The organism is Pseudoalteromonas sp. ND6B (assembly GCF_000764215.1).
GTDB lineage: Bacteria > Pseudomonadota > Gammaproteobacteria > Enterobacterales > Alteromonadaceae > Pseudoalteromonas > Pseudoalteromonas tetraodonis.
Genome location: NZ_JQFL01000057.1, coordinates 1 through 57,671, shown reverse-complemented (window position 1 = coordinate 57,671; position 57,671 = coordinate 1). Strand labels below are relative to the sequence as shown.

At 41.0% G+C, this 57,671-nt stretch carries 49 protein-coding genes and 1 other RNA gene (1 of these 50 running past the window's edge); 23 read left to right on the top strand and 27 right to left on the bottom strand.

The annotated features are described in order from the left end of the window. The 6 genes in view from dinG to ND6B_RS19975 are tightly spaced (at most 50 nt apart) and all read left to right on the top strand, a layout consistent with a single transcriptional unit that may run on beyond the window. On the top strand, positions 1–1,650 hold the 3' portion of the coding sequence (gene dinG / locus ND6B_RS06545; protein ID WP_033103784.1) for an ATP-dependent DNA helicase DinG. 426 nt of this gene lie to the left of the window's left edge; the window shows 1,650 of its 2,076 coding nt (coding positions 427–2,076); its start codon lies beyond the left edge, outside the window; it ends in the stop codon at positions 1,648–1,650. Then, the gene (locus ND6B_RS06550; RefSeq protein WP_016898974.1) at positions 1,650–2,426 is read left to right on the top strand and encodes a TSUP family transporter; all 777 of its coding nucleotides are present in this window, start codon (positions 1,650–1,652) and stop codon (positions 2,424–2,426) included. The genes dinG and ND6B_RS06550 overlap by 1 nt, the downstream gene beginning before the upstream one ends. A 1-nt stretch (position 2,427) precedes the next feature. Beyond that, a complete protein-coding gene (locus ND6B_RS06555) occupies positions 2,428–3,036 on the top strand; it encodes a primosomal replication protein (RefSeq protein ID WP_033103783.1) in 609 nt (202 codons plus the stop codon). Further along, positions 3,036–3,923 (top strand): histone deacetylase family protein, encoded by an 888-nt coding sequence (locus ND6B_RS06560; protein ID WP_033103782.1) that lies wholly within the window; start codon positions 3,036–3,038, stop codon positions 3,921–3,923. Before ND6B_RS06555 ends, ND6B_RS06560 begins: the two co-directional genes overlap by 1 nt. Positions 3,924–3,973: 50 nt before the next feature. Continuing rightward, a complete protein-coding gene (locus ND6B_RS06565; protein WP_013465384.1) occupies positions 3,974–4,246 on the top strand; it encodes a late competence development ComFB family protein in 273 nt (90 codons plus the stop codon). After that, a complete protein-coding gene (locus tag ND6B_RS19975) occupies positions 4,239–4,391 on the top strand; it encodes a YbaM family protein (RefSeq protein ID WP_081745130.1) in 153 nt (50 codons plus the stop codon). Before ND6B_RS06565 ends, ND6B_RS19975 begins: the two co-directional genes overlap by 8 nt. A 2-nt stretch (positions 4,392–4,393) precedes the next feature. Here the strand turns inward: ND6B_RS19975 and ND6B_RS06570 are convergent, their stop codons facing one another. Together ND6B_RS06570 and ND6B_RS06575 are read right to left on the bottom strand one after the other, a co-directional pair. Beyond that, positions 4,394–4,921: a sel1 repeat family protein gene (locus ND6B_RS06570; RefSeq protein ID WP_033103781.1), complete on the bottom strand. Its 528-nt coding sequence runs from the start codon at positions 4,919–4,921 to the stop codon at positions 4,394–4,396. Positions 4,922–5,161: 240 nt separating this feature from the next. Continuing rightward, the gene (locus ND6B_RS06575) at positions 5,162–7,318 is read right to left on the bottom strand and encodes an exonuclease domain-containing protein (protein ID WP_033103780.1); all 2,157 of its coding nucleotides are present in this window, start codon (positions 7,316–7,318) and stop codon (positions 5,162–5,164) included. 486 nt (positions 7,319–7,804) lie between these two features. Here ND6B_RS06575 and ND6B_RS06580 point away from each other — a divergent pair, with 486 nt between their 5' ends. The 5 genes from ND6B_RS06580 to ND6B_RS06590 all read left to right on the top strand — a co-directional run bounded on the left by ND6B_RS06580 (position 7,805) and on the right by ND6B_RS06590 (position 11,512). Beyond that, positions 7,805–9,229, top strand: coding sequence for a sugar porter family MFS transporter (locus ND6B_RS06580; protein WP_033103779.1), 1,425 nt, complete (start codon positions 7,805–7,807; stop codon positions 9,227–9,229). A 202-nt stretch (positions 9,230–9,431) separates the two neighbouring features. Further along, positions 9,432–9,782 carry a hypothetical protein gene (locus ND6B_RS20400; RefSeq protein ID WP_235420492.1) on the top strand — a complete coding sequence of 117 codons (351 nt, stop codon included), beginning with the start codon at positions 9,432–9,434 and terminating at the stop codon, positions 9,780–9,782. After that, the gene (locus ND6B_RS19655; protein ID WP_318249077.1) at positions 9,689–10,690 is read left to right on the top strand and encodes an OmpP1/FadL family transporter; all 1,002 of its coding nucleotides are present in this window, start codon (positions 9,689–9,691) and stop codon (positions 10,688–10,690) included. Before ND6B_RS20400 ends, ND6B_RS19655 begins: the two co-directional genes overlap by 94 nt. Positions 10,691–10,693: 3 nt before the next feature. Continuing rightward, the gene (locus ND6B_RS06585) at positions 10,694–11,107 is read left to right on the top strand and encodes a YeeE/YedE family protein (protein WP_033103778.1); all 414 of its coding nucleotides are present in this window, start codon (positions 10,694–10,696) and stop codon (positions 11,105–11,107) included. Positions 11,108–11,110: 3 nt separating this feature from the next. Continuing rightward, positions 11,111–11,512, top strand: a complete 402-nt coding sequence (locus tag ND6B_RS06590) for a DUF6691 family protein (RefSeq protein WP_013465390.1) — start codon at positions 11,111–11,113, stop codon at positions 11,510–11,512. A 74-nt stretch (positions 11,513–11,586) separates the two neighbouring features. On the opposite strand, the gene ND6B_RS06595 is transcribed toward ND6B_RS06590, so the two are convergent. The 3 genes from ND6B_RS06595 to ND6B_RS06600 form a co-directional block, all read right to left on the bottom strand. Further along, positions 11,587–14,343: a hybrid sensor histidine kinase/response regulator gene (locus ND6B_RS06595; RefSeq protein ID WP_033103777.1), complete on the bottom strand. Its 2,757-nt coding sequence runs from the start codon at positions 14,341–14,343 to the stop codon at positions 11,587–11,589. A gap of 202 nt (positions 14,344–14,545) precedes the next feature. Continuing rightward, positions 14,546–14,642: signal recognition particle sRNA small type (gene ffs, locus ND6B_RS19970), an RNA gene on the bottom strand. 139 nt (positions 14,643–14,781) lie between these two features. After that, positions 14,782–15,660, bottom strand: a complete 879-nt coding sequence (locus ND6B_RS06600) for a DUF3014 domain-containing protein (protein ID WP_016899296.1) — start codon at positions 15,658–15,660, stop codon at positions 14,782–14,784. 171 nt (positions 15,661–15,831) lie between these two features. Between ND6B_RS06600 and ND6B_RS06605 the strand changes: the two genes are divergently transcribed. Then, the gene (locus ND6B_RS06605) at positions 15,832–16,977 is read left to right on the top strand and encodes a patatin-like phospholipase family protein (protein WP_033103776.1); all 1,146 of its coding nucleotides are present in this window, start codon (positions 15,832–15,834) and stop codon (positions 16,975–16,977) included. A gap of 18 nt (positions 16,978–16,995) precedes the next feature. Here ND6B_RS06605 and ND6B_RS06610 read toward each other — a convergent pair whose 3' ends face one another. Beyond that, positions 16,996–18,969, bottom strand: a complete 1,974-nt coding sequence (locus tag ND6B_RS06610) for a monovalent cation:proton antiporter-2 (CPA2) family protein (RefSeq protein WP_033103775.1) — start codon at positions 18,967–18,969, stop codon at positions 16,996–16,998. Positions 18,970–19,096: 127 nt separating this feature from the next. On the opposite strand from ND6B_RS06610, the gene ND6B_RS06615 reads away from it, so the two are divergent. Next, positions 19,097–19,993: a GGDEF domain-containing protein gene (locus ND6B_RS06615; RefSeq protein WP_008467488.1), complete on the top strand. Its 897-nt coding sequence runs from the start codon at positions 19,097–19,099 to the stop codon at positions 19,991–19,993. 57 nt (positions 19,994–20,050) lie between these two features. Here the strand turns inward: ND6B_RS06615 and ND6B_RS06620 are convergent, their stop codons facing one another. The 6 genes from ND6B_RS06620 to lpxB form a co-directional block, all read right to left on the bottom strand. After that, positions 20,051–20,392, bottom strand: a complete 342-nt coding sequence (locus ND6B_RS06620) for a hypothetical protein (RefSeq protein WP_028834056.1) — start codon at positions 20,390–20,392, stop codon at positions 20,051–20,053. Beyond that, positions 20,389–21,699 (bottom strand): tRNA lysidine(34) synthetase TilS, encoded by a 1,311-nt coding sequence (gene tilS, locus ND6B_RS06625; protein WP_033103774.1) that lies wholly within the window; start codon positions 21,697–21,699, stop codon positions 20,389–20,391. The genes ND6B_RS06620 and tilS overlap by 4 nt, the downstream gene beginning before the upstream one ends. Positions 21,700–21,821: 122 nt before the next feature. Further along, positions 21,822–22,778 (bottom strand): acetyl-CoA carboxylase carboxyl transferase subunit alpha, encoded by a 957-nt coding sequence (gene accA / locus ND6B_RS06630; protein WP_008467493.1) that lies wholly within the window; start codon positions 22,776–22,778, stop codon positions 21,822–21,824. Positions 22,779–22,794: 16 nt separating this feature from the next. Then, entirely contained in the window at positions 22,795–26,286 is a 3,492-nt protein-coding gene (gene dnaE / locus ND6B_RS06635) for a DNA polymerase III subunit alpha (protein ID WP_033103773.1), read from the bottom strand. Positions 26,287–26,288: 2 nt separating this feature from the next. Continuing rightward, positions 26,289–26,888: a ribonuclease HII gene (gene rnhB / locus ND6B_RS06640; RefSeq protein WP_008110956.1), complete on the bottom strand. Its 600-nt coding sequence runs from the start codon at positions 26,886–26,888 to the stop codon at positions 26,289–26,291. Then, positions 26,878–28,035, bottom strand: coding sequence for a lipid-A-disaccharide synthase (lpxB, locus tag ND6B_RS06645; protein WP_033103772.1), 1,158 nt, complete (start codon positions 28,033–28,035; stop codon positions 26,878–26,880). Before lpxB ends, rnhB begins: the two co-directional genes overlap by 11 nt. Positions 28,036–28,327: 292 nt before the next feature. Between lpxB and ND6B_RS06650 the strand changes: the two genes are divergently transcribed. Genes ND6B_RS06650 through cydC form a run of 5 tightly spaced genes read left to right on the top strand, consistent with a single transcriptional unit; the run spans position 28,328 to position 34,718 of the window. Further along, complete coding sequence (locus tag ND6B_RS06650) at positions 28,328–29,911, top strand: cytochrome ubiquinol oxidase subunit I (RefSeq protein ID WP_033103771.1); 1,584 nt, start codon at positions 28,328–28,330, stop codon at positions 29,909–29,911. Beyond that, positions 29,908–31,047, top strand: a complete 1,140-nt coding sequence (gene cydB / locus ND6B_RS06655; RefSeq protein WP_013465417.1) for a cytochrome d ubiquinol oxidase subunit II — start codon at positions 29,908–29,910, stop codon at positions 31,045–31,047. The genes ND6B_RS06650 and cydB overlap by 4 nt, the downstream gene beginning before the upstream one ends. A gap of 12 nt (positions 31,048–31,059) precedes the next feature. After that, positions 31,060–31,224, top strand: coding sequence for a cytochrome bd-I oxidase subunit CydX (cydX, locus tag ND6B_RS06660; protein ID WP_013465418.1), 165 nt, complete (start codon positions 31,060–31,062; stop codon positions 31,222–31,224). Further along, positions 31,214–32,989 (top strand): thiol reductant ABC exporter subunit CydD, encoded by a 1,776-nt coding sequence (gene cydD / locus ND6B_RS06665; protein WP_033103770.1) that lies wholly within the window; start codon positions 31,214–31,216, stop codon positions 32,987–32,989. The genes cydX and cydD overlap by 11 nt, the downstream gene beginning before the upstream one ends. Further along, positions 32,982–34,718, top strand: coding sequence for a thiol reductant ABC exporter subunit CydC (gene cydC, locus ND6B_RS06670; RefSeq protein WP_033103769.1), 1,737 nt, complete (start codon positions 32,982–32,984; stop codon positions 34,716–34,718). The genes cydD and cydC overlap by 8 nt, the downstream gene beginning before the upstream one ends. On the opposite strand, the gene ND6B_RS06675 is transcribed toward cydC, so the two are convergent. The 14 genes from ND6B_RS06675 to rpsB all read right to left on the bottom strand — a co-directional run bounded on the left by ND6B_RS06675 (position 34,715) and on the right by rpsB (position 48,333). Beyond that, positions 34,715–35,122 carry a septal ring lytic transglycosylase RlpA family protein gene (locus tag ND6B_RS06675; RefSeq protein ID WP_033103768.1) on the bottom strand — a complete coding sequence of 136 codons (408 nt, stop codon included), beginning with the start codon at positions 35,120–35,122 and terminating at the stop codon, positions 34,715–34,717. The genes cydC and ND6B_RS06675 overlap by 4 nt on opposite strands. A 178-nt stretch (positions 35,123–35,300) precedes the next feature. Then, the gene (lpxA, locus tag ND6B_RS06680) at positions 35,301–36,071 is read right to left on the bottom strand and encodes an acyl-ACP--UDP-N-acetylglucosamine O-acyltransferase (RefSeq protein ID WP_013465422.1); all 771 of its coding nucleotides are present in this window, start codon (positions 36,069–36,071) and stop codon (positions 35,301–35,303) included. 2 nt (positions 36,072–36,073) lie between these two features. Further along, the gene (gene fabZ, locus ND6B_RS06685) at positions 36,074–36,526 is read right to left on the bottom strand and encodes a 3-hydroxyacyl-ACP dehydratase FabZ (protein WP_008110974.1); all 453 of its coding nucleotides are present in this window, start codon (positions 36,524–36,526) and stop codon (positions 36,074–36,076) included. A 27-nt stretch (positions 36,527–36,553) separates the two neighbouring features. Then, positions 36,554–37,576 carry a UDP-3-O-(3-hydroxymyristoyl)glucosamine N-acyltransferase gene (gene lpxD, locus ND6B_RS06690; protein ID WP_033103767.1) on the bottom strand — a complete coding sequence of 341 codons (1,023 nt, stop codon included), beginning with the start codon at positions 37,574–37,576 and terminating at the stop codon, positions 36,554–36,556. Positions 37,577–37,583: 7 nt separating this feature from the next. Further along, a complete protein-coding gene (locus ND6B_RS06695; protein WP_008467513.1) occupies positions 37,584–38,102 on the bottom strand; it encodes an OmpH family outer membrane protein in 519 nt (172 codons plus the stop codon). Positions 38,103–38,113: 11 nt separating this feature from the next. Continuing rightward, positions 38,114–40,585 carry an outer membrane protein assembly factor BamA gene (gene bamA / locus ND6B_RS06700; RefSeq protein ID WP_013465425.1) on the bottom strand — a complete coding sequence of 824 codons (2,472 nt, stop codon included), beginning with the start codon at positions 40,583–40,585 and terminating at the stop codon, positions 38,114–38,116. Positions 40,586–40,691: 106 nt separating this feature from the next. Next, positions 40,692–42,044, bottom strand: a complete 1,353-nt coding sequence (rseP, locus tag ND6B_RS06705; protein WP_033103766.1) for a sigma E protease regulator RseP — start codon at positions 42,042–42,044, stop codon at positions 40,692–40,694. Between the two features lies 1 nt (position 42,045). Next, the gene (gene ispC, locus ND6B_RS06710; RefSeq protein WP_033103765.1) at positions 42,046–43,248 is read right to left on the bottom strand and encodes a 1-deoxy-D-xylulose-5-phosphate reductoisomerase; all 1,203 of its coding nucleotides are present in this window, start codon (positions 43,246–43,248) and stop codon (positions 42,046–42,048) included. Then, entirely contained in the window at positions 43,245–44,111 is an 867-nt protein-coding gene (locus ND6B_RS06715; RefSeq protein ID WP_008110985.1) for a phosphatidate cytidylyltransferase, read from the bottom strand. Before ND6B_RS06715 ends, ispC begins: the two co-directional genes overlap by 4 nt. A gap of 21 nt (positions 44,112–44,132) precedes the next feature. After that, complete coding sequence (locus ND6B_RS06720) at positions 44,133–44,912, bottom strand: isoprenyl transferase (RefSeq protein ID WP_008110986.1); 780 nt, start codon at positions 44,910–44,912, stop codon at positions 44,133–44,135. 256 nt (positions 44,913–45,168) lie between these two features. Then, complete coding sequence (frr, locus tag ND6B_RS06725) at positions 45,169–45,690, bottom strand: ribosome recycling factor (RefSeq protein ID WP_013465428.1); 522 nt, start codon at positions 45,688–45,690, stop codon at positions 45,169–45,171. A gap of 50 nt (positions 45,691–45,740) precedes the next feature. Continuing rightward, positions 45,741–46,490, bottom strand: a complete 750-nt coding sequence (pyrH, locus tag ND6B_RS06730; protein WP_016899281.1) for a UMP kinase — start codon at positions 46,488–46,490, stop codon at positions 45,741–45,743. Positions 46,491–46,648: 158 nt separating this feature from the next. Continuing rightward, positions 46,649–47,500 carry a translation elongation factor Ts gene (gene tsf / locus ND6B_RS06735; RefSeq protein ID WP_013465429.1) on the bottom strand — a complete coding sequence of 284 codons (852 nt, stop codon included), beginning with the start codon at positions 47,498–47,500 and terminating at the stop codon, positions 46,649–46,651. Positions 47,501–47,604: 104 nt separating this feature from the next. Continuing rightward, a complete protein-coding gene (gene rpsB, locus ND6B_RS06740) occupies positions 47,605–48,333 on the bottom strand; it encodes a 30S ribosomal protein S2 (RefSeq protein WP_013465430.1) in 729 nt (242 codons plus the stop codon). Between the two features lie 272 nt (positions 48,334–48,605). On the opposite strand from rpsB, the gene map reads away from it, so the two are divergent. From map to ND6B_RS06765, 5 genes are all read left to right on the top strand, one after another. Beyond that, the gene (gene map / locus ND6B_RS06745) at positions 48,606–49,391 is read left to right on the top strand and encodes a type I methionyl aminopeptidase (RefSeq protein WP_008467527.1); all 786 of its coding nucleotides are present in this window, start codon (positions 48,606–48,608) and stop codon (positions 49,389–49,391) included. A gap of 167 nt (positions 49,392–49,558) precedes the next feature. Next, complete coding sequence (gene glnD / locus ND6B_RS06750; RefSeq protein ID WP_016899280.1) at positions 49,559–52,177, top strand: [protein-PII] uridylyltransferase; 2,619 nt, start codon at positions 49,559–49,561, stop codon at positions 52,175–52,177. Positions 52,178–52,186: 9 nt separating this feature from the next. Further along, positions 52,187–53,014 (top strand): 2,3,4,5-tetrahydropyridine-2,6-dicarboxylate N-succinyltransferase, encoded by an 828-nt coding sequence (dapD, locus tag ND6B_RS06755; protein ID WP_008467531.1) that lies wholly within the window; start codon positions 52,187–52,189, stop codon positions 53,012–53,014. A gap of 275 nt (positions 53,015–53,289) precedes the next feature. Then, entirely contained in the window at positions 53,290–54,306 is a 1,017-nt protein-coding gene (locus ND6B_RS06760) for a tetratricopeptide repeat protein (RefSeq protein ID WP_033103822.1), read from the top strand. A gap of 230 nt (positions 54,307–54,536) precedes the next feature. Then, the gene (locus ND6B_RS06765; RefSeq protein ID WP_033103764.1) at positions 54,537–56,567 is read left to right on the top strand and encodes a BCCT family transporter; all 2,031 of its coding nucleotides are present in this window, start codon (positions 54,537–54,539) and stop codon (positions 56,565–56,567) included. A gap of 97 nt (positions 56,568–56,664) precedes the next feature. Here ND6B_RS06765 and ND6B_RS06770 read toward each other — a convergent pair whose 3' ends face one another. Beyond that, positions 56,665–57,564 carry an IS982 family transposase gene (locus tag ND6B_RS06770; RefSeq protein ID WP_033103763.1) on the bottom strand — a complete coding sequence of 300 codons (900 nt, stop codon included), beginning with the start codon at positions 57,562–57,564 and terminating at the stop codon, positions 56,665–56,667. Between the last annotated feature and the right edge of the window lie 107 nt (positions 57,565–57,671).

Sequence of the window (57,671 nt, the reverse complement as noted above, 5' to 3'; positions counted from 1 at the left end):
CCTACCCTTACATCGCCATTAAGCGATATGGAAACTAAGTGCTTAAAGCAACTTTACGATGCCTATATCAATAAAAAATGGCAAGGTGATAGAGACAGCTGGGCCGATACCATTCCTGATAGAGTATGGGGGCTCATTGCTTGCGATAAGCATGCTTGCCAACGCCAGATGAAAGCACACCAAACATGTCCTTTTCAACTCGCCCGCCAGCAGTTAATGCAAATGGATGTATTGGTTATAAACCATTCGTTACTGTTAGCCGATTTAGACTTAGGGGGCGGAAAAATTTTACCCGAGCCCGACAACACCATTTATGTAATCGATGAAGCGCACCACCTTGCACATATTACCCGCGACTTTTCATCTGCTGCAGCTACGATAAAAGGCACGATAGATTGGCTCGACAAACTTACTAAATTCAGTGGCAAAATGGCCAAAGTGTTAGTGGGTCAAAAAGGTATTGGGCAAAACTTTAAGTTATGCGATAGCGTTAACGATGCCAACAAAGATTTAAAAGTGGTGCGCGATATACTCGACAACGCCGATTTTGAATATTCAAAAGACGATACCTATCGCTTTGAACATGGTGAAATTCCTAAATCGTTACACGCAAAAGCAAAAGACATTAGCGAAGCCACGCTTGATGCATTACGGTGTTTAAATAAGATGCACGATACCCTCACACAAGATGTAAGCGACGGTGATATTAAACCTTATGTTGCCGACCCCATTCTGGCTGAAAGTGGGCAATACATAAACCGGTTAGAACAACTTAATAAATTATGGTTTAGTTACGCTACTAAAGGCGAAGGCACACCGCATGCGCGATGGATAAAACGACTTGAATATAAAAGCCATCATGATCACTTGCTTAGCGACTGCCCCATTGAGGTCGGTTACTATTTAAAAGATAAGCTGTGGAGCGAATGTGCTGGAGCCGTGTTATGTTCAGCTACCTTGAGCGCACTCGGTTCATTTGATCATTTTGCATATGAAAGCGGCCTTGCCAAAGAGGAAGGGGTGAAATTTATTAAAGTCCCTTCTCCATTTGACTACCCAAAACAAGCCACTTTACGCATTCCGGCCTCAAGTATAGAGCCAACAGATAAAGAATTTAGCGATCATATTGCTAAAACACTACCCGAGTATCTAAACACTAAAAAAGCCAATTTAGTGTTGTTTGCCTCTTACTGGCAAATGGACCATGTAAGTAAGTTTCTTAGAACAAAAGGATTTAACTTATTAGTACAAGGTGAAATGTCACGAGAAGCTTTACTCAAATTACATACTAAAAATATTGATGAAGGCAAGGGCAGTATTTTATTTGGTACCCAAAGTCTTTCTGAAGGGCTTGATTTACCTGGGAAGTATTTAGAAAACCTGATTATTACCAAAATTCCGTTTGCGGTGCCCACCTCGCCTATCGAAGAAGCGCAAGCAGAGTTTGTGCAAAGTAAAGGCGGTAATCCGTTTTTATCGATAACCGTCCCAGACGCAGCAAAGAAATTGGTACAAAGCTGTGGTAGACTGCTGCGTAAAGAAAGTGATGCAGGCACAATAACTATTTTAGATAGACGCCTAGTCACCAAACGATATGGCAAAGCCATGCTTGACACCTTACCACCTTTTAAAAGACAAATAGATTACTGATGTTTGAACTTGCACTCGACCCAACAACTTGGGCTATTTTATGTGGCGTTGCACTTTTAGCTGGCTTTATTGATGCTATTGCTGGCGGCGGTGGATTACTCACTGTACCAGCACTGTTAACGGCAGGATTACCTCCTCATTTAACGCTTGGCACTAATAAATTGGCCGCCAGTTTTGGCTCGTTAACGGCCAGTATCACCTATTATAAAAAACAACTATTTAACCCACGATTTTGGTTTGCTTCTATTATGGCTACCGCCATAGGTGCTTTGTTAGGCACACTTATTGTTGATCATTTAAGTATCGAGTTTTTAAATAAGCTCTTACCCATTATTATTATTTTAGTGGCTTGCTACAGCTTGTTTGGTAATTTAAGTACCACACAAAGTGATGATCTGCCTAAATTAACCCGCACAATAAAAGTAAAACAGTGGCTACAAGGATTAAGCCTAGGTTTTTTTGATGGTTTAGCTGGGCCTGGAACGGGAACTTTTTGGACTGCCTCAAACGGTATGCTTTATAAAATGAGTTTGCTACTCAATTGTGGTTTGGCGCGTTCAATGAATTTTGTTTCTAACTTCATCTCTCTGATCACCTTTGTTGCACTTGGCCATGTTAACTTTTTACTGGGAATTACAATGGGCTTCTTTATCATGCTTGGTGCATGGTTTGGCGCACATTCAGCTATTCGTTTTGGCAGTAAATTTATTCGCCCAGTATTTAATACTATGGTTATACTTTTAGCGTTAAAACTAATTTACGAGGCATACTTTTAATATGCAATCTGCTGCTTTAGACAAACTACGCCAACAAGTTGCTACGCTTAAGCAACAAGCTGAGCAATTTGATAAAGCAAAATTATTTGCTAAAAACCGTTATATGCAGGCACAGCCAAGCTTATTTGACAGAGCCGTATTTAGCACCAAAAGCATGAACTTGGTTGATTACGTAGTAGAAATAGAAGATGAAATAGCCAGCCTACCACCGAGCGCTCACCGCCATGCCTACACTTACGCACTTGAGCGCATTGCTAGTCAGGTACAAGCTGTCTTTAATGTAATTAAATCGACCCCTATTTGGGTGAAAGAAAACAAAAGTCATTATAAGCCTCGTGCCAAACAGCCTATTTATAAACAAGCAGTGCAAAAAATCATGCAATCATCCCATGAGTTATATGATGAGCTTAAACAAAACCATGAGTTTGAACGCCGCCTAGTACTGATGATTGAAGAGCGTAAGTTACAAATGGAAAAAGCATCACCTGCGCAAGCACAAAAACTTAATCAAGAAATTTTAACCACTCATGCACGACTCGGCCGTTGCAGAAAAGCAATTTCTGCCACCGAAGACAAAATTCAACAAGTAGAAAAACAACATTTACGCTAATGCAGCTTTATTATCACCATCTATACTCGCAATTAGAGTTACCTGACCGCCATCGATTTCCAATAAAAAAGTATCAGCAGCTTAAGCATGAAATAGAGCGTTTAGGCTACACCCAATTTATATCGCCTTCGCCAGCAACAACAGCGCAATTGAAATTGTGTCATAGCTCAGAGTACATCGCTGATTTTTTAAATGGCTCGTTAACTGACAAAGCAGTTAAAAAAATGGGGTTTCCGCACTCACCTGAACTAGTCGAGCGAACCCTTTATTCTGTTGGTGCCAGTATTCAAGCAGCTGAGAATGCACTGCAAACCGGCTTAGCGGTTAATTTAAGTGGCGGTTATCATCATGCTTATAACAATTACGGCAGTGGTTTTTGTATTTTTAATGATTTAGCCATTGCTGCAGCCCACCTTATTGCAACGGAGCAAGCCGACACCGTATTAATATTTGATTGTGACGTGCATCAAGGTGACGGTACCGCGCAAATAACCCAGCACCATGAGCAGATAATTAGCTGCTCAATTCACTGTGAACAAAACTTTCCTCGGCAAAAACAGCACTCAAACTACGACTTTGCCTTGCCAGCAAACACCATAGATGCAGAGTATTTAACAACACTAGAGCAAGCTCTCGAGTTATGTGTTCGTCTCCACCAGCCCGATATTATTTTATATAATGCCGGCGCCGATATTTATACCAAAGACGAACTTGGCTTATTTGATGTTTCTTTGGCTGGCGTATACGCGCGTGACTTTGCCGTTCTTAACTTTTGTAAGCAGCGAAACATCCCGCTTATGTGCGCTTTAGGTGGTGGTTATCAGCGTAACATCAATGATTTAGTCAGTGTTCATAAACAACTATTTAAAGCGGCTCTCGATTTATAACAATCCTTGGTATAGACTCAACAAAGACAATAAAAAAGAGTAGCAGGAATATGCGATTAGATGACGATATACACAACTTTTACGAAAAACTCGTTTTAGAAGAAATAGAAAAACGTAAACTTAATGAGCGTTACAACGACGATGTAATGGCTGACTTTTGCTGTACAGTGCTCAATCAGTTACCCCCACGTTATATTCGATACGATGTAGACATGGCGTTTTATTTAACTCAAACAGATCGTTTAGATATGCAGCAGCGCGTTGAACTTGCCATTAACTTTGCGATTGATCAGATTGCTAAAAAGAAAGATATTAATGAGTAACCCGCTAGAAGACGCCCCTACACACGTAAAACTGGCTGTTGATTTAATTATGATATTAGAGCAACACGACGTAGAGCCCGAAGAAGTATTAAAAGCGCTCGATATCGTAAAAAGTGACTTTGAGAAAAAGCTAGTTAGTAACTAGCTTTACTCTATTGTTTGTATTTCATGAACGGTGACAATACCATCGTGTTTATTACAATCAATTTTAATTTCGCCGAATGTTCGTCTCGGTGATGTTGACCTACGGCAGGTCATGTTTTGAGCTTTAACACCAAACTGCTCAATATAAACTGCAACAATTGCATCTATTTCTTGCTTCTCGTGTGTTGTCGCAGCAGTATAAAAAGTATCATATTGTTGTGACCAATTTTCAACGCCTGCTTCTGCAGCAACACCCAACCACCCCATACCAAGCTTAGTTGATTGCTCTAAATATTGCCCTTTTAAAAACATAAACGCTAGGGTGTATTGTGCACTTTTATAGCCCAATGCAGCGGGCTCTTCTAAATAGTTAAAAGCCTCTTCAAACTCCCCTTTTCTGTATGCCTTAACACCATTATATTCTTTTTTCTTCATGGTATTATCGCTGTAAAGACTGACTGGTGACGAATTGCAGCCAGTTATTAAAGCCACCAATACGAGCAAAGTGGCACTCAATCGTTGATGATTCATTATTATCCTTAATTTATTATTTTTTTTGCTCAGAAACATAACCACTTTTAAAGCATCTGCCCTAAAACCTGTTAACATAAATTTAATATTATCATGGGATTGCAAAGCTTACAGCGATTATTTTTATAAGCGCAGTTTTAATCGCCCATTAAAAATAGATAAACCTATTTTTTTAATACCCTGTATTTATACACAAGGTACTTTACTTTACGCACAATGCATTTAACTGACGTAAATCTATCACTGACTGTCCGTTTGCTGAACCAGTAATAATAACTGCGCGGCCGCTTTGGCATCGTCTAATGCACGGTGATGATTGGTTAAGTCTAAATTAAAGTGTGCCGATAAATTACCGAGTGAGTATGACTTTAATCCCTTAAATGCTTTGCGTGATTCAACGACTGTACACAGTTTCGGCATTTTAAAATTAATTCCTATCCTCTCAAGCTCTTTTTTAATAAAGCCATAATCAAAATTAACATTATGCGCCACAAAAATACTACCCGAAATTTTATCCAATAAAGTCGAAGCAATGTCGCTAAATATAGGCGCATCACTTACCATGGCGTCGTTAATACTGGTTAGTTTGGTAATAAAACGAGGGATGGGTCGCTCTGGGTTTATCAATGTGGTCCATGTATCAACTATTTCGCCCTGCTTTACTTTAACAATACCAATTTCGGTAATGCGGTTACCGCCTTTGAGGCCTCCTGTAGTTTCAATATCTACCACACTATAAATACGGTTAGGGTCTACATACCACTTCACCGCTGCAATATTGACTTTAAAACCACTGTTTTTTAAATTATCGATGCTCACTAGCTGGTTTCTTTTAAGCTTGTCTCCGGGCGCTTTTACCTCTTCAAAATGAACTGCGCTGTTATCAACAATCATTAAATCGGGGTAACCATCTTTTAATTGTCGGTAGTTTTTTGCCATGTTTTTTAAATGGCTTAATAGCGCATTTATCGGGCTGTTTAAAATAAGCTTCTCTAATGGCTTTAATACATCTTTGTGCCATCTAAATAAGCCATTTGGTTGCTCATAATACTTCGCTGCATGGTTACACACTAAACGCAGCAATTTTTGGGTACTATTACACGCAGCCAGCCGCGCCTCTACTTGCGAGGATTGATTTAAATAAAATGTATCTGTTTTTAAGGCTTGCGGGTAAATATCAAACTCATTGCAGGGTGGGGTTGGGGTTTCAATAAAAAGTTCCTGCCAAAAAACCAGCGCAAATAAGCTTTGCCACAAGGTATTCTCAGTATAAAAAACCTGCTTGCCTTGACGAGTGTAGTGATCACTTACACCTAACTCAACATCGCCACGGTAAAGTTCATCAACTTCTATAATACAGCGTGTACTGGCTAACATTTCACTAAGCCGTGAGCGTGTTTGCTTGTTAAATTTGCGCATTAAAAAGTCATCCGCAAAGTACAGTAACTCATCGGTGAGCGGATTTTCTATAATTTTCTCAAGTTGCGCCTTTACCCATTCTTTATTACCTAAACGGTATTGCTCTCTTATTTGAATTTCTAGGGCGTGCGCATCATCCTCGCAGGAATTAAGTACATCAAACGCTAATACAGGGTTAGTTTTTTTTAGTTGCTTATAAAGTATGACCAATAACTTATTCTTTAGCTCTCGAGCTACAACCCCTACTGCTAATTCATTTATTAATTGTTTTGCTAGCATCTCATTTTCATTGTCATCTTTCGCGTTTTTAACGGCTAACCGAAAACGGTTTAACACATAGTTAGATTGCGCTTCCTCAATTGAGTCAAAGCGAGACAAACTTTCATGATGTCCTTGCCTAACAGGAGTTACCCCTAAATCTCTTAGTACAAACCGGTTTTGATGATTAACATCACCGGCACTGAGCCTGCCAATATACAAAAATTCAAAATACTGGTAACACTCATCTCTATTATTGATCACATACTGATTATACAAATGCGAAAGACGCTCTGGCTTAGATTCAAAAAATGAAATAGCGACTTCAACTAAACAACTTTTAGCTGCACTTTTTTTAAATAATGGTGGCTGCTCTTGTTGAGATAACAACTCAATTAAGGCCGGCTTTGTTAGATGACTAAGCAGTTGCTTAGCGTCTGCTTGTGAGGGTTCACAGATTAACCCAGCTGTTTTTAAATTAAAAAGTGACTGATAAGGCGAAATAATCTCTTCATAATTTAATGACTGAGTTTGCACTAAATAAGGCTTACGAGAATAAATACGTGCTAGCATGCATTGGCTTTGCTCGTCGAGGGTGTTTATTTTATTAATAAATGTAATGTGCTTTTGCTCAAGTAAATGCATACATTTATCGCTCACAAAGCCTATTAGCTCTTTAAAATGTGCCAAATAATATTTTGCTGGTAACTCTTTTCTCATAAAAACCGCCAATACTGTATATAAAAACAGTATAATTATTTGAGCGCTTTTAGCAACCCAATTAGGAGTTAATAGCCTTTTAGAATTTAAATTGATTCAATCTCGGGCGCTTTAATTTCAGCGAGGTTTGTTACCTAATAAACTAAGTTAAAACCGAGCACCCTTTTTATACCCTGGCCCTTATCTTCACCTGTGTAGATAGCAGAACCCTTCAAGCAGTGCGTGTTTAAAATTAACGAAGCGTTAGTACCTATTTACGGGCATTCACATGGCAAAAGATCTATTTTGCTTAAAAACCAAACACACTGCTGAAACTTCAATCTCAAAAGATAAACAGACCCTCGCGCAACTCAATTAATTTATTTATGCATACGTATTACTATTGAAATATCTTTTTTAGCGTGATTACTCTGTGCTAAGGTTGCCCGCAAATTATTAGTGGTACTTTAACTTCATTACACATAATAAAAATTAGGATTGAACAACATGACAACACAGCATGCAACTAAAGGTGAGCAAAGCGCAGCGGCAAAGTGCTCACTTTTATACGTTATTTTTATATCGGCTGTTGCCGCCATTGGTGGCTTTTTATTTGGTTTTGATTCAGGCGTTATAAACGGCACTGTATCGGCGTTAGGTAATACATTTAACTCAAGCAGTGTAGCAACAGGGTTTAATGTTGCCTCTGTTTTACTTGGTTGTGCGCTGGGTGCTTTAGCTGCTGGCCCATTAGCTGACAAATTTGGCCGTCGCGCTATTATGATTGTCACTGCACTTATATTTGCTATCAGTGCATTTGGCTCTGGTATTGCTGATAGCTCAGCTGAGTTTATTTTTTACCGCTTATTTGGTGGATTAGGTATCGGTGCGGCATCTGTTTTAGCGCCTGCTTATATAGCAGAAGTTGCTCCTGCCAGCTTACGCGGTCGCTTAGCTACACTGCAGCAGCTTGCTATAGTTCTTGGTCTATTTGCTGCCTTTTTAAGTAACTACCTAATTGCTAATGCCGCAGGCGGTGCCGAGGGTATTTTACTGTTAGACTTAGCTGCATGGCGCTGGATGTTTTGGGCTGAACTGGTTCCTGCAGGCTTATTTTTGATTGGCGTACTTTTTATTCCTGAGTCACCGCGTTACTTAGTCGCACAAGGCAAGCTTAAACACGCTAAAACTGTATTTAATAAAATTTCAAACGATGATGCTGATGCGCAAATCAGTGACGTGAAGCAGTCTCTGCAAAGTGATAAAAAACCAAGTATTCGCGACTTATTTATTGATGGCAGTAAAAAAGTACACCCTATTGTTTGGGTGGGTGTAGCTTTATCAGTTTTCCAACAATTTGTTGGTATTAACGTGGTATTTTATTACGGTTCAGAACTTTGGCAAGCCGCTGGTTTTGATGAATCACAATCACTGTTTATAAACGTGCTTGCGGGTACCACTAATATTTTATCGACCTTTATAGCTATTGCTTTAGTCGATAAAGTAGGTCGTAAGCCACTATTATTGGTAGGTAGCATAGGTATGTTTATTAGTTTAAGTGCACTTACCTACACCTTTGGTAGCGCTGGACTTGATGAAGCGGGCAAGTTAGCACTTAGCGAAAATATGGGTACCTTTGCATTAATAATGGCTAACCTGTTTGTGGTATTTTTTGGCTTAAGCTGGGGCCCAATTGTGTGGGTACTGCTTGGTGAAATGTTTAATAACCGCATCCGTGGTGCAGCGCTTGCAGTTGCTGCTAGTGCGCAGTGGATAGCTAACTTTGCTATTACTATGACCTTCCCTATCATGCTAGGTAGTATTGGTTTAGCAGGCGCCTATGGCTTTTACACTCTCTCAGCGTTTATTAGTGTGTTCTTTGTGGTTAAATACATTAAAGAAACACGCGGCATGAAATTAGAGTCAATGTAATCACTTGGCTGGAGTAAAATAGCGCTTAATAATGCTGTTTTACTCCAGCGTATTTAACCCTCCTTTGTAAGCCCTTTCATTTACCTGTTCCTCATCCACAAACAATATGCTTTTTTAGTATATATAATCTTTTAAAGTTCTTTTTTGGAATATAAAAAGTTAGCTATTGTTCGCCAACTTTCTCTACTTAGTCTCAATTTAAATGAAAAAACAGTTACTCTCAGGCCTTGTTTTCACCTCTGCATTAAGCACATTTAATGTATTTGCAACGAATGGCTATTTTACCCATGGCTACGGTATGACTCACAAAGGCATGGCAGGTGCTGGTGTAGCGTTATCAGAAGAATTAATGTCGGGTGCAAATAACCCGGCTACTTTTTCAGCTAATGGCACGCAAATGTCGGTAGGTATAGAATTATTTGCTCCTGAGCGTAACTACACCGCTGCAAAGGTAGATGAATACTTTCCCAATGCACTGTATTTGGACGCAACCACCAAAAAAGTGATAACAGCTTATTTGCAATTCCCGAATTTGCTATTGGCCATCAACTAAATGAGCGCATTAATATTGGCCTATTAGTTTACGGTAACGGCGGAATGAACACAGAATATGTGGCTGATTCTGCCCCTCAAGGCACATTTTATGGCGGCACCACCGGTGTTGACTTAAAACAGTTATTTGTCAGCCCAACCATGAGCTATCAATTAAATGAACAAATACGCCTAGGTGTATCTGCTATTTATGTAGTGCAACAATTTGAAGCACAAGGTTTGGCAAATTTTGCCGCCTTTTCGCAAAAGCCAGAGGCGCTGTCTAATAATGGCGTTGATACCAGCACAGGCATTGGAATGCAACTTGGGATCAGCCACATTATTAACTCGTCATTTAGCTGGGGCGCCAGTTACCGTTCATCAGTGTCTATGGATGAATTTGACCGTTACAGCGGCCTGTTTGCAGAGCAAGGCGGGTTTGATTTACCAAACTCTATTCAGCTCGGTACCGCTTGGCAGTTTTTACCATCGCACCAAGTGGTGTTTGATTGGCAAAAAATAAATTACAGTGAAGTAAAAAGTATCGCCAACCCTATTACTAATTTAATGTCAGCGCCACTAGGGGCTGAAGCCGGAGCAGGCTTTGGTTGGCACGATATGAGTATTTATAAACTGGGTTATCAATGGCAACGCACTGAGCAACAAAAAATTAGGTTTGGTGCTTCTTATACTGAGCAACCCATTTCATCATCTGACATTTTATTTAATATTTTAGCGCCCGGTGTGCAAGAGTGGCATTTTACAGCAGGCATTAGTCATGCACTTAGTGACGCGGTGCAATTTAACGCAATGGCTTTTTATTCACCTTCTAAAAATGTAACAGGTGCAAACTACTTAGCGCCTAATCAACAACTATCAATTTCAATGGAACAATCAGGATTGGGTGTATCCCTTGCTTGGAGAATTTAAACGATGACAACCGAATTCACACCACTATCTGGGGCTATTGGCGGTGGTTTAATTGGTCTAGCCTGCGCGTTATTACTGGTTTTATTTGGTAAAGTAGCGGGAATTTCAGGGCTTATAAAATCAATCTTTAATCCACTGGCAGCAGCTTCTCGTTGGAAACTGTGTTTTGTGATGGGGTTATTGCTAGCAGGTGTATTTATACAAATATTTGCCCCTGAGCTGTTAGTAGGTGAATTAAGCTTATCCCCTTGGATGATTATTATTGCAGGGCTTTTAGTCGGTGCGGGAACCACATTAGCGAATGGCTGCACCAGTGGTCACGGCGTATGTGGTATGTCTCGCTTTTCGGCTCGTTCATGGGTATCAACCTGTACGTTTATGGCAATCGCCATTATCACCGCTAATTTAGTAGGGTAAATCATGCACGCAATTATTACGCTTATTTTAGGGTTTGTATTTGGTTTGGGACTAATTATTAGTGGCATGACCAACCCAGATAAAGTGCTTAACTTTCTCACTTTTAATCAGCAATGGGACGGTAGCTTAATTATTGTTATGGCTGTTGCAATGACCATTATGATGGGCGCATGGTTTTGGCTCACTAAAAAAGGCACGCCGGTGTTTAACGACAAACTAAGCCTTAGCGATTTAAAAAAGGTCGATACGCGGTTAATTACTGGCTCTATTTTATTTGGTTTAGGTTGGGGCTTAAGCGGCGTGTGCCCGGGCCCCGGGCTTGTACAACTGGTATCACTTAAAACAGAGTTTTGGTTATTTTTTGCTTCCGTACTTGGCGGTATGTGGCTGACCAAAAAAGTATAATATGAGTCGCCGAGCACGCCTCGGCCACTTAGCATACTAACCCTGAACTATGCTTTGTGCTCTTCAGCTGCTGCTCAACTGAGTATATTACCAATCACTGTATATAAATCATCGCTATTAATGGGTTTGGCTATAAAGTCATCCATACCAACAATTAAACAGCGCTGCTTATCTTCCTCATAAGCATTTGCAGTGATCGCCACTATAGGTACTCGTAAGCCGGTTTTAATTTCAGTGGCTCTAATCGCGCGAGTGCATTCATAGCCATCCATGTTGGGCATTTGGCAATCCATTAAAATCAAATCAAACGACTGACTCTTCAATACTTCAAGCGCCTTTAAGCCATCTTCAGCCATTGTTAAACTCACTTTAGTAAGCTCAAGCATTTTTGCAATCACCTGTCGGTTAATCGCATTATCCTCTACCAACAGTATGCGTTTATCCAAAAGGTTTGGCTGCGAAGCTGTTTTTTTAGGTAACTTTGAGGGAGCGTCTGCTGATTCTGGCGCACTAATACTAAAGGTGAACGTACTACCTTTACCCTCTTCACTGTGTAAATGAATTTCACCGTCCATCATTTTTATTAGCTTTTGAGAAATAGCCAGCCCCAGACCTGTTCCGCCATACTTACGAGCAACGCCCACATCTGCCTGGGTAAACTCACTAAATAATAATGATTGCTGTGCCTTTGCAATACCAATACCGCTATCTTCAACGCTAACCTGAAGTTTATTATCGTTATAATCGAACGATAATCGCACAAAGCCTTGCTCTGTAAATTTATACGCATTAGAGAGTAAATTAATAATCACCTGATTTAAGCGTAATTCATCAACACTAATGTACAGTGGTAAATTTGTGGTTTGAATTATGCTAAATTCCACCTCTTTAGTACTAACAATCGGCGTAAATAAAGAGCGTATATTTTCGATAAATGGAGCTAGCTGCGTGGGTCTACTATTTAGCTCCATGGCATTTGCTTCAATTTTAGAAAAATCTAAAATATCGTTAAGAATATTAAGCAAGTTTTTTGCGCTTTTTTGCTGCGTGAGCAACAACTCTTTTTGTTCATTACTTAAAGACTGATCTCGAAGCAAAACCTCTCCCATACCTAATATGCCATTCATAGGTGTGCGAAGTTCGTGACTCATATTAGCTAAAAATTGTGACTTAGCGATATTTGCTTCATTAGCGAGTTTAACGGCTTGTGTTAGCTCAGTTGTTTGTTCTGCTACTTTATCTGCGAGTTGCTGATTAAATTGGCTAAGTTGTTTATTAAGGTCTTCATTTTTTACATTAGAGGCTTGCAAACTTTTGATTGAATGCAGAAGTGCATTGCCCAACATTTCAAATTGTTGCTGTAATTGCAGTACTTCGTACCAACTAGAATCGGTATTAAATACGTGTTTTTTAGTTTTACTAAAGCTGTTGATTAAATTAGTCAACTCTATGATGGGTTTAACCAGCAAATGGGTGAATTTATAAATAAATAATACCACCAGTGCAATGGAAAATAGCCCCAGCAACATAGTGGGTAACCAAGCAGCCACTACCACCAAGCTTAAATATTTACGATTATAGAGCGATATAATCTGCCACCCTGTGGTGTCGTCAACATACTGATTTGTATGGTACACCTCGTTATCGTTTGAGCGAAAAAGCTGATTACCACTAAAACGTTGGATACTAAGATCCTGCTGCTTAAAATCAGTCAGCACCGTAAACTGACTTAACGAGCTAAATACTACTTTTTTATCGGCATCAAGAACAAGTAAATCCCCTTTATACTCAAATAAATTGGGAATAAACCGCTCTAACTGATCTAGCTTGAGCGACCCCTCAACTACACCATAAAACTCATCATTTTTATAAATGGGAGCCGAAAGCGCAACAATAGGTTGATCGCCTAATCCTCTGCCTTGAAAAACGCCACTGCTGTAGCCTAACGGGAACTGCTGAGCCTGAGCGAAATAAGGACGATCATTAACATAACGCTGACTCTGACTTAAACCACTGAGCAATTCACTGGGTATACTTTTCTCAACATAACCTTCGGAGTTCGCATACAGACTAGTTGCAAAACCAGGGTATAAAGCCATTAGCCGCTCAAGCTGCTGCTGTATTGGTGCTCCGGCACTCATTGCATCACTGGTTATTACCATTGCATTTTTATGAAACAACAAATAGTCACTAAGCTGGGCACTGATCGAGCGTGATTTTTCTTTAAGTTGCGTATTTACTTCGTATTCTAAGCGCGAGTAATGCTGATTAACCAAAAAGACACTGGTGATCAAAACCACCAAAACAATAATGATACTGACAACATAACTTAATATACGGGCCAGAGGCTGCCCTTGATAAGCCCGGCTTGCGTGGGGAACAAACACACTCACTAAGTCGACCAAAGCTAACGCTATCATGGCATTGATAAAGTATTTTGAGGCAGCCACAACAAGCGTGAGCCAAGGAAGGCCTATAACAAAGTGACCCAAAACCCACACCAGTGGTAAGCCGACTAAAAACCAAAATACTGCACCTAAAGGAAGTATTGGCTTAGAACGCTTTAAGCAAAAGGTATAAAGCCAAAACAGCTCAAGCACATAAACAACACTGGCCCAGCTATGCCCCCAGCGATAAAATAAAAAACCAGTGACAATAGCTAAACTAAGGAGGGAATAACGAAGCCCAGCAAACACTAAACTGAGTATTACAAACGTCTGACCAAATAAAAATTCAGAGCTATCAAAAAAATACAGAGGTAAAAGGTTAGCGCATCCCCCTAAAAGCCCTAATAATATAGCAAGCGCCCACTTATTCCTCTGAGACGTCATATTGACCCTTAATAGCTTATTAAACACCTGCGGCGTAAAGTATAATCACGAGTTTTAATTATTGCTCACTCATTAGCTATTGTCTATAAAGGTAAAAATTTAGCTAAGTGGGTATGATCTAGAATTAGTGTACGAATAATATAAATAAGAAATATTGAAAAATGGAATTTTAATACACCCAAATGAGGAATTTGGGTGGCAGTCTTACCAGCCACATCTCGGCACACACGTCACAAACTGTGGCTGCTCCCTTCCGGGCCTGACCAGGTTCGCCTGCTAGTGTTGCGAGAGGACCAATAAGACTACCATTGAGGGCCTTGGTTGGCGCGATTGAGATTATCGCTACTTTTACTCTGTTATTCAAGGGATAATCAAAAAAGAAAGTGCGATTGCATACTTCATATACAATCGCAGGGTATTTAGTTATTAAAGCGGTTATTAATTACTCTCTAACTGCGCTTTTATATTACGTAGCGCTGCTTTTACCTTTTTCATGTTCTCTGGGCCCATGCGTAAAAGTTGTTTTTGTGCAGCGGGTAATTGCTCCCACTCAGAAAACGCATACTGATAAGTAACCGAGTCACGCAATAAAGGTAAGCTGCCTTTTGGCTCTGGAGTATCAAGTAGCAAGTCAATGGCATCTTCAAGTGTTTGTGTAAACTCATCATCGCCATAGCCAATTTCAGTGTATGCACTGTTGATTAGCGGTTTATATTCTTCATATAAACGAACAGCTTGTGCGGCACTCATACTTGTTAGTACTTTTACATATGGGGTGTAGCGTTCATAGCTATTAGGGTCAATGGTTAAAATATCGCCTTCGTTTACGCTAAAACCTTCTTCTAACTTTACAACTGGGGTATGTTTCTTAGCCACCTTACCTTTTGCTAAGTTATCGATAAACACCACACCACGACGAATAACATCATCGTTCAACACTAGGCTCATTGCCGCATCGCCTAAGTATTCATCTAATTTTGCAACCACGACAGGATCACTGTCATTTAATGTTGGTAAAGGCACAACCTCAGACTCTGGCTCAACGTCTGGGCGCTGTGTTGGCACTGCTAACTCTTCAGGTTTTTCTGGCTTAACCGATGGTGCACCGACCACTGGGTCGTTTTCAGGTTTTAGCTCCATAACGGGTTGCTCTTTTATGGGTTCTTCAACCTGCATAACTGTTTCTGGGGCTTCGCTTGGTTTTAATAATACAAACGCGGCGGCAATAATAATGATTAATAAAATAACCCCTGCGAAGATAAGGTTGTTATTCGGTGGACGTTTTTGAACATCTGATTCTGATGGTTTATCTGACATACGAACTCCATAAATATAAAAATGCGATACCGTTTAGAGTACTCTAAACAGGTTTAATTCATACTTACACTAATATTTATTAATGTAGCTAATGTATCCTTTGATTCTTCTAGCTTAAAGACTTACAGTAAATAAATAAAGTAAAGACAGCGAACAGTTTAAATACCTAACATGAAAATTAAGCAAGTCGATCCTAGTAAACCTAAAATTGCCTTATTACTAACAGGTGGTGGTGCCCGAGCGGCTTATCAAGTGGGTGTTTTGAAAGCGTTAGCGCAAAGTATGCCCAGAACCGCCCCGCTCCCCTTTAGAGTGATAAATGGCACCTCTGCCGGTGCAATTAATTCTGCGGCCTTAGCATGTTACGCCTCATGTATGCATTTAGCGGTAAGAAAACTAGAAACAGTTTGGAAAAACTTTTCAACTTCGATGGTATATAAAAGCGACTTTTTAAGTGTGTTTGGTCATATTACCCGTAATATTTTAACCAGTTTCCAGTCAGAGCATATAAACCATCCACCTGCAAGCTTGTTAAATAACCGACCACTTAGAAAACTGTTAAACGATATACTAGATTTACATCGTATTGAGCGTAATTTACACCGTGACTATTTAGAGGCGCTGTCTATCACTGCATCCAGTTATACTACTGGCGATTCTGTTGCTTTTTTTCAGTCAAATACGCAGCATTCTTGGCAACGAGCCAAGCGCGAAGGACGCACTACTCGTATCAATGTTGAACACCTAATGGCATCAAGTGCCATTCCTATGGTGTTTCCAAGTGTGAATATTTATAACCATTACTTTGGCGATGGCTCAATACATCAGCTTTCACCTTTAAGCCCCTCTATTCACTTAGGGGCAAATAAAATATTTATTATTGGGGTTGATCAACCCAAAGAGCCACATCCTCCAGGGTACTCTGCACATTTCCCGGGGCTTTCGGCCGTGGCAGGGCATTTACTCGACAGTGTATTTACCGACACCATGCAATCTGATTTAGAGCGCTTGGACAGAATAAACCGCACACTCGGTTTACTGCCCAATAAGCATAAGCATCAAGAATTGAAACAAATAGATAGCTTTATTATTAATCCATCGCAAAACTTCAATGCCATTGCCGCGCAGTATTACGATGATATGCCTTGGGCGATAAAAGTTTTATTACGTATGATCGGGGTAAAAAAGCGCTCTCAGTCGAGTTTGACCAGCTATTTGTTATTTGAAAAACGCTACACCCAGCATTTAATTCAAATCGGATACGACGATGGTATGAAACAACTCCCTGAAATCAGAAAGTTCTTAGAACTAGAATAAGTTTTTTTGCTTGATGGGCTACTCTATACCATCAAGTAAATAATGCTCTACTCGTTCTACACGCCGTGGTTTACCTTGCAGCACTAGAATATCATTAGCATACAATATTGTGTGTTCTTGTGGTGTGTCTATTTCTTCGCCCTCGCGGCGAAGCGCCTTAATTAGCACTTTTCTTTTTGCTAAATTGAGTTCGCTAATTGCTTTATTAACCGCAAATGCTTTATCTGGTAAGGCTATTACATGTAAATACTCTAAACGCTCTGGCAAGTTGGTATCGCTGTCAATATTTTCGCCTGCAAAAAAGCTGTGCAATAATTTATAGCGGTTTCGTCGCTCACTGCTAACACGGCGGATAATACGGCTCATTGGCACACCAGACATTGACAACACATGCGACACCAACATTAAGCTTGCTTCAAGCGCCTCAGGCACAACCTCAGTAACCCCTAGCGCTTTTAAGCGCTCTAACTGACTATCATCACGGGTTCTTATGAGTATTTTAACCTTAGGTGCAACCTGTTTAATGGCATTAATGACTATTTGAGTTTGTTGAAATTCGGTAAAAGTAATAATGACTAGTCGCGCTCGCTCTACCCCCGCACACTTTAAAATATCTTTTTGCTCAACATGACCAAATATTAAAGGCTCGCCCGCCGCTTTTCCTTCCTGTACTAAAATGGGGTCGCTCTCTATTGCCACATAATCAATTGCCTCTGGGGATAAAAAGCGGGCAATAGTTTGTCCTACTCGAGAAAAACCGCATATCACCACATGGTTATGATAAAGCGTGCTACTTTGAAGCTCGTCTTCAAAGGCAAACTTTGCGCGCTCTAACATGCCTAGTCGTTTTAAAATAAAAGGGGTTTTATCAATTAAATAGGGCGTAAGCGCCATAGAAATTACCCCCATGGCAATTAAAAATGATACTTGCTCAACGCTCAGCAAGTTATGCTGTGCAGCGAGTGCAATTAACACAAAGCCAAACTCACCCATTTGCCACAACATTATAGCGCACGCTAACGCATCTTGTTTTCGCTCTCCCATAAATAAAGAAGATAACATCACTACGGCAATTTTTAAGATTAAGATGCCCATCAAGGCAACAATAATAATACCCGCATGATCAACAACAAAACCAATGTCTAACTGCATCCCCACGGTTACAAAAAATAACCCCATGAGAATATCGCGAAACGGGCGAATATCGGCCTCTAATTGATGACGATAGTGGCTCTCCCCTAGCATCATGCCTGCTAAAAAAGCCCCTAATGCCATCGATAAACCAAAAGAGTATGTGAGTAACCCTGCAAACAAAGACACCAATAACGTGGTTAATACAAACAGCTCATCGCTTCGTGCTAGTGCCACTTCTTTAAACACCTTGGGCAAAACCCACTTGCCAATAGCCCATAGCAATACACACACAAACGCGCCTTTAGTCAGCGCAAACAGTAATGCCCAACCAATACTATTGGGATCACTGCTGGCAAATAAAGGCAAAATAATGAGTAACGGCACAACCGCAATGTCTTGAAATAGTAAAACACCGATTGCCAATTGCCCTCGGCGTTTATTTAAATCACCACTCTCTTTTAATAATTTAGCAACCACCGCCGTAGAGGAGAGCATAATAATAATGCCGATGGTAAAACTAGTTAATAAACTAAAATTTAATAAATAAAGGATTAAAATAAGCAAGATACTGCTGACTATGACTTGCAATGAGCCTAAGCCAAATACGATATTTCGCATTGCCATTAAGCGCGATACAGAAAACTCCAGCCCCAAACTAAATAACAAAAACACAATACCCAGCTCAGCAATAAAGTCCATTTCATGGCTTTGTGCCATCCAACCAACGCCATGGCCACCAGCTAGTAAACCTACCGCTAAATAAGCTAATACAGGGGGAAGCCCTATTCGCTTAAATAGCCATACAAATAGAACCGCAGCAACTAAAAGTCCAAAAACCTGAGCATTAATATTTTGCAATGCAATCCTTATAAGCAATCAATGGAATGTAACTTAACTATAGCAACCGTATAAGTTTCAGCCAGAATGTAAATATGGCATATAACCTGCTTAGTTATAAAAAGTAATACTATAGGGGGAAGAAATAGTGGAAAACGTTCATATTTTGACACAACGTATCTCTGGTCGCGGCGAATTTTTGCCGTTCTCAGCAGAGCAATATAATAGCAATACACCGACAGCACTGCATGAGCTGGCAGCTAAACTGCAAACGAGCTTAGTTTTAGAAGATATTTTAGGAACGTTTGCAAATTTTGCAAAACAACTGCTTAATTTTTCTGGTGTGCATTTTAAAGCAACAAGTATTGATGTAAAAACACCCAATAGTGATGTTGAAAATCCAGCGTATTCGTTTGATTTAAAAGTTGAAAATGAGTACTTAGGCACATTAACTTATTATACAAAATATCCGCTTAGTGCGGCTATTGAGAAAAAGCTTCAACACTTTCATAGTGTACTAATTTATCCATTGCGCAATGCGCTTATGTATAACCGTGTATTAAGGCTAGCCACAAAAGATTCATTAACCGGATTAAACAACCGTAGTCAATTTAATGACATGTTGCTACAAAAGCTTGAAAATCATCGACGTAACGGTCATTCGTTTAGTTTAATGCTGCTTGATTTAGATAATTTTAAGCAAGTAAATGACAACTATGGTCATAAAATTGGCGATGACGTTTTAATCGAGTTTGCTGCGGTTTTATCTAGTAGTATTAGGGGGACTGATTCGGTATTTCGCTTTGGTGGCGATGAGTTTTCAATATTAATCGAAGACCCGGCTTTTACCACCAATAAAGTGGTGGCTGAACGTATTATGCGTTTAGTCAGAAACTCACCGATTATGTCTAAATACAACGTCACAGCCAGTATTGGTTTTACGCTAACTAATAGCGACGATTGCCAGAACGAGATATTTTCTCGCGCAGATAAAGGCTTATATAAAGCAAAAGCATCTGGGCGAAACTGCGCAAAAGCCTATTAAGTAATAAAAGCGCATTATTTTTAAAAAGCCTAGCCTCCCCCGCTGGGCCTTTTTACGCTACTTTTTTAATATCACGTACTTATAAATGAGCAACATGGCGCAAAAGCCAAAAAAGAAGCCACTGAGTAAATTAAGCAATGCGGCAATTGTCGCAAGCGGTGTAAAAAGCACTAACAGTAAGGGCATACTCACCCCTAGAATGAAAAATACGCCCCCCTTACCTAACCAATAGGCAAGTAAAATGGCGGCACATACCATACCGCCCAACACAGCGTAGCCTAGTGTAATTATATTAAGGGTTAAAAATACATTCGCTAAAACCGCAATCAATAGCGTAATTAATATGCCAGTAGGTGCCTTATTTATAAGCGACAGCCCAACATGAGGTTGTTGACTCATGATTTATACTCCCAAATAACTCCATTCTCATCTTTATGGTTATCACTAACAAAATAACCAACCACTTGAACTAGCTCATCATTGTAAAAAATTAATGGAATATGAGCACGTAGCCAAGACGCTACCTTTGCATCTTTAAACCAATGCTTAAGGGTATTACTGCCGGGCTTTTTTAGTGGTTTAATACGCGCACTATTACAGTTAAAACGAACACTGACTTGTTCATCAGGTTTAGGGGCGCGTATACCCACTCCCTGCAGGCATTGTAGTATTTGTCCGTCATTCAGCACTAGTTCGCGACTTGTTACGCGTTCAATATTAACGGCTAAAGGCGTCGGCTGCACAAAATAAAGTAAACCTTGATGGCGACGTATTTGCCCATCGCTTAGCTCAATTTTTATTTGTGCATCAGCTTGTGCATGAATAGCCTGACTCATTATTTGCATTAACTGTTTTTGCGAAGGCATGGTATGGGTAAATAAAGCCAGCCATGCGCGCAGAAGATTCGCAATGCGAATAGCGCTGTAATGAGCCATGTTTTGTATATTAAGCGCCTGATGTTGGTTAATACACTGTGCGAGATCTTGCTGGGTATATTCATCAAGCAGTGTTTGTTGCTGCTGTAATAACTCAATACTGCGTGCTGTACACTGCTCAAACCCAGTAAAACGCTCTGCCAACTTGGGCACGATTTGTTGACGCAAAAAATTACGATCAAAGCGTTCATTGGAGTTTGATTCATCAGTAATATGGCTAATATTAAATTGCTGCGCAAACGCTTCTATGTCGCTGCGTTTTACCGCAAGTAATGGCCTATAGCACTCACGGCCACTTTCAAGCACGCGAGTTTGCTGCATAGCGCCGAGCCCTTTTAAGCCTGAGCCGCGCTTTAAACGAAGTAAAAATGTCTCTACTTGGTCGTTTAAATGCTGGCCTAGCAAAATAACACTATCACTTGGGCTGTGTTCATCAAGCGCTTGATAACGCGCTTCGCGAGCCTGCGCTTCAATACTGGTGCGCGATTTCGGCTCAATAATGACGTTTACCGCCTTAAAATCAATTGAAAGCTGCTCACAGCGTGCTTGGCAAAATTGCTGCCAGTGATGGGCGTTATCACTTAAGCCATGATTGACATAAATTGCACTTAAATCTAATTGCGGGTACTGCTGTTTTAACCCATGCATAATATGCAATAGCACGACCGAATCTACCCCACCAGATAAGGCTACTGTAAATGTGAATTGCCCATTTTCTAAGTAGTGATTAAGGGCTTTTTTTACCTGCAGATAAATAGGTGTTTTGTGCATTAATATACCCAATGAGTAAATTGCTAATAACCCGAACAATAAAGGCTCTACGTTACGGTATTTTAAAACAAAAAAAGCCGCATAGGCGGCTTTTTTCTATATTTAGCTACATTTAGCTATTTTTAACAATAACCAAACGACATTAAACGCTTGTAACGTTGATCAAGCATCTCTTCAAGCGATAACGCTTGTAAGTCTGCTAAATCGCGCTTAAGGCGTACTTTTAAGTTACGTGCCATCGCATCGTAATTACGGTGCGCGCCGCCTAGAGGCTCTTCAACTAAATTATTAATTAAATCTAGCTCTTTAACACGCTCTGCTGTTACACCCATTGCCTCTGCAGCCAATGGTGCTTTGTCAGCACTTTTCCATAAAATTGATGCACAACCCTCTGGTGAAATAACCGAGTAAGTGCTGTATTGCAACATGTTTACTCTGTCGCCCACACCAATGGCTAATGCACCACCTGAACCACCTTCACCAATAACAGTACAAATTGTTGGTACTTTAAGTGCGGCCATTACTTTTAGGTTACGTGCAATTGCTTCAGACTGACCACGCTCTTCAGCGCCAACACCAGGGTATGCACCTGGGGTGTCGATAAAGGTCATGATTGGCATTTTAAAACGCTCTGCCATTTCCATTAAGCGCAATGCTTTACGGTAACCTTCAGGTTTTGGCATGCCAAAATTACGTTTGATTTTTTCAGCAGTACCACGGCCTTTTTGCTGACCGATCACCATTACTGGCTCACCATCTAAACGGGCTACGCCGCCTAAAATGGCAGGGTCGTTAGCAAACGTGCGATCACCCGCAAATTCGTCAAATTCCGTAAAAATACGCTCGATGTAATCTCGAGTATAAGGACGCAACGGATGACGTGCTAACTGTGATACTTGCCAAGCACCTAGTTCAGAGAAAATTTTCTCCTTCATTTGTGCGCTCTTTTCTTTAAGTTTGCTGACTTCCTCTTCTAATCCAAGGTCTAATTCGCCAGCGCGGCTTACATTTTGTAATTCTTCAATTTTTGCTTCTAATTCTGCAATTGGAAGCTCAAAATCAAGATAATTGAGGCTCATGCTCTAAACTACCTAATTAGTTAAATTCTAGTTCTACATTTTGCGCTGCCATCAGCGATAACTTATGAATTAAGTCGTCACTTGGCGTAACACACCATTCGATCCCTAGGGTTAATTGCACCAACGCATCGGGGCGTTGATAATATACCTTGATCGGACACGTTCCCATTTTGTATGGTTCGAGTACTTTTTGTAATTTATCGAAGAAACCAGCCTCGATCTGCACCATATTCAGCGTCATCTTAATCGCTTTTATACGCTTTTCACGCGCCTGAGCAATGGTGTTTATTTCTCTGGCGGTCATTGTAATACCACCAGAGAAGTTATCAAAGCTGACCTGTCCGGATATCACCAAAATATTGTTGATTTGCAACATATCTTGGTACATTTCAAACTGTTCTGGAAACAAGCGTACATCAATTCGGGCGCTTTTGTCATCTAAAGTTATCAGCCCCCAACGATTTCCTTTTTTATTAATTAAGGTTCTCGCTGCAATCACTAAACCTGCTCCAGTTGAGAGCACATCACGATTAGTTGGTTGTAAGTCGATGAGTCGACCACTGGTGTAATGCCCAAGCTCTCGTCGATACTGGTTTATAGGATGTCCGGTTAAATAAAGGCCTAGGGTGTCTTTTTCGCCATCAAGCCACTGATTATCCGTAAGCGGTGTCGCTTTTATAAACGCTTGCTCTACTTCATCAGGCTCTGTAGCCAATAAACCAAATAAATCACTTTGCCCTAATAATTCAGCTTTGTTGTGCTGATCGGCTGCGCGCATCGCATCTTTTAAGCTGGCTAATAGTGTTGCTCGCCCAGGTTGAGTTTTTTCAGGCCCTAGTTGGTCTAATGCGCCTGCATAGATTAATTTCTCGGTAACGCGTTTATTTAAGCGTTTTAAATCAACACGCGCACAAAAATCAAATAGGTCTTTAAATGGGCCGCCTTTTGCTCGCGCCTCTAATATGGCATCAACCGGCGCTTCACCTACGCCTTTAATTGCCCCTATGCCATAGACAATTTCACCTTGAAGGTTAACAGTAAACTTGTATTCACCGGCGTTTACATCGGGCGGTAACAAGGTGAGTTTCATGTTTTCACATTCATCGACCAGCGTTACTATTTTGTCGGTGTTATCCATATCAGCCGACATTACCGCCGCCATAAACTCGGCCGGATAATGCGTTTTCATCCACAGCGTTTGATACGATACTAATGCATAAGCTGCTGAGTGAGATTTGTTAAAACCGTAACCCGCAAACTTTTCAACCAAGTCGAATATTTTAATTGCCAGCTCGCCATCGATGCCATTATTACGTGCGCCCTCTTCAAAGGTTGAACGCTGCTTTGCCATTTCTTCGGGCTTTTTCTTACCCATAGCACGACGTAACATATCGGCGCCGCCCAGTGTATAACCGGCCAGCACCTGCGCTATTTGCATAACTTGTTCTTGATACAAAATAATGCCGTATGTCGGCTCAAGAATCGGCTTTAAACTTTCGTGTTGGTATTGCGCATCGGGATATGAGATTTCTTCTCTGCCGAGCTTTCGGTCGATGAAGTTATCTACCATGCCTGATTGCAGTGGACCTGGGCGGAATAAGGCCACTAGGGCTATCATATCTTCAAAGCAATCGGGCTTTAATCGGCGGACTAGGTCTTTCATGCCGCGTGATTCTAGCTGGAATACCGCGGTGGTTTCAGCGCGCAGCAGTAGCTCAATACTTTTTTTATCATCCAATGGAATGGTGTTGATATCGACCGGCTGTTTGCCTTCACGCTTTAAGCGCTCATTGGTCATATCCAGCGCCCACTGTAATATGGTTAGCGTACGTAAGCCTAAAAAGTCAAACTTAACTAAACCGGCGGTTTCTACATCGTTTTTATCAAACTGGGTAACTGGAAACTTGCCTTCGTCATCGCAATAGAGCGCCGCAAAATCGGTAATGGTGGTAGGCGATATAACAACACCCCCGGCATGTTTACCGGCATTACGCGTACAGCCCTCAAGAATACGACACATGTCGATTAAGTCTTTAACTTCTTCATCGCCGTCGTAGGCTTCTTGCAAACGGGGTTCTACGTCAAATGCTTTAGCCAGTGTCATCCCAGGGTCGCCCGGAATAAGCTTAGAAATACGATCGACAAACCCATACGGATGACCAAGTACCCGGCCTACATCGCGTATTACCGCTTTTGCTGCCATAGTACCAAAGGTAATAATTTGCGATACCGCGTCACGGCCATACAAGGCCGATACATGATCAATTACTTCATCACGCCTATCCATGCAAAAGTCGACGTCAAAGTCGGGCATAGAAACACGTTCAGGGTTTAAGAATCGCTCAAAGAGTAGGTCAAATTCGAGCGGATCAAGGTCGGTAATTTTAAGGGCATAAGCCACTAATGAACCCGCACCTGAACCACGCCCTGGGCCTACTGGAATATTGTTATCTTTACTCCACTGAATAAACTCCATTACGATCAAGAAGTAACCAGGGAATCCCATTTGGTTAATTACATCAAGTTCTATTTTTAAACGTTCATCGTATTCGCCACGTTTTTGTTGGCGTTCTTGCTCGTCAGGAAATAAAAACTGTAATCGTTCTTCAAGGCCGTCTTGTGACACTTTAACCAAAAACTCATCAATTTTTAGTGAGCCCGTCGGGTAATCTGGTAGGAAATACTCACCTAATTGCACGGTTACATTACAGCGCTTTGCAATTTCTACGGTATTTTGTAGCGCTTCTGGAATATCACTAAATAGCTCTGCCATTTGTTCTGGCGTTTTTAGGTATTGCTCTTGTGAAAAACGCTTTGGTCGGCGTTTATCATCTAGAGTGTAACCATCAAAAATAGCCACACGAATTTCATGGGCTTCAAAGTTTTCAGGTTTTAAAAATACCACTTCATTGGTGGCCACTACTGGCAATTGCTCATTTGTTGCAAGCTCCACCGCCATGTGCAAATAGTTTTCTTCTTGAGCACGGTTGGTACGAATAAGCTCTATATAATAATGATCGCTAAAATGCTGTTTATAAAAACTGACCACCGACTCAACAATAGCGGGGTTACCTTTTATTAAGGCTTTTCCTAAATCGCCATCTTTGGCGCCCGAGAGTATGATAAGCCCCTCTTTTAAATCAACTAACCACTCACGGTCAATGACAGGGCGATGAAAAACATGGCCACGTTGATAGGCTTTAGAGATCAATAAAGTAATATTTTTATAGCCAATGTTATCTTTGGCTAATAATGTTAATCGGCTTGGTTCATCGGGGAATTCTGGGCTACGTACCCAAAAATCCGCACCAACAATCGGCTTAATACCCGCATTATGCGCTGCGCCATAAAAACGCACCAGACCACAAAAGTTCATTTGATCGGTAATTGCCAACGCTGGCATTTCAAGCTCTTGTGCTTTAGCGACGATTGGTTTGGTTTTTGCCAAACCATCAACCATCGAAAAGTCTGAGTGAACTCTTAGATGTACAAATTCAGGAGCCGCCATAATTACTCCTTACCCGAAAGCGCAAGCACACGCTGCACAGGTTTAAAGCTCTTGCGATGCTCATCTATCGCACCGTATTGTTCAAGCGCTGCAAAATGTGCCTTAGTTGGATACCCCTTATGCCCTGCAAACCCATATTGTGGGTAGCGCGCATCAAGTTCTATCATTTCATCATCCCGTGCAACTTTTGCTAAAATAGACGCGGCTGATATTTCAGCAACTAGGCTATCGCCTTTTACCACCGCTTGTGCGGGCATTGCTAATTTAGGTAAACGGTTACCATCAACAAATACAAATTCAGGCACTGTGCTAAGCGCTTCCACCGCGCGGCTCATAGCAAGCATGGTGGCCTGTAATATATTTAACTCATCTATTTCACTAGGGCTACAACGGCCAATGGCGTAACACAGTGCTTTTTCTTTTATTTCGATGGCTAATAATTGGCGCTTTTTATCGGTTAATTTTTTAGAATCGGCAAGGCCTGCGATTGGTTTTGCGGGATTTAAAATAACAGCGGCTGTAACCACATCGCCCACCAGCGGTCCACGACCAACTTCATCCACACCGGCTATTAAGGTTACATTGGGTCGTTCAATTTGCATCTATTAACTCCGCCACTGCATTTGCAGCTTGTTTACTTGCATCTAATCTAATTTTTTCATGTATAGCTAAAAAGCGTGCTTTTAATTCTTTATTATCGCTATTGAGCATAGGAGTGAGCGCCGCGGTTAAATTAGCCACATTACACTCACTTTGTAAAAACTCTGGTACTAACTCTTCGTCTGCCAATAAATTGGGTAGCGAAAAATATTTAATATTAAAGGTAAATAAGGTTTTAAAAATCCAATAACTCATGGGTTTAATTTTATAACCAACCACCATTGGCTTTTTATATAACATGCCCTCAAGCGTTGCTGTACCTGATGCAAGCAATATAGCATCGGCGGCTTGCATGGCTAAATTTGATTGCCCATCCAGTAAGTTAACATTAAGTGAGGGCGCTGTGGCATTTAAAATAGCAATAAACTGCGCTTTGCGCTTTGCGTTCACCAGTGGCACAACGACTTTAAGCGCAGGGTTCTGCGCTTGTAACTGCGCCGCTGTTTTTATGTAAGTTTCGCTTAACAAGCCCACTTCTGAGCCCCGGCTCCCGGGCAATAACGCTAACACCTTATCATCAGCACTTAAGCCTAGTTGGCTGCGGGCTTGGCTATCGTCGTGCTTAAGTGCAATGTCGTCAGCTAATGTATGACCTACAAAAGTACACGGTACTTGGTGTTTGTCGTAAAATTCTTTTTCAAAAGGCAATAAAGCCAATACTAAGTTAGTTGCTGCACTTATAGTGTGAATACGTTTTTCACGCCACGCCCACACTGAAGGGCTTACGTATTGCACGGTTTTGATGCCTGCGTCTTTTAACGGTTTTTCTACACGTAAATTAAAATCGGGCGCATCAATACCAATAAATACATCAGGAGGGTTATTAACAAAGTGCTGCACGAGTTGTTTGCGGATTTTTAGCAAGCGCGGTAAACGGCCTAGGACTTCAACCAAGCCCATAACCGACAACTCATCCATATCAAACAGCGTTTTGCAGCCTTGAGCTTGCATTTTAGGGCCTGCAATACCTTCAAAAGTGGCATCAGGAAAGTGTATTTTAAGCGCTTTTATGAGCCCTTCACCTAAAATATCGCCCGACAGTTCACCTGCCACAATACCAATTCGTAGTTGTTTTTTATCTTTTTTCATTTGCTATTTTTTCACAAGTAAACCCGGCGTTCATACCGATTAGTTTACCGTGTTTTAAGGCTAGGTTAAACGCTTAAAACACACCACTTTTTTCTAACTTACTCTTAATTGATGATTGCGTATTTTATAGACTGATGTAATGTCATAGTATATTAAAGTTTTCTAATATACATATTGACAAAAATTGTACAAACGCTAATAATGATGCAAACTTTCAGAAATTACTGAAAGTTTATTAAAACATTAACAATTGCTTTGTGCTGTCACTGCATCACAACCAAAGGAGCCAAAAATGATAGATGAAACCTTTGTGGATCTATCGCGATTACAGTTTGCTGTCACCGCTCTATTTCATTTTTTATTTGTGCCGTTAACAATCGGTATGACCTGGATTTTAGTTATCATGGAATCGGTTTATGTTATGACCGGTCGCGAAATTTATCGTGATATGACTAAGTTTTGGGGCAAGTTATTTGGTATTAACTTTGCTATTGGCGTGGCGACGGGCCTCACCATGGAATTTGAGTTTGGTACTAACTGGTCGTATTACTCGCACTATGTGGGTGATGTATTTGGTGCGCCACTGGCCATTGAAGGCTTAATGGCCTTCTTTTTAGAATCAACCTTTGTGGGAATGTTCTTTTTAGGTTGGGATAGGCTCTCTAAACGCCAGCATTTAGGGGTCACATTTTTAATGGCGCTGGGCACAAATATGTCTGCGCTGTGGATTTTAGTCGCTAATGCGTGGATGCAAAATCCAGTAGGGGCTGAGTTTAACTATCAAACCATGCGCATGGAAATGACTAGTTTTGCAGAGCTAGTATTTAACCCTGTAGCGCAAGTTAAGTTTATTCATACTGTGTCTGCAGGTTATGTTGCTGCATCTATGTTTGTGCTTGGGATTAGTAGCTGGTACATATTAAAAAGACGTGATTTAGCATTTGCTAAACGTTCGTTCTCGGTGGCATCAGGCTTTGGTTTAGCCTCTATTTTGTGTGTTATTTTACTCGGTGATGAATCTGGCTACGAAGTCGGTGAAGTACAAAAAGTAAAACTCGCGACCATAGAAGCTGAATGGCATACCGAAGAAGCCCCTGCCGCCTTTACAATGCTCGGTATTCCTGACTCAGAAGAGCAAGTCACTCATGCTGCAGTAAAAATTCCCTACGCATTAGGGATTATTGCAACTCGCTCACTTGATGAGCAAGTGATTGGTATTTCAGATCTTGAGAAAAAACACGAAAAGCGTATTCGCAATGGCATGATTGCTTATGAATACCTAGAAAAACTTCGCGCAGGTGACGACACCCCTGCAAATATCGAAAAGTTTGATAACGTCAAAGATGATTTAGGCTATGGCTTATTACTTAAACGTTACACTCCTAATGTGGTAGATGCCAGCGAGGCACAAATACAACAAGCCGTTAAAGACTCCTTCCCTAAAGTGGGCCCTATGTTTTGGTCATTTAGGATTATGGTTGGCTGTGGCGTAATTATGCTTGGCGTATTCATCCTTTCTTTTTATTACAACGCCCATCGTATTATTGAACAAAAACGTTGGTTGTTGTGGGCGGCGGTATTGAGCATTCCTCTGCCTTGGATTGCTATTGAATTTGGTTGGATTGTGGCTGAATATGGCCGCCAGCCATGGGCTATTTCTGAAGTATTACCGACCTTTTTAGCAACGTCATCGCTGACGGTAAATGATATTTTAATTAGCTTAACTGGTTTTATTGTTTTCTATACTGGATTGGCGATTGTTGAAGGATGGTTAATGATTAAATTTATTAAGCAAGGCCCAAGCTCTTTGCATACCGGTAAGTACCATTTTGAATTACCTGATCACAGCACGGCTGCTAAAGGAGAACTATCATGATTTTTGATTATGAAACATTAAAAATGCTCTGGTGGTTAATTATTGGTGTGCTGTTAATTGGTTTTGCCATTACCGATGGTATGGACATGGGCGTTGCCATGTTACTGCGTATTGTGGGCAAAACAGACAGTGAACGGCGTACCGTTATTAATACCATTGGTGCCCACTGGGATGGTAACCAAGTATGGTTTATTACTGCAGGCGGAGCTTTGTTTGCAGCGTGGCCTATGGTTTATGCGGCAGCGTTTTCTGGTTTTTACTTTGCTATGATGCTGGTGTTATTTGCATTATTTTTTAGGCCTCTTGGCTTTGATTATCGCTCTAAAGTTGACTCTAAACGCTGGCGTAATAACTGGGACTGGGGCTTGTTTGCCGGTAGTGCCATACCTGCGCTGGTATTTGGTGTCGCGTTTGGTAACTTGTTTTTGGGTGTACCGTTTAATATCGATAATTTATTAAGAGTCAGTTACCAAGGGTCGTTTTTTGCTTTACTTAATCCGTTTGCGCTCATTGCCGGCTTAGTTAGTATTACCATGTTAATTGCACACGCGGGAATGTGGCTACAACTGCGCACCGCAGATCAGGTCGCTGAGCGCTCAGGACAATACGGTCGCTACTCATTACTTGCCTTTATAGTGTTATTTGCGGCGGCTGGTGTGTGGGTTGCCAACCTAACGGGCTATCAAATTGTTTCTATGGGTGATACTCAAGGCCATGCAGATCCACTGGCAAAAGTAGTCACAACCGCCCAAGGCGCATGGCTTAATAACTACAGCGAACGCCCATGGACAATGACCTTCCCTATTTTGGCATTTGCAATGGCACTGTGTGCACTGCTGTTTTCTAAAGTAAATAAACCCGCTTTAGGCTTACTGGCAACCAGTGTGATGTTAATTGGAGTGATTATGACCGCGGGCGTTTCGTTATTCCCATTTATCATGCCCTCAAGTAACAACCCTGATATTAGCTTAACCATTTGGGATGCGGTATCAAGCCACAGAACACTCAATGTTATGTTTATTGCTGTGGTTATATTTGTGCCACTCATTTTAGCCTACACCACGTGGTGTTATGTAAAAATGTGGCGCAGAGTGACGGTTGATGAAATTGAAAACAACCCTCACGGCAGCTATTAAGGAGACTAAATTATGTGGTATTTCGCGTGGATTTTAGGTGTATTACTTGCCTGTACCTTAGGCGTAATAAATGTAATGTGGTATGAGTTTCATCAAAATAAAAACAGCATTGCTGATGATGAACAAGCCACCCATGATTTATTAAACGAGCATAATACAACTCATAATGACGACTAACCCCCGACCTAATCGCGCGCAGCAACAGTCTCTGCGCGCTTTTTTAAAGCAGCAAAGTAAGCCGGCAGCAATGTGGTTAAAGCTAAGCATTGCCCTAGGTACAGTTAATGCGATTTTAATGATTGCAGGCGCTTATTTACTTGCACAAACCATTCATGATGTGATGTTTGAAGGGCGTAATTTAGCCCAAGTAACCCACTTTTTATGGCCTTTAGCGGGTATTATTTTACTGCGCGCCATTTTTTTAGCGTTAAGTGAGCGCTTAAGCGCATTTGCAGCGCTTAAAATCAAATCGGCTATTCGCCAAACTTTACTCGATAAACTCACGCTACTTGGGCCAAGTTATATAGAGCAACACGGCCAAGGCGCTACGCTCAACACGCTGCACAATGGTGTAGAAGCACTGCATGACTACTATGCAAAGTACTTACCAGGGGTTGCCTATAGTGCGCTTATTCCTCTGGCAATATTAGTGGTTATATTTCCGACCGATTATAAAGCGGGACTGATATTTTTATTAACCGCACCACTTATTCCGTTTTTTATGATTCTAGTTGGTCATAAGGCAGAAGCGCTTAACCAAAAGCGCTGGCAACAACTGGCGGTATTAGGCAACTACTTTTTTGACCGCATACAAGGGCTTACCCAACTAAAATTGTTTAATGCTACGCGCAAAGAGCTAAAGCAAATAGCCCAAATTTCAGATGATTTTAGGCATGCAACGCTAAGCGTGTTAAAAATTGCTTTTTTATCTTCTTTTGCACTGGAGTTTTTAGCCACAATTAGTGTGGCACTGGTAGCGGTTATTATTGGTTTTAGATTATTTTTTGGCACGCTCGATTTTGCAACCGGCTTTGTAGTATTGCTGCTAGCGCCTGAATTTTACTTACCGCTTCGCCAATTAGGCAGCCATTATCATGCGCGCTTACAAGGAATGAGTGCTGCTGCAGATATGCTAATCATTTTAAATGCACCACTGCCATCAAAAAATAATAACCACACAGCTCATATAAACATGGAGGGTAACAGCACTATCAGCGTCCATGATCTCAATTTTAGTTACCCTAATAGCAATGAGGGAATTAATAATATTAATTTAACCCTGCCAAGCACAGGACTAGTAGCCATTGTGGGAGCTAGCGGCTCAGGTAAGAGCACCCTACTTGATTGCATGCTTGGTTTTCACCCAGAAGTAATACAACACATATCCATTGACCAACAACCATTGACGACAGCCGATATAAGCCAATTACAACAAAACATTGCCTGGATCCCACAAAAGCCAACCTTATTTTACGACACCATTGGCGCTAATATAAAGCTAGGTAACCCAGGCGTTTCAAATGCAGCACTTGAGCAGGCGGCGCAGCAAGCTGGTGCGCTGGAATTTATTAACGACTTACCTGATGGGTTTAACACATTAATAGGTGAACAAGGCGAAGGGCTCTCTGGAGGACAAAAGCAGCGTATTGCTTTAGCTCGTGCATTTTTAAAAAACGCCCCTATTTTAATGCTTGATGAGCCAACCGCTCATTTAGACAGTCAAACTGAACAGCTCATTCAAAACGCTATTGCTGAGTATGCAAAAGAACACTTAGTGATCACCATAGCGCACCGCTTAAATACAGTAAGAAATGCCAAACAACTTATCGTTATGGAAAACGGTGCCATCGCTCAGCAAGGCGACTTTATAACGCTCAGCCAGCAAGCTGGCGAATTTGCAAAGCTGCTGCAAACAGCGCAACATGGAGCGACTAATGACTAACTTTATTCGTTTACTTAAATTGTGCCGCCCTCATTATAAAGCGATGCTTCTAGGGACGTTTCTAGCGTCACTCACGGTGCTAGCTAATGTAGGCTTACTCGCTATTTCCGGCTGGTTTTTAGCTTCTATGGCTGCCGCAGGAATTGCAGGCGTCCATATGAACTACTTTACCCCAGCTGGCACCATTCGTTTTTTGGCGATTGTGCGCACCGCCTCACGTTACGCTGAACGCTTAGTTACTCACAACGCCACATTTTTATTGTTAAGTGAAATACGAGTAAATATGTTCGCCACACTCAGTAAACTTAATAACCTTGATTTGGCTATGAGCCGCAGTGCCGATTTAGTTAACCGCTTACAAAATGATGTAGACGCACTAGATAAATTTTATTTAAATGTGTTGCTACCGATGTTGGTAGCCTTACTCACTGTGCCTATTATTATGCTGTTTATGTCTGCTTACAGCCCAAGTGTAGCCTTAATTTGCTTTACGGGTATCGTTGTTATTGGGGTGGTTATACCCGCTATATTGAGCAGACAATTAGATAAAAACAGCCACCAAGAAACATTACTCAGCGCCCAATTAAGAGCTGAGCTATCTGATACCTTAACGGGTCTTAGAGAACTAAATATTTACCAAGCTCGAAACCAACAACTCACTAAGTGTGATCAGTTAAGTAAGCAGTATAACCAGCAATTATTTATTCGTCATAAGGCTCTTGGCAATGCTGATGGTTTGAGCTTACTCATAGTACAACTGGCTATGCTCGCCAGCATTGTCACTATTGTGCCGCTGGTGTTTAGCGCCGAGATGGTAAATGTTGAATTGGCGATGTTGAGTTTGTTTGTACTGGCCAGTTTTGAAAGCGTATTGTTACTACCCAACGCGTTTATTGAACTACCTAATGTATTAAAAGCAGCTGAGCGACTATTTACCCTTGAAGATAAAGTACTGAATAAAAACGAGATACCTTCACAGATTATTGATTCACATAATAAAAAATGGACACTTTCGCTAAATAAAATTAGCTACCACTATGGCCAAAAGCAGGCATTAAATAATGTGAGTTTTGAGCTACCTGCAAAGCATAAAGTGGCGATTGTTGGACGAAGCGGCAGTGGTAAAACAACCTTAGTGAATTTACTAAGCGGTTTATGGCCTCTGCAACAAGGTGCAATTAGCTTACAAAACGAAAAAGAAACAATAAACCTGCATAATTTAAATAATGAAAGCCGTGCAAAAACATTAAATATTTTAGCGCAGCAACATCATATTTTTGATGGTACATTAAGCGATAATCTTGCCTATGCGGCACCTGATGCAACACCGCAACAAATGACAGCGGCGTTAAAACAAGCCGAGCTGGGTAACTGGTTTAGCGCGCTAAAAGAAGGCTTAAATACTCGTTTAGGTACAGGGGGACGCAGTGTCTCTCAAGGCCAGTCAAGACGCATTGCCTTGGCACAAGCGCTGCTGCAACAACCCGCCATTGTAGTGCTCGATGAACCCACTGAAGGGCTCGATAATATTTCTAAACAAGCCGTTATGAACAGTATTTTACAGCTAAAAGAGCATGCTAGTGTATTAACAATTACTCATGATCCAGCGTTGTTATCGCAAATGGATAGTGTCATCTGGCTAGACAGTGGACAAATCATCGCTCAAGGTTCACATCAACAATTGCTCAATGAACACCCTGACTATGTGGCGTTAACGACCCGCTTTTAGTCCTTAGCAGTATTACTTTTATCAATAACGGTGACCGTTACATCAATAACGCCGACTTTAGGGTCGGCTATTTTTTTAAACATCGCCTTAGATAAATCAATAATTCGCCCCCGAATATAAGGCCCCCTGTCATTAATTCTGATCACTACAGACTTATTATTAGCAATATTGGTAACTTTCACTTTTGTACCAAATGGGAGTCTTAGGTGCGCAGCCGTTGCCGCCTGTTGGCTAAAACGTTCGCCATTAGCCGTGGTTCTGCCATGATATTTGTCTGCATAGAATGATGCTTTACCTCGCTCTGACATATCACTTTGTTGATTATTTATTTGCCTTGGCGCAGTACTACAAGCAGTTAACATAACCAATAGCATTGAAAGCAATACTAACTTTATCCGTTTCATTATTTATACTTTATAGGAAAATGTGTAGGGAGTGTAATAAGGTAAGCCTGAGTAGAGACTGAATTTAATAAAAATAGCAACATGCACTTCATGGCTGAGTTATTAATCAAATATCAGCTAATAAAAAACCACCTTGATTACTCAAAGGTGGTTTTTTTATAAATTAAAATGCTCTTTATTAACGCACGATACCGCGCTCTGAGCTTTTAACAAAATCAATCATCAGCTGCACCGCTGGGTATTTTTCAGCGTCTTCTGAAAGCGATTCTATCGCTTCATCAACGCCTAGGCTCTTACGATAAAACGCCTTGTATGCGCGGCGTACTGCCATTATCTCATCGCTTTCAAAACCACGGCGTTTCATGCCTTCGGTATTGATTGCAGCAGGACCTGCTGGCATACCAATGGTGGTAACAAAAGGAGGTACGTCTTTATTTACACCAGAATACATACCAACAAATGCATGAGCACCAATTTTACAAAATTGATGCACACCTGAGTTACCCGCTAAAATAACCCAATCACCAACATGAACGTGACCCGCTACACTGGCATTATTTGCAAAAATAACGTTATCGCCAATCACCGCATCGTGTGCAACGTGAGTGTAAGCCATAAATAAGTTATTGCTACCTATTTTGGTAACACCTTCATCTTGGATTGTACCGCGATGAATAGTCGCACATTCACGAATAACATTATTGTCGCCAATAATTAAGCTTGTTGGTTCGTTGTTATATTTTTTGTCTTGGCAGGCTTCGCCCACAGAAGCAAACTGAAAAATATGGTTACCAGAGCCAATAGTAGCAGGCCCTTTAACAACAACGTGAGACTCAATAATACAGTCATCACCAATAACAACATCATTACCGATGTAACTGTATGGTCCAACTGACACATTGTTACCAAGTTTTGCACCCGGTTCGATTATTGCCGTAGCATGGATCACAATTAAAACTCTCTTCTAGCACACATGATTTCGGCGCTACACACTGTTTTGCCGTCAACTTTAGCTTCAGCCGCAAATTTCCATATGTTACGACGCTCTTTTAAAAACTTAACATGAAGATGCATGGTATCACCTGGCACAACCGGCTGCTTAAAACGAGCATTGTCTACGGCTGCAAATAGGTAAAGTTCGTTTTCACTACGATTTTCAACCGTTTTAAACCCTAATAGACCCGTTGCTTGTGCCATTGACTCTAATATTAGCACACCAGGAAAAATCGGCTGGTTTGGGAAATGGCCGGTGAAAATGGGTTCATTAATCGATACGTTTTTAATTGCATGTAACGATTCACCAGGGGTGAAATCTATAACGCGATCAATCAGTAGCATCGGGTAACGGTGCGGTAATAAACTTAAAATTTCTTGAATATCAAGGCTATTTAATTCGTTTGCCAAAATAGCATCCTTATTAGTGTTCAACGTTCATGACTTATTCAATGCTTCAAGCGCTTTTAGACGTGACTTCATGTCTGAAAGGTTACGCAAATGAGCAATTGATTTTCGCCATTCTTTGTTAGTCGTATGAGGCATACCGGATGAGTAAATACCCGGTTCGGTGATTGATTTAGTCACCATACTCATACCAGTAATTATAACACCATCACATACAGACATGTGACCGTTAATTGCGCTCATGCCGCCAATCTGGCAATTTTTACCTATGCTGACACTGCCTGCAAGTACAGTACAACCGGCAATTGCAGTGCCTGACTGAACTTCAACGTTGTGTGCTATTTGACACTGATTATCAATAATAACGTTACTGTGAATAATAGTATCATCGAGTGCACCACGATCTATGGTGGTGCTTGCACCAATTTCGACTTTATCGCCAATGATCACTGAGCCTAGTTGTGGAATTTTAAGCCACTGACCACGTTCATTCGCATAACCAAAACCGTCGCTGCCAATAACAGTATTCGCTTGAAATAAACAGTCTGCGCCAATCTCAACATCATGATAAACGCTCACACTTGACCATAGTTTGGTGCCTGAGCCTATTTTAACACGTTCACCAATAAAACTGTTCGGACCAATTTGTACGTTATCGCCAATCACAGCGTCAGCTTCAATTACAACATTCGCGCCTATGGCTGCGCTTTTACTAACTTGCGCACTGGCATGTATAACCGCACTTGGGTGTATACCACTAATGGCACTACGTGGCGTGGTATCCATTAACTGAGCGAGTTTGGCGTAATTCACATACGGATTGGCGACGATGATTTTGTTGCCTGAAAAATAAGGCGCATCCTCAGGACTCAGTATCACAGCACTGGCTTGTGTTGTTTCAAGCTGAGAGCGATATTTCTTGTTCGCTAAAAATGCAATATGCCCAGTCTGGGCATTTGCAAGTGTTGCTATTTTTTTAATTTCTAAAGCGCCATCACCTTGTAGCTCGGCGCTTAGAAGTTCCGCAATTTGCGAAAGCGTATAATTTTGCATAGATTAATTATTTCTTACTTACAGCGTCTACAACTTTTTCAGAAAGATCAGTTACTTCTTTAGGGTTAAAGTAAATTGTTGTGTCTTTTACTTTAACTTCGTCGAAGTCGCCTTTTTTAGCAATCTCTTGGATTGTTTCAATGATTAGAGTCTGAACTTTAGCCAACTCTTGATTTTGGCGTGATTTAATTTCTTGCTCTAGAGGACGACCTTTTTCAGCAAGATTTTTTTGCATACCTTGAATTTTATCACGTAATGCGTCTTTTTGGTCTTGACTCATTGTAGTGCTTTCACGCTTAAACTTTTCAGCTTCAAAGCGAATGTCACCTTGTAACTTTTCAAGCTCTTGACGACGCTCTGCAAACTCAGTTTGCAGAGACTGTTCAATTTTAGCCATTTGTGGAAGCTGCTTGTAGATTTCTTGCATATCTACAATACCCACTTTATGAGCAAAAGCGTTAACTGATGTACCCATCATAAGTGTAGCTAAAACGGCAACTGCTGTTGATTTGAATAATTTTTTCACAATAAACTCCTTTAGAAAGTGTTACTAATATTAAAACTGATGGTCTTGGTATCGTCATCTTCTTCTTTTTGCAACGGATACGCAAAGCTGATCAGCATCGGACCCATAGGTGAGATCCACTGTAATGATAAACCGGTTGCAACCCTAAAGCGCATTGGGTCTGAGTAGTCATCTAATTTTGCACGCTCATCAATCCCTAAGTTTTGATAGCGATCAACACTGAATTCGGTATCCCATACGTTGGCAGCGTCAACAAAGAAACTCGTTCGCACTGAACTAGTATTTTCTTCATCTAAGAATGGAGTAGGTACAATAAGCTCCATACCTGCCACTGCTTTAGCATTACCACCAATACGACCTTGTGGTATTAGCACGTCAAACTCTGACGCCCCACCAATGTTGCCTGTGGTTGTGCCATCACCTGATGGCGTACCTGGTATTGATTGCGGTATACGCGAAACAGCACGCGGTAAAATGGTATTTCTATCAAAGCCACGTAATTCCATTTCAGTGATACGGAAGTATTCTTGGAACGGTAAAGTTTGATCATAGCCATTGGTAGAGCCATAACCATTACCATAACCTAATGCAGCACGCGTTGAGAAAACCCAACGATGATCGTTAGAAATCGGCCAGTAAAAACGCGAGTCATAATTTAATTTAAAGTACTGTAAATCAGAGTTTGGCGTTGTGGCTGTTAAGTTTAATGTTTGTCGTGAACCTGCCGTTGGGAATAAACCACGGTTAACTGTAACTCGTGACCAACCAACACTTAGCTCGTACTTTGTAAATTCAAAGCCCGCATCTGGATTTTCTGGATCTAAGAAGGTTTCACGTAGTACACGTGTTTGCTCATATTCAGCAATATCAGATAGCTCTTCTTCTATCCAACGTGCGCCAAAGTTAATACGGTTAATGGCATCAATTGGGAAACCAATGTTTGTCCCTAACCCATAACTTTTTGACTTATAGTCAATCAAGCTAAACTGACTGGCATCGTAGTTACTGTAAAAGATACTGCTGCCCTGCGATACGCCATCCGGCGTAAAGTAAGGGTCGGTATACGATACACTGACACGCTCAGAACCGCGTGAAGTATTAATGTTAAAGCCAATTTGGTTACCTGTGCCTAAAAAGTTAGACTCGGTTACACCAATATTAAACTGCAGACCTAAGTATGAACCATAGGCAAGGCCCGCATTAAAGCTGCCCGCAGATTGCTCTTTAACAGTAAAGTCAACGTCTACTTGGTCATCAACACCTGGAACTGGCACCACATTAAAATCAACGGTTTCCATATAAGGTAAACGTTGAATTTGTAGTTTAGAACGCTCTAGGTTTTGATTAGATAACCATGCACCTTCAAGCTGTGTCATTTCACGGCGCAGTACTTCATCAGCCGTGTTTTGGTTACCACCTACAATAATTCGACGAACATACACACGCTTGCCTGGATCAACCGATAGAGTCAATTGTACTTCTTGGTTCTCGTCATCAATTTCTGGAATCGTACGTACTTCAGCATTGGCGTAACCAAAACGCGCCAAGTAGCTTTTGATAAATTCTTCTGATGAGGTAACCACTGATCCGTTATAAAGCTCGCCTGTACGCAGTGGAATAACACTTTTTATTAATTCTTCACGACCGAGTAAATCACCGATGAAATCAAAGCCTTTCACTTTGTATTTAACGCCTTCGGTAATATTTGCCGTTACATAAACAGACTCACGTTCAGGGCTAACTGATACTTGAGTTGAGTCAATATTAAAGCGTAAATAGCCACGGTCTAAATAAAAGCTGCGAATTTTCTCTAAATCGCCTTCAATGGTTTGTTTTTGATAGCGGTCGCTACCCATAAACTGCCACCATGGTAAGTCTTGCTGCGACTCAACTAGTTGCAATAACTCTTCGTTTGAGAAAAGCTCATTACCCACTAAGTTAATTTGACGAATGGAGGCTGCATCGCCCTCGTCAAACTCAAGTCTTAATTTAACCCGATTACGTGGTAATTTAGTGACACTGATATCCACTTTTGCATTGTATTTACCAATACTGTGGAAAAATTCAATCAGGCCTTTTTCGATGTTATCGATTACCGTTTTATCAAGCGGCTCGCCTTGGCGAATATCTTGTTGATCGAGTGACTGATTTAACTGCTCATCTTTTATGTCTTTATTGCCTTCAAATTCAATAAAGCTAATGGTTGGACGTTCAGTTACTTTAAAAATAACGTTATTACCATCACGTAACGCTTTTATATTGTCAAAGTGACCAGAGCGATAAAGTGACTTAATTGTTTTTGAAATTGTATATTCATCAACATTGTCGCCCACGTTAATAGGAATATGCGTTAATGCAGCACCAAGTGCAACACGTTGCAATCCCTCAACCTTTAAATCTTCAACAATAAAGGAGTTTTGGCCTAGGGCTGCAAAGCTTGCACCCAATAAACTTGAAACTACCAAATGTTTTTTTATAGCCATTTTATTATCTTTATCCTTTACAACTGTATTACCGCTTAGCATCGAAAATTAAATATTTACGAGCTTTACAATCGTGTTCTAATTTGTCGTTACCACGCTTATATAACTACAAGCGCGATACATCATTGAACAAAGCGAAACATGTTAGAAAAATGAGTAGCAAGGCTCCCACTTTAAAACCAAACTCTTGTGTCTTTTCAGAGACTGGCTTTTTACGAAAAAGTTCAATTATGTAATACATTAAGTGCCCACCATCAAGCACTGGCAGAGGAAGTAAATTAAATACTCCCAAGTTAACGCTTATCAAAGCTAAAAAGCTTAAAAATGCGACTAATCCATAACTAACACTGGTGCCGGCGCCTACAGCTATGCCGACTGGCCCACTTAGGTTTTTAACCGACACCTGGCCTGTTATTAAGTTACCTATCATGTCAAAACTCAGCGTAATTAAACGCCATGTTTCTTTTGTGCCCAGCACAATACTATCTAGTGGCCCATAATGTCTAGTCTCTACAAAATCATCAGGCCACTGCTCTACAACGGGAGCAACACCCAAAAAGCCTTGCTCTATGCCATTACTGACGACCCGGCTCTTTGGAGTAACTGTTATTGTTTTTATACTATCTTGTCTTTTTACACTAAATTGTAAGGATTTGTTAGCCGATTGAGTAATAAGATTAACTAATTGCTGCCAACTGCTCATTGTTTCACCACTCACAGCTAAAATAACGTCGTTAACCTGTAAATTAGCCTGTTCAGCAGCTGAGTTTTTAGTAATAGCGGCAATAACCAAGGTTGCCTGAGGACGAAACGGTACAATACCTAACGAACTGAGCGGCGGTACATCTTGTTGATCAAGCTTCCAACCATCTAGGTTAAGCGTTTGCACTGTTTGCTGATAATTTTCGTTACGTAAGGTTACGGCAACGCTTTTATCACCTAAATGAGACATCAAAGAAAAGGTCGCATCTTGCCAATTACTTATGTCGTCATCACCAATTTTAATAATTTGCTGGGTTGGCATAATACCGGCTTGTTCAGCTCGGCTGCCTTCAACAACACTACCCACAACTGGTTTTATGGTTTGCACACCTACCATGTACATCACCGCTAAAGCAAAAATAGCGAACAAAAAGTTCGCCATGGGCCCTGCTGCCACAATGGCTATGCGGGCTTGAACTGATTTAGCATTAAACGATAAATGACGTTGATTGGCAGGCACTTCATCAACACGCTCGTCGAGCATTTTCACGTATCCGCCCAGCGGGATTGCCGCAATAACGTACTCAGTATTATATTTATCGTGCCATTTTAGTAAGGGTTTACCAAAACCAATTGAAAAGCGCAGTACCTTTACACCCGCTTTACGCGCAACCCAAAAATGACCATATTCATGAACGGTCACTAAAATGCCTAGTGCGAGTATAAACGAACCTAAATTCCAAAAAAAATCGAACATATCAATGCACCACTTTTGTTATAAACTGCGCAGCGCTGATGCGTGCTAAACGGTCACACTCTAAAATTTCATCGAGTGTTTTCGCATTAGTAAATTGTGCGGCGTCTAGTGTTTGCGCATTCACTTTATAAATATCCGTAAACCCAATCTGCCCCTGTAGAAACGCATTAACTGCAATCTCATTAGCCGCATTAACGGTGGTGGTGGCTCCTTGGCCTGCATCACAGGCTGCAATTGCAAGCTTTAAATTGGGGTAACGTGAGAAATCAGGTTTGGTAAACGAAAAATCACAAATATCAGAAAAATTTAACGGCTTGACACCCGCATCAATTCGCTGTGGAAAGGCAAGTGCATGCGCTATCGGGGTGCGCATATCAGGGTTACCCATTTGCGCTAAAATAGAGCCATCTTGGTATTGCACCATAGAATGGATAATACTTTGAGGGTGAATCACCACATCAATATCGCTTGCATCACAGTTAAATAACCATTTAGCCTCAATAAACTCTAAGCCTTTGTTCATCATCGTAGCTGAGTCTACTGATATTTTTTGCCCCATAGACCAATTAGGATGAGCAACCGCTTCACTGACGCTAACGGTGTTAAGGGTATTGATATCGCGATTTAAAAACGGGCCACCTGAGCCAGTTAATAAAATTTTGCTAACCCCATGTTGCTCAAGCCTTGCTTGCCCTTGGGTATTTTGTAAAGCACTGGGTAAACACTGAAAAATAGCATTATGCTCGCTGTCGATGGGTAATAAAGTTGCTTGATGCTTTTTAACTTTATCAATGAATAACTGACCCGACATCACCAGTGACTCTTTGTTGGCAAGCAATACTTTTTTGCCCGCTTCAACAGCGCTCAAGGTAGGTAGTAATCCGGCTGCACCGACAATCGCTGACATAACCGTATCAACATCACCATGAGCACAGAGCTCACTCATGGCTTTCTCGCCATGCATTACTTGCGTTTTACTCTCATGCTTTAAAAGCGCAGAAAGCTGCTTAGCCGCCGATTCAGATGCCATTACAGCATAACGAGGCTGGTGAGCTATACACAGTTCAGCCATTTTTTTTGCATTTTGTCCTGCGGTCAATGCAAAAACTTTAAATTGCTGTTGGTTTCTTGCAACAACATCTAACGTGCTAAGACCTATCGACCCCGTCGCACCCAAAATAACCAGTTGTTGCACAGCACTCATAAGCTAAGCGTCCAAGCAAAGCAAATAACAAACATCGGTGCTGCCGCAGTTAAACTATCAATACGGTCTAAAATACCACCGTGCCCAGGTAAGCAACTGCCGCTATCTTTAAGTCCCGCTTCGCGCTTAAACATACTCTCAAGTAAATCACCTACCGCAGAAAACAAGGCAATAAACGCTGTCATAACTGCATAAATAGGCCATACAGAAGTATCAACGTTAGTGTAATAACAAAAAGCCAGTACAAATAACACCGCAGCAACCACGCCACCTGCGAGGCCTTCTATGGTTTTATTTGGACTAACTTTAGGCATTAACTTATGTTTACCAAAACTTTTACCTGTAAAGTAAGCGCCTATATCGGCACTCCATACAATGCCTAATACAACTAAAATGAGCATAGAGCCATAGTGAGTAGATTCCGTATATTGCGCACTACGCAGTGTGTTAAGTGCAAGCCATAGCGGTACTAAGGTCAACAAACCAGCAATGCCGCGCATCACAAGCCCTTCGTTCCACCCTTTCGCCATAGCAGGGTAACGCCACACTAAATAACTGGCTACCAACCACCAAGAAAACGATAAGGTAAATAAGTAATTAGCATCGCCTACAAGTTGACCATCTTGCCATAGAGTCTCTATAGGCCAATGCAAATTGAGTAACCCTAGTAATACTGCCACTAATAACACGAAGGCGCCACGTTTTAGCTTATCGCATAGTCCCATAAAGGCAGACCATTCCCACGCGCCCATTAATACAATAGCACCCGCAAAATAACTAAATAACGTTAGTGGGGTGTAAAAAACCAAAGCCAGTGCTAATGGCGCTAGCACTAGTGAGGTTAAAATACGTTGTTTTAACAAAATGATGACCCTTAATCTATTTTAGGTTTGAGCGAGTAATTGTTTTATTTGTTCGCCCGTGCAACCAAAACGTCGCTCTCTGGCAACGTAACATGCAATGGCCTCTGCAAAAGCAGCTTCATTAAAATCAGGCCAAAGTGTATTTGTGAAATAAAGTTCAGCGTAGGCTGCCTGCCAAAGTAAAAAGTTACTAATTCTGACATCGCCACCGGTACGGATCAATAAATCAGGCTGAGCTTGATCTGCCATACTCATATGCTGTGCAATATGTTCTTCTGTAATATCTGCTGGGTCAATTTCTCCATTCGCTACTTGTAAAGCAACTTGCTTAGCAGCGTGAGTCATATCCCAGCGACCACCGTAATTTGCCGCAACATTTAAGTGCAGCCCGGTATTGTTCGCTGTTAGTTCTTGAGCTGTATGTACTTTAGCGCGCAAGCTTTCAGAGAAGCGAGATAAATCTCCAATGATGGTTAGTTTTACGTTATTTTTATGCAGCTTTTTAACTTCTTTACTCAGTACAAATAAAAAAAGCTCCATAAGTGTATTTACTTCGTCTTCAGGGCGGCGCCAGTTTTCACTACTAAAAGCAAATAAGGTTAACGATTGTATTCCTAATTTAGTACAAAACTGCACGGATTGACGAACTGCATCCACGCCTTTTTTATGCCCATATACACGAGGTCTATTTCTAGCTTGTGCCCAACGCCCGTTCCCATCCATGATGATGGCAACATGTTTAGGTAAACATTGCTGTGAAATTGTATCAGCGTCTAGAACCATAAATTTTGTGTATTCCATAAAAAAACGCCGCCTAGTATACCCCAGACGGCGTTTCAAAACTAATAATTTTAACCTGTACCCGTGATAATAAATCTACATAAAGCAAATAATTATACAGCTAACAACCTTGTATTTACTGATAATCGAGCCAATAGCAAAGAGTAAATACAATCTGTTACCCTTTAAAATCACACAATTAAAGTTAAGTGCGAAGGCATATAAACAACGACTTAGTTACTTCAGTAAAGCTGTTAATCCGAGCCTAGATTAGCAATTAGATTTCCATCAACTCAGCTTCTTTCGCTGTTAGTTGCGTATCCATTTCTTTGATAAACTTATCAGTGATTTTTTGGATAGCATCTTCAGCTTGACGCGCTTCATCTTCAGAGATGTCTTTATCTTTTAATAAGTTTTTAATATCGCCATTTGCATCACGACGAATGTTACGAATAGCAACACGACCGCCTTCTACTTCACCACGTACGATTTTAATTAAATCTTTACGACGTTCTTCAGTCAATGGAGGAAGTGGTACACGGATCACTGTGCCTGCAGACATTGGATTTAAACCAAGGTCAGATGCCATAATCGCTTTTTCAACAGCTTGCGCTAATGACTTATCAAATACACCAATAGCCAATGTACGTGAGTCTTCAATTGTTACATTTGCAACTTGGTTTAACGGTGTTGGTGCGCCGTAGTACGACACCATGATGCCGTCTAAAATTGCAGGATGAGCACGGCCAGTACGAATTTTAGATAATTGACTACCAAGTGCTGCTACACTTTTTTGCATGCGCGCTTGCGCATCTTTTTGAATATCGTTAATCACGGTTTAATCCTAATCTAGTTACTAACTTCATCTGAGGCTTGTGAAGAAATAAGGGTTCCTTCTTCTTCACCCATTATTACGCGTTTTAATGCGCCTGATTTATTCATATTAAATACGCTCAATGGCATATTATGGTCGCGAGCTAATGTAAATGCCGCTAAATCCATTACTTTTAGTTCTTTATCAATAATTTCATTGTAGCTTAAGTGACGGTAAAGTGTCGCATCTGGGTTTTTAACCGGATCATCGCTAAATACACCATCTACTTTGGTTGCTTTAATTACTGTGTCAGCTTCAATTTCAATGCCACGTAAACACGCTGCAGAGTCAGTTGTAAAGAACGGGTTACCCGTACCGGCTGCAAAAATAACAACACGACCTGTTTTTAATAAGCTAATGGCTTCTGCCCAGTTATACGCATCACATACGCCATTTAAAGGAATGGCTGACATTAAACGGCAATTTACAAATGCACGGTGCAACGCATCACGCATAGCAAGACCATTCATGACGGTTGCAAGCATACCCATGTGGTCGCCAACAACGCGGTTCATACCCGCTTCCGCTAGTGAGCCACCACGTAAAAAGTTACCGCCACCAATAACTAAACCCACTTCTACGTCGAGTTCTACGAGCTCTTTAATTTCTTGTGCCATACGATCTAAAACTTTAGGGTCGATGCCGAAGCCTTCGTCTCCCATTAAAGCTTCACCACTTAATTTGAGAAGAACACGTCTAAAAATAGGTTTGCGATTGATAGTCATAGTTTTGGGGCCAACTTTTATTGAATTATGGATAAAAAATAACCGCGCTTATGTTAAACATAAAAGCGCGGTTATTTTAAAGAATTTCTAAGCGTGACGCAAAAGCAAATAGTACTTTAATTGCATGTATTTTCCTTAGGCATCACAAATAGCTAATCTTACTTAGCTTTAGCAGCTGCAATTTGAGCAGCAACTTCAGCAGCAAAATCTTCTTCTTTCTTCTCGATACCTGCACCAACTTCCATACGTACAAAGCCAGTAACTGTTGCGTTTTTCTCTTTAAGAATTTCGCCAACAGACTTTTTAGGTTCCATGATGAAAGCTTGACCAGTAAGAGAAACCTCACCAGTGAATTTTTTCATACGACCAACAACCATCTTCTCAGCGATTTCAGCAGGCTTGCCTTCATTCATCGCGATGTCGATTTGTACTTGCTTTTCTTTTTCAACAACATCAGCAGGTACGTCATCTGGTGTTAAGTAGTCTGGGTTTGAAGCAGCAACGTGCATTGCAACGTGCTTAAGTGTTTCTTCATCAGCAACACCTGCAACAACAACACCAATACGCTCGCCGTGACGGTACTCAACTAGTTGCTCACCAGTGATGTACTGAAGACGACGTACATTGATGTTTTCACCAATTTTAGTTACTAACTCAACACGATCTTCTTCAAACTTAGCTTGTAAGTCTTCGATAGATGAAGTGTCAGCAATAGCAGCATCTGCAACTTTATTAGCAAATGCTAAGAAGCTTGCATCTTTAGCTACGAAGTCAGTTTGACAGTTAACTTCTACAAGTACTGCGACACCCGCGTTTTGCTTGATGATGATAGTACCTTCAGCAGCGATGTTACCTGCTTTTTTAGCAGCCTTTGCAGCACCGCTCTTACGCATGTTTTCAATCGCTAACTCGATGTCACCATCAGTCTCAGTTAACGCTTTTTTACAATCCATCATGCCAGCGCCAGTACGCTCGCGTAATTCTTTAACTAGGGCAGTAGTTACAGCCATTAGTAAATCCTCAAATCTGAAATCAGGTTTAGATAAGCGGGTTACCCGCTCCACAAGAATAGCAAGTCTTCACCTTTAAAAGATGAAGACTTGATGACAGCTAATTACTCAGCTTCTACGAAGTCATCTTTTTCAGCTTGAGCAACGATGTTACTCTCACGGCCTTCAGTGATCGCAGCTGCAACAGCACTAGTGTAAAGGTTGATTGCACGGATAGCATCATCGTTACCAGGTACGATGTAATCAACACCGTCTGGGTTAGAGTTAGTATCAACGATTGCAACAACTGGGATACCTAGGTTGTTAGCTTCACGGATAGCAATGTGCTCGTGGTCAGCATCGATTACAAAGATAGCGTCTGGAAGGCCACCCATGTTTTTAATACCACCAAGGCTTTTTTCAAGCTTGTCCATTTCACGAGTAAGCATTAACGCTTCTTTCTTAGTTAACTTCTCGAAAGTACCGTCTTGGCTTTGAGCTTCAAGATCTTTAAGACGCTTGATTGATTGACGAACTGTTTTCCAGTTAGTCAACATGCCGCCTAACCAACGGTGGTTAACGAAGAATTGATCGCTTTGTAAAGCAGCTTCTTTTACTGCTTCGCTTGCTGCGCGCTTAGTACCAACGAAAAGAACTTTACCTTTGTTTGCAGCAGCACCAGATAAAAACTTAAGTGCAGTGTTGAACATTGGTACAGTTTGCTCAAGGTTGATGATATGTACACGGTTACGTGCGCCGAAGATGAAAGGCTTCATCTTAGGGTTCCAGTAACGTGCTTGGTGACCAAAGTGAACACCAGCTTGAAGCATATCGCGCATTGAAACGTTTGCCATTTTGTAAATCCTCTAAGTTGTTTAGGGTTAGGCCTCCACATATCCCATAGCACCAACACCGCAGTTAAATGAAACTGAAATGCACCCAAGTGTATGTGACGATACGTGTGTGTGTTAAAATAAAATTGTGTTTGCCTTAAATACAAAAAATCATTTAAGAATTTATTTGTAAAAAGACGGCGCGCTTTATACCATATTAAAATTAAATACTCAACGTCTCGTGCAAAAATTGTGCGACGATAATCATCTAAAAACGCAACTTTGGAGCCTCAATGAGCGCTGTGATTAAGACCCCTGAAGAAATCGAGAAAATGCGTGTAGCCGGCCGTTTGGCTGCTGATGTGCTAGAAATGATCGAACCACATGTGGTACCAGGTATCACCACCGATGAGCTTAATACAATTTGTCATGATTATATTGTTAATGTGCAAGATGCCGTTCCTGCTCCTCTTAATTATCATGGTTTTCCAAAATCAATTTGTACCTCGGTAAATCATGTAATTTGTCACGGAATTCCGAACGACAAAGCATTAAAAGACGGTGACAGTGTCAATATTGACATTACTGTTATTAAAGATGGTTACCATGGTGATACTTCAAAAATGTTCCATGTTGGCACACCTAACATTCAAGGCAAACGCCTTGCAGAAGTGACCCAAGAAAGCCTTTACCTTGCCATTAAAATGGTAAAACCGGGTGTTCGCCTTGGTGATATTGGTGCAGCTATTCAAAAATATGCAGAGAGCTTTAATTACTCTATCGTACGTGAATACTGCGGCCACGGTATCGGCAGCGAGTTCCATGAAGAACCACAGGTAATGCATTACGGAAAACCAGGTACAGGCGAAACATTAAAAGCCGGTATGTGTTTAACAATCGAGCCCATGGTCAATGCAGGCAAACGCCAATGTAAATTACTAAAAGACGACTGGACTGTGGTAACAAAAGACCGTAGTTTATCAGCTCAGTGGGAACATACCTTACTGGTAACTGAAAATGGTGTTGAAATTTTAACACTACGATCAGATGATACTATCGATAGAATCATCGAGCACTAATAGTAGTGTGTGCTTAATCATAGTAATAACAGGCTTTAGCCTGCATACAGATTAAGTGGTTTGCTGCAAAGGGAAATAACATGATTTATTCCCTTTGCAGCAAACACAGTATAAAAATAACTTAATCCAAGACTTATAATGCAGTCCATATATAGGAGCCAGCCTAAGTGGCATTACCTAACAAAGTAAAAAAGTTGCTCAATGATGCTCAGCAACTTAGCGAATACCGCGATTGCTCCGCCTATTTTTATAAATGGTTGCATAATGAATTCTCAAAACAGCCCGTTGGTAATCTAATAAACGCCCGTGCAGAATTTATAGACCGGTTACTGATTAAACTCTTTCATGTTTTCGATTTAGCCCACGAGCCAGATCTCGCTTTAATTGCTGTAGGAGGTTATGGTCGCGGTGAACTTCATCCCTACTCCGACATTGACTTTTTACTGCTTGTTACCCAGCAACCCAATGACGATATTTGCGAAAAAATTGGCCAGTTTGTCACTATGCTGTGGGATCTTAATTTAGAAATAGGTCACAGTGTACGTACCATTGAACAAGCCATAGAGCAAAAACGTGAAGATGTTACCTTTGCCACCAGCCTACTAGAAAGCCGATTAATTTTCGGCAACCATATTGAATTCGAAAAGCTCAAAAGTCACCTCATCGAAAGGCCTGTATGGGGCTCTGGAGAGTTCTTTGTTGCAAAAGTACAAGAGCAAAATTTACGCCACAAAAAATGTCATGGTACGGCTTATAATTTAGAGCCTAATATAAAAGAAAATCCAGGCGGGCTGCGCGATTTACAAACCATTATTTGGGTTGCAAAAAAACACTTTAGAGCCGAAACCCTGCAAGAGCTGATAAATCACGGCTACCTAACTCACGAAGAATACCAAGAACTGTTAGAGTGCCTTGAAAATTTATGGAATATTCGCTTTGCTTTGCATTTAGCCGCAGGTCGCTCAGAAAACCGTTTATTATTCGATCACCAACCGCAAGCGGCTGAAATTTTGGGTTTTGGTAGTGATGGTAAAGCCTCTGTTGAGCGCATGATGAAACGCTTGTTCAGAATAATGAGCCGAGTTCGTGAACTTAATCAAATGCTACTTTCGTACTTTGAGCAAAGTATTTCACCAGACAGCAGCCAAGCCACTGTTGAAGAACTTGATCGTAATTTTGAACGCGTGGGCCATCAAATTCGGGTAAAAAGTCCGTCAGTATTTTTTAGGCGTGACCAACTTTTTGTATTATTTGAGCACATTGCTGATCACCCAGAAATTACCCATATATACCCAAGTACCATTCGAACTATCCGCCAAGTACGTCGTCGCTTATTAGGTGACTTACAAGATTATGCCGCGTGCCGCGAAGCTTTTTTACGTATTATAAAGCACCCTAACGGCATGGGCCGTGCGTTTACGCTAATGCATAAGCACGGCATGATTGCGGCTTACCTTCCGCAGTGGCGCAATATTTTTGGCCAAATGCAGTTTGATTTGTTTCATGCCTATACCGTAGATGAACATACCCATAAATTAATTAATAATATTTACCAATACTTCGATAAAACCAGCATTAGTGACTTTCCAATTTGCAGTGAAATAGTCACGCGCATGGATAAACCCGAATTACTGTATTTGGCTGGTATTTTTCATGATATTGCTAAGGGGCGAGGAGGAGATCATTCAGAGCTGGGCGCTGTTGATGCCATAGCGTTTTCAAAGCTGCATGGTTTTGCCTCTTCAGATGGTAAGCTCATAGCGTGGTTGGTAAGCAACCACTTACTTATGTCGGTAACTGCGCAACGTAAAGATATTAACGACCCCGATGTAATAAAAGATTTTGCATCGCGAGTAAAAACCGAACGCCAACTCGATTACCTCTATTGTTTAACCGTGGCTGATATTCGAGCCACCAATGACAACCTATGGAATGACTGGAAAAACACGCTGCTGCGCGAGCTTTATTTGCACACACAGCGCGCCTTGCGCCTCGGGCTTGAAAACCCAATGGATCAACGCGACCAAATTCGTGATAAAAAGCACCAAGCTAAGCAACGCCTGCTTAATTTGCATTATCACGAGGAGCAAATTGACTTAATTTGGAGCCGTTTTAAAGCAAATTACTTTACCGCTTTTAGTGAGCAACAAATTTCTTGGCATACTGAGCACTTACTCAAGTGCACTGATTTAAGCCAGCCCAGTGTTATCGTTTCTAATAAAGCGATGCATGGCGGTACCCAAGTGTTTGCTTATAGCCCTTATTCAGGTGCGCTCTTTGCTCGACTGGTTAGTGTTATTGGCTCTAAAAAAGCGCAAATTCAGCACGCCCAAGTACTGACCACCAAAGATGGCTACGTACTGTTCAACTTTGTTATTTTAGAAGTTAACGGCGATCCGATTGCCAGTAGCCGCGCACAATCGATTAAACGCGGATTAGAGCAAGCGCTTCATGATCCACGTAAAAAAATACGCTTTAAAAAGAGCCGATCACAGCGTTTTAAAGACTTTAATATTAAACCTAAAATTGTACTGCGCCCGCACCCTCGTAAGGATCGTAGCTTAATAGAAATTCAAGCGGTTGATATACCTGGACTATTAACTAAAATAGCCGAGGTTTTTCAAGCTTACTTACTCCACATACATGCCGCACGTATTACCACGGTAGGCGAACGTGCAGAAGATTTCTTTGTGGTATCAAATAACGAATATCAAGCGCTGACTGATGAAGAGCAAGCAAAAATTCATCAGGCATTACGTAAAAAACTCAACGCCGAAATTGAATAAGAGGACACTATGTCAGATTTAAAAACCATGATTGAAAATGCGTGGGATAACCGCGACAGCATTAGCCCTGCTACAGTATCAAGCGATGTTAAACAAGCGATTATAGATGCGCTTGAGCTATTAGATAGCGGCGCTGCTCGCGTTGCAGAGAAAATTTCAGGCGAATGGGTTGTTCACCAGTGGCTTAAAAAAGCAGTACTACTTTCATTTAGAATTCGTGAAAATCAGCCAATGAACGACGGCGTAAACCAATTTTACGATAAAGTACCGCTTAAATTTAGCGACTACACGCCGGAGCAATTTCAGCAAGGCGGCATGCGTGTCGTACCCAACGCCGTTGCTCGTAAAGGCAGCTTTGTAGGTAAAAATGTCGTATTAATGCCATCGTACGTAAACATAGGTGCATTTGTTGACGATGGCACCATGGTTGATACATGGGCGACAGTGGGCTCATGTGCTCAAATTGGCAAGAACGTACACTTATCTGGCGGCGTAGGCATAGGCGGCGTTTTAGAGCCGTTACAAGCGAATCCTACCATCATTGAAGACAACTGTTTTATTGGCGCACGTTCAGAAATTGTTGAAGGCGTAATTGTTGAAGAAGGCGCCGTTATTTCAATGGGGGTTTACATTAGCCAAAGTACCCGTATTTACGACCGTGAAACCGGTGAAATTCACTATGGCCGTGTGCCTGCCGGCGCTGTTGTGGTTCCAGGTGCACTGCCTTCAAAAGATGGCAGCCATAGCTTGTATGCGGCTATTATTGTGAAAAAAGTAGATAAACAAACTCGCGAAAAAGTGGGCATTAATGCCCTACTGCGCTCGATTGATGATTAAGAGCAGCTGTAAGTTTTTAGCTGTTAGCGCTAAGCAGGTTGATGTTAAACGTAGGTTGGGTTGAATAAAACGAAACCCAACGACACATTAAGTTAATGTGTATTCGCTAAAATTTAATTACATACAGAAAAAGCCCTAAGCTTGTATAGCTTTAGGGCTTTTTTAGTGATTTTAAAATACTTTCTCACAAACCTGTCCCCTTTAATTGCGTTGCTTTGTTAGATGCCAACAACTATAGTGAATTAACGCATAGTTCGATTGTCGAGGTTAAGTTGTTGCGGCTTTTTGTAATAAGTTGGTTGATATTATTATGTTCAAAACACGTCTTTGCTAATGACTTCAATACCTTTGAAAAAAAATTAGACGAAGCCGAAGATTATCTTACTGTTAATCCAGCTCAATCTATTACTATTTTAGAAAACCTCACAGGGTTACAACTCATGCCGCCAGAATTATTTATCCGCTGGCACCTTATCTATGCCCGTACAGCAGTACCTACAAGTCACTATGACGAGCTTTATACATCGATTGACGCAATATTTCAGCATCATCAAACTGATTATTTCAAACAAAAACTGACCACCATTATGAGTGCCTTGGGAATATGGCTTCGCCATGCAGAATATTTAGACGATGCCCAGTACTCATTTAAATGTGCTTACAAATATGCGCAAAACGATCGTCAACGCTTAACACTCACAAACAGTATGGCATTGGTTGCTCGCTCGCAAGATGACTTTGCAAAAGCGCGTGCTTTATACCTCGACAGTCATAAGATCACCACACAATTACAGCTTCCCAATGTAACCGGACTGATAGAAAGTAACTTAGGTTATTTAGCCCTGGATGAGGGCAATATACCCGAAGCTGAGCGCTATTTTAGAAGTGCATTAAGAAATAACCAAAACATTGATAAACGCGCGGGGCAAATCTCAACCGGGCTTAATTTATTAATGGTTTTTTTGATTCAAGAGCAGCAAATTAATTTTGAGCGACTCTATAGCCCAACGGCCACATTAACCCATGCCTTTCCCAATGAAGCGAAACAAGCATTACTTTTTTGGCTTGAAATAGGCTACAAAAATTTGATCGGTGGTTTTATAAGCCAAAAAGACAAACAACAGTTACAAACAGCGTATGAGCAATTAGAAAGCGATAAAATGAAACAACTAGTCGCGCGCTATTTAGCCAACAAGCTAGATGTAGCTGTAACCTTACCCGCCCCTATTGTCGCTAAGGACTTTACCAGCCCTTGGTTTGAGCTGGTAAAGCAATGTGATTGGAAACGCTAAGACTCGATTTAGTCCTTAGCCTATATAAGGCTATACCCCTCTAAAATAAATACTTTAATACTCTCACATCAACTTTCTCTTACTTTCTTTTTTAAAACCAAGCTGCTGTAAATATTAACTTTAATTTAAAAAAGTGACATTTTTAAGCTGCAAAATTAGCCAACCCTAGTGAATTTATAATAAGGTAGTCAGGCATACTTGAAAGTTAGCAATTAATATTAAGGATTAATATGACAAAAACTGCTTTACGCTCAACCATTTTGCTACCTGTATTTTTGCCTGCAGTATTTATTATTCTACTTTTGGTGATTGGTACAAGTAGTAACCCTGAACTCGCTGGTCAGGCATTTAGTGTTGCCCTTACGTGGATAACAGAAACCTTTGGCTGGTTTTATATGTTGTCTGTCGCTATTTTCTTGGTATTTATTGTCTCAGTCGCGGCTTCTAGCTGGGGGAATATAAAATTAGGCCCTGATCATGCACAGCCACAATACAGCTTTGGTGAATGGTTTGCCATGCTCTTTTCTGCCGGTTATGGCGTGGCACTGCTTTACTTTGGTGTTGCTGAACCTGTGCTGCATTACGCATCCCCGCCATCGGGGGCGGCTGAAACCGTTGATGCCGCCAAGCAGGCAATGCAAATTGCCTTTTTCCATTGGGGATTTCATATTTGGGCTATCTATGGAATTGTTGGTTTAGTGCTTGCTTATTTTGCATTTCGCCATGGCTTACCACTGTCTATTCGCTCTGCCTTGTATCCACTTATTGGCGATAAAATTTATGGCCCAATCGGCCATACTGTGGATGTATTTGCCATATTAGGTACTTTATTTGGTATTGCCACTACACTAGGGCTTTCGGTGACTCAAATAAATGCTGGCCTACATTACTTATGGCCAAACATCCCTATTAATACCACAGTGCAAATTACCGCGATTGCCGTTATTACTGCGGCAGCAACACTCTCAGTGGTGGCCGGTATGGATAAAGGGGTCAAGCGATTATCAATTGTGAATATGACCTTAGCGGTTTCACTAATGGCTTTTGTGTTTTTCATTGGCCCAACTATTCACATCTTAGAATCATTTTTACAAAATACCGGCAGCTACCTAAGCGGTATTGTTGAGCGTACTTTTAATTTACAAGCTTATAGTCGCAGTGATTGGATTGGTAACTGGACTTTATTTATATTTGGCTGGACGATTGCGTGGGCACCGTTTGTGGGTATGTTCATCGCAAAAATTAGCCGTGGTAGAACCATCCGACAATTTGTTGTTGGGGTAATGTTAGTTCCCACTATTTTTACCTTTTTATGGTTTTCAGTCTTTGGTGATACGGCACTTAACTTAATTATGAATGAGGGGTTTGATACGCTTATTGGCGATGTACAAGCAAATCATGCCGTCGCATTATTTCAATTATTTGAAGTGTTACCACTGTCATTTTTCATTTCACTGCTCACTGTCATTTTGATCATAACTTTTTTTGTTACATCATCTGATTCAGGCTCTTTAGTCATTGATTCACTAGCCTCTGGAGGAAGCATTAATACGCCGGCTTGGCAACGCGTGTTTTGGGCGGTACTTGAAGGTGCTGTGGCGGCTGTTTTATTAGTTGCAGGCGGACTAAGTGCGCTGCAAACCATGACCATAGCCAGTGCCTTACCCTTTGCTATTATTATGCTAATTGCCACGGCGGGGCTTTGGCGAGCTCTAAAAATTGAAGGCCATCGAGACACCAGCTTGCAAGCACATACACTTAATAGCCGCAACATTAACTTGTCTCACTGGAAGCGTCGTTTAGCGGCTATGGTCAATTACCCTAATAAAGAAAAAGTACATACTTTTATTGGTAGCGTGGTAGTTGAGGCAATGAAAGCCGTACAAGCAGAATTGAAATCTAGACAATGGCATGCAGTGGTGGAATTTGATACGGATTTAGGCCGCGCTCATTTAACGGTACTGCGCCATGAACATGTGGATTTTGTTTATGATATTCGCCTTACCGAGCATCCTTTGCCAAGCTTTGCTTACTCAGAGCTAAAGCCTGATAACAACGATGCTGAAAAGTATTATAAGGCCGACGTGTTTTTACGTCGCGGTGGTCTGTCATACGATGTTTATGGCTACACTGAAGATGATATTGTGAAAGATATTCTTGACCAATTTGAGAACTACTTACACTTTCTAGGTAATAGCCCAGGCGAACTTCCTTGGGATATGGCCGAACATGATGACATGTTAAATACCGATAAAGCTTAACGGATGCAGTCAATATTGGTAAAACGGTAATTAAAAATAAAAAAGGCACTGTAAAGTGCCTTTTTATTAACTCAAATATAATTAACCTGAGATCTGGTTAAGCCAACATTAGATTATTACTCTCTAAAATTTCAAGTTCTTGCGATGTTAAATCTAATGACGGCTTTTCCTCTTTTAGGCAATAGGCAATTAATCCACCAAGTAAATTTAGCATAAAGCCATGCATACTGCGGTGTCTAGAGTGTTCAATGTAAGAAATGTTTTTCAATTGATCATTCACCGTTTCGATTATAAATCGTTTTTTCAATAAAGCCCTGTCCCACAATGAAATAAATTTTTTCTTCATATTCTTTCGAACCGTCGTGATCAACTCGACACCTTTTTCTAGTAACTCACCAGAGAGCGCTTTGCTGATATAACCTTTGTCGCCATAGAGTTTTCCGAAGATAGAGTCCGCCATATCAGAAACAGGCTCTCGATCATCCACATTGCCCGTTGTGAGCTTTAGCGCCACAATCTCACCTAAATGATTAATTATTAAATGTAGTTTGAATCCATATGACCAACCCATAGTGCCTTTTCCATGATGAGCAACGCCTTCAAACACTTTATTTCTTTTAGCTCTGATGATGTGACACACTTCTATTTTAGTGGAGTCAACAAATTGTATACCTGTGGGCTTGCCAAGTTTTGATGTGAGGTAACTGCACATCGGAACCACCACACTAGGCATAAGCGCGAGAAACCTTGTGTAGCTCAGCAACTCTGGAAAATAGGCTTTAAGTTGACGGCAAACATAGTGAAGGTAGTAGTTTTTGAAATCTCTGTAATGTGACTGGTGAAAATGGATGATAATAGTCATCACCTCTGACGGAGATAAGCGGCATGCTCTTCGACGTTTAATTTCACCATTTTCGAGCAATATACGCTGCCAGCTTGGGAAAAATAACTTTGAAAAATCATCGACATCACAGTACGTTTCAACTAACTTGTTCATGCTCGTTCCTTTTTGTTCTAATCACTCTTGGTCGAATGATCGGATCATGGAACGAGCATTTAGTTCCTTTAAATTAGTAATTTCTTATCCGAAGCTCAGGTTAATTA

Bases quoted from the DNA above. Each gene is read 5' to 3' on its own strand.
- rseP (WP_033103766.1), bottom strand. From the start codon at position 42,044: ATGTTCGATTTTTTTTGGAATTTAGGTTCGTTTATACTCGCACTAGGC.
- lpxD (WP_033103767.1), bottom strand. From the start codon at position 37,576: ATGCAAAATTATACGCTTTCGCAAATTGCGGAACTTCTAAGCGCCGAG.
- cydD (WP_033103770.1), top strand. From the start codon at position 31,214: ATGACGACTAACCCCCGACCTAATCGCGCGCAGCAACAGTCTCTGCGC.
- ND6B_RS06565 (WP_013465384.1), top strand. From the start codon at position 3,974: ATGCGATTAGATGACGATATACACAACTTTTACGAAAAACTCGTTTTA.
- cydC (WP_033103769.1), top strand. From the start codon at position 32,982: ATGACTAACTTTATTCGTTTACTTAAATTGTGCCGCCCTCATTATAAA.
- frr (WP_013465428.1), bottom strand. From the start codon at position 45,690: ATGCAAAAAAGTGTAGCAGCACTTGGTAGTCAATTATCTAAAATTCGT.
- ND6B_RS06675 (WP_033103768.1), bottom strand. From the start codon at position 35,122: ATGAAACGGATAAAGTTAGTATTGCTTTCAATGCTATTGGTTATGTTA.
- ND6B_RS06560 (WP_033103782.1), top strand. From the start codon at position 3,036: ATGCAGCTTTATTATCACCATCTATACTCGCAATTAGAGTTACCTGAC.
- ND6B_RS06555 (WP_033103783.1), top strand. From the start codon at position 2,428: ATGCAATCTGCTGCTTTAGACAAACTACGCCAACAAGTTGCTACGCTT.
- ND6B_RS06770 (WP_033103763.1), bottom strand. From the start codon at position 57,564: ATGAACAAGTTAGTTGAAACGTACTGTGATGTCGATGATTTTTCAAAG.
- ND6B_RS06550 (WP_016898974.1), top strand. From the start codon at position 1,650: ATGTTTGAACTTGCACTCGACCCAACAACTTGGGCTATTTTATGTGGC.
- dapD (WP_008467531.1), top strand. From the start codon at position 52,187: ATGTCAGATTTAAAAACCATGATTGAAAATGCGTGGGATAACCGCGAC.
- map (WP_008467527.1), top strand. From the start codon at position 48,606: ATGAGCGCTGTGATTAAGACCCCTGAAGAAATCGAGAAAATGCGTGTA.
- ND6B_RS06600 (WP_016899296.1), bottom strand. From the start codon at position 15,660: ATGTCAGATAAACCATCAGAATCAGATGTTCAAAAACGTCCACCGAAT.
- rnhB (WP_008110956.1), bottom strand. From the start codon at position 26,888: ATGCAAATTGAACGACCCAATGTAACCTTAATAGCCGGTGTGGATGAA.
- rpsB (WP_013465430.1), bottom strand. From the start codon at position 48,333: ATGGCAAACGTTTCAATGCGCGATATGCTTCAAGCTGGTGTTCACTTT.
- bamA (WP_013465425.1), bottom strand. From the start codon at position 40,585: ATGGCTATAAAAAAACATTTGGTAGTTTCAAGTTTATTGGGTGCAAGC.
- dnaE (WP_033103773.1), bottom strand. From the start codon at position 26,286: ATGGCGGCTCCTGAATTTGTACATCTAAGAGTTCACTCAGACTTTTCG.
- ispC (WP_033103765.1), bottom strand. From the start codon at position 43,248: ATGAGTGCTGTGCAACAACTGGTTATTTTGGGTGCGACGGGGTCGATA.
- ND6B_RS06605 (WP_033103776.1), top strand. From the start codon at position 15,832: ATGAAAATTAAGCAAGTCGATCCTAGTAAACCTAAAATTGCCTTATTA.
- ND6B_RS06720 (WP_008110986.1), bottom strand. From the start codon at position 44,912: ATGGAATACACAAAATTTATGGTTCTAGACGCTGATACAATTTCACAG.
- lpxB (WP_033103772.1), bottom strand. From the start codon at position 28,035: ATGAAAAAAGATAAAAAACAACTACGAATTGGTATTGTGGCAGGTGAA.
- tsf (WP_013465429.1), bottom strand. From the start codon at position 47,500: ATGGCTGTAACTACTGCCCTAGTTAAAGAATTACGCGAGCGTACTGGC.
- ND6B_RS06595 (WP_033103777.1), bottom strand. From the start codon at position 14,343: ATGACGTCTCAGAGGAATAAGTGGGCGCTTGCTATATTATTAGGGCTT.
- ND6B_RS06765 (WP_033103764.1), top strand. From the start codon at position 54,537: ATGACAAAAACTGCTTTACGCTCAACCATTTTGCTACCTGTATTTTTG.
- ND6B_RS20400 (WP_235420492.1), top strand. From the start codon at position 9,432: ATGAAAAAACAGTTACTCTCAGGCCTTGTTTTCACCTCTGCATTAAGC.
- ND6B_RS06620 (WP_028834056.1), bottom strand. From the start codon at position 20,392: ATGAGTCAACAACCTCATGTTGGGCTGTCGCTTATAAATAAGGCACCT.
- ND6B_RS06575 (WP_033103780.1), bottom strand. From the start codon at position 7,318: ATGAGAAAAGAGTTACCAGCAAAATATTATTTGGCACATTTTAAAGAG.
- ND6B_RS06650 (WP_033103771.1), top strand. From the start codon at position 28,328: ATGATAGATGAAACCTTTGTGGATCTATCGCGATTACAGTTTGCTGTC.
- pyrH (WP_016899281.1), bottom strand. From the start codon at position 46,490: ATGACTATCAATCGCAAACCTATTTTTAGACGTGTTCTTCTCAAATTA.
- tilS (WP_033103774.1), bottom strand. From the start codon at position 21,699: ATGCACAAAACACCTATTTATCTGCAGGTAAAAAAAGCCCTTAATCAC.
- ND6B_RS06570 (WP_033103781.1), bottom strand. From the start codon at position 4,921: ATGAATCATCAACGATTGAGTGCCACTTTGCTCGTATTGGTGGCTTTA.
- cydX (WP_013465418.1), top strand. From the start codon at position 31,060: ATGTGGTATTTCGCGTGGATTTTAGGTGTATTACTTGCCTGTACCTTA.
- ND6B_RS06585 (WP_033103778.1), top strand. From the start codon at position 10,694: ATGACAACCGAATTCACACCACTATCTGGGGCTATTGGCGGTGGTTTA.
- ND6B_RS06590 (WP_013465390.1), top strand. From the start codon at position 11,111: ATGCACGCAATTATTACGCTTATTTTAGGGTTTGTATTTGGTTTGGGA.
- ND6B_RS06580 (WP_033103779.1), top strand. From the start codon at position 7,805: ATGACAACACAGCATGCAACTAAAGGTGAGCAAAGCGCAGCGGCAAAG.
- accA (WP_008467493.1), bottom strand. From the start codon at position 22,778: ATGAGCCTCAATTATCTTGATTTTGAGCTTCCAATTGCAGAATTAGAA.
- cydB (WP_013465417.1), top strand. From the start codon at position 29,908: ATGATTTTTGATTATGAAACATTAAAAATGCTCTGGTGGTTAATTATT.
- ND6B_RS19975 (WP_081745130.1), top strand. From the start codon at position 4,239: ATGAGTAACCCGCTAGAAGACGCCCCTACACACGTAAAACTGGCTGTT.